General features: G+C 41.6%; 45 protein-coding genes and 1 tRNA gene (2 of these 46 only partly in view). 22 read left to right on the top strand and 24 right to left on the bottom strand.

Features of this window, described 5'->3' with window-relative positions; all coding sequences use genetic code 11:
• Positions 1 to 639, bottom strand: partial view of a hypothetical protein gene (locus tag SKC35_RS10165; protein WP_377979259.1) — the 5' portion only. It extends 303 nt beyond the left edge of the window; the window shows 639 of its 942 coding nt (coding positions 1-639); its start codon is at positions 637 to 639; its stop codon lies beyond the left edge, outside the window.
• A gap of 337 nt (positions 640 to 976) precedes the next feature.
• Between SKC35_RS10165 and SKC35_RS10160 the strand changes: the two genes are divergently transcribed.
• Genes SKC35_RS10160 through SKC35_RS10150 form a run of 3 tightly spaced genes read left to right on the top strand, consistent with a single transcriptional unit; the run spans position 977 to position 4,338 of the window.
• On the top strand, positions 977 to 3,148 hold the full coding sequence (locus SKC35_RS10160; RefSeq protein WP_377979258.1) for a B12-binding domain-containing radical SAM protein: 2,172 nt from the start codon (positions 977 to 979) through the stop codon (positions 3,146 to 3,148).
• Positions 3,149 to 3,194: 46 nt separating this feature from the next.
• On the top strand, positions 3,195 to 3,713 hold the full coding sequence (locus SKC35_RS10155) for a helix-turn-helix transcriptional regulator (RefSeq protein WP_377979257.1): 519 nt from the start codon (positions 3,195 to 3,197) through the stop codon (positions 3,711 to 3,713).
• Positions 3,685 to 4,338: a nucleotidyl transferase AbiEii/AbiGii toxin family protein gene (locus tag SKC35_RS10150; RefSeq protein WP_269007212.1), complete on the top strand. Its 654-nt coding sequence runs from the start codon at positions 3,685 to 3,687 to the stop codon at positions 4,336 to 4,338. The genes SKC35_RS10155 and SKC35_RS10150 overlap by 29 nt, the downstream gene beginning before the upstream one ends.
• Before the next feature lie 647 nt (positions 4,339 to 4,985).
• Here the strand turns inward: SKC35_RS10150 and SKC35_RS10145 are convergent.
• From SKC35_RS10145 to SKC35_RS10115, 7 genes are all read right to left on the bottom strand, one after another.
• Positions 4,986 to 6,443, bottom strand: a complete 1,458-nt coding sequence (locus SKC35_RS10145; RefSeq protein ID WP_269007214.1) for a glycoside hydrolase family 32 protein — start codon at positions 6,441 to 6,443, stop codon at positions 4,986 to 4,988.
• Between the two features lie 101 nt (positions 6,444 to 6,544).
• Positions 6,545 to 8,251, bottom strand: a complete 1,707-nt coding sequence (locus tag SKC35_RS10140; RefSeq protein ID WP_269007215.1) for a RagB/SusD family nutrient uptake outer membrane protein — start codon at positions 8,249 to 8,251, stop codon at positions 6,545 to 6,547.
• Between the two features lie 60 nt (positions 8,252 to 8,311).
• A complete protein-coding gene (locus SKC35_RS10135) occupies positions 8,312 to 11,449 on the bottom strand; it encodes a SusC/RagA family TonB-linked outer membrane protein (protein ID WP_269007216.1) in 3,138 nt (1,045 codons plus the stop codon).
• 26 nt (positions 11,450 to 11,475) lie between these two features.
• Positions 11,476 to 12,396, bottom strand: coding sequence for a carbohydrate kinase family protein (locus tag SKC35_RS10130; RefSeq protein ID WP_377979256.1), 921 nt, complete (start codon positions 12,394 to 12,396; stop codon positions 11,476 to 11,478).
• 4 nt (positions 12,397 to 12,400) lie between these two features.
• On the bottom strand, positions 12,401 to 13,717 hold the full coding sequence (locus SKC35_RS10125) for a sugar porter family MFS transporter (RefSeq protein ID WP_377979255.1): 1,317 nt from the start codon (positions 13,715 to 13,717) through the stop codon (positions 12,401 to 12,403).
• A 192-nt stretch (positions 13,718 to 13,909) separates the two neighbouring features.
• On the bottom strand, positions 13,910 to 16,615 hold the full coding sequence (locus SKC35_RS10120) for a substrate-binding domain-containing protein (protein WP_377979254.1): 2,706 nt from the start codon (positions 16,613 to 16,615) through the stop codon (positions 13,910 to 13,912).
• A gap of 200 nt (positions 16,616 to 16,815) precedes the next feature.
• A tRNA-Asp gene (locus SKC35_RS10115) sits at positions 16,816 to 16,892 on the bottom strand.
• 75 nt (positions 16,893 to 16,967) lie between these two features.
• Between SKC35_RS10115 and SKC35_RS10110 the strand changes: the two genes are divergently transcribed.
• From SKC35_RS10110 to SKC35_RS10080, 7 genes are all read left to right on the top strand, one after another.
• A complete protein-coding gene (locus SKC35_RS10110; protein WP_252624074.1) occupies positions 16,968 to 17,495 on the top strand; it encodes a DinB family protein in 528 nt (175 codons plus the stop codon).
• A gap of 8 nt (positions 17,496 to 17,503) precedes the next feature.
• The gene (gene dapF, locus SKC35_RS10105; protein WP_252624072.1) at positions 17,504 to 18,277 is read left to right on the top strand and encodes a diaminopimelate epimerase; all 774 of its coding nucleotides are present in this window, start codon (positions 17,504 to 17,506) and stop codon (positions 18,275 to 18,277) included.
• Position 18,278: 1 nt separating this feature from the next.
• Positions 18,279 to 20,015: a phospho-sugar mutase gene (locus SKC35_RS10100; protein WP_377979253.1), complete on the top strand. Its 1,737-nt coding sequence runs from the start codon at positions 18,279 to 18,281 to the stop codon at positions 20,013 to 20,015.
• 254 nt (positions 20,016 to 20,269) lie between these two features.
• Entirely contained in the window at positions 20,270 to 20,719 is a 450-nt protein-coding gene (locus SKC35_RS10095) for a PIN domain-containing protein (RefSeq protein WP_377979252.1), read from the top strand.
• Entirely contained in the window at positions 20,716 to 20,886 is a 171-nt protein-coding gene (locus tag SKC35_RS10090; protein ID WP_377979251.1) for a hypothetical protein, read from the top strand. Before SKC35_RS10095 ends, SKC35_RS10090 begins: the two co-directional genes overlap by 4 nt.
• Positions 20,887 to 21,021: 135 nt before the next feature.
• The gene (locus tag SKC35_RS10085) at positions 21,022 to 22,206 is read left to right on the top strand and encodes a SprT family zinc-dependent metalloprotease (protein ID WP_377979250.1); all 1,185 of its coding nucleotides are present in this window, start codon (positions 21,022 to 21,024) and stop codon (positions 22,204 to 22,206) included.
• Positions 22,184 to 22,699, top strand: coding sequence for a hypothetical protein (locus SKC35_RS10080; RefSeq protein WP_377979249.1), 516 nt, complete (start codon positions 22,184 to 22,186; stop codon positions 22,697 to 22,699). The genes SKC35_RS10085 and SKC35_RS10080 overlap by 23 nt, the downstream gene beginning before the upstream one ends.
• 147 nt (positions 22,700 to 22,846) lie before the next feature.
• Here SKC35_RS10080 and SKC35_RS10075 read toward each other — a convergent pair whose 3' ends face one another.
• The 4 genes from SKC35_RS10075 to SKC35_RS10060 form a co-directional block, all read right to left on the bottom strand.
• Positions 22,847 to 24,439, bottom strand: a complete 1,593-nt coding sequence (locus SKC35_RS10075) for a peptide chain release factor 3 (protein ID WP_377979248.1) — start codon at positions 24,437 to 24,439, stop codon at positions 22,847 to 22,849.
• A 106-nt stretch (positions 24,440 to 24,545) separates the two neighbouring features.
• A complete protein-coding gene (locus SKC35_RS10070; RefSeq protein WP_377979247.1) occupies positions 24,546 to 25,994 on the bottom strand; it encodes an amino acid permease in 1,449 nt (482 codons plus the stop codon).
• Positions 25,995 to 26,062: 68 nt separating this feature from the next.
• On the bottom strand, positions 26,063 to 28,993 hold the full coding sequence (gene secDF, locus SKC35_RS10065; protein ID WP_377979246.1) for a protein translocase subunit SecDF: 2,931 nt from the start codon (positions 28,991 to 28,993) through the stop codon (positions 26,063 to 26,065).
• Positions 28,994 to 29,142: 149 nt separating this feature from the next.
• Positions 29,143 to 29,484, bottom strand: a complete 342-nt coding sequence (locus tag SKC35_RS10060) for a hypothetical protein (RefSeq protein ID WP_377979245.1) — start codon at positions 29,482 to 29,484, stop codon at positions 29,143 to 29,145.
• 71 nt (positions 29,485 to 29,555) lie between these two features.
• Here SKC35_RS10060 and nadC point away from each other — a divergent pair, with 71 nt between their 5' ends.
• Both nadC and nadA read left to right on the top strand, forming a co-directional pair.
• Positions 29,556 to 30,410: a carboxylating nicotinate-nucleotide diphosphorylase gene (gene nadC, locus SKC35_RS10055; RefSeq protein ID WP_377979244.1), complete on the top strand. Its 855-nt coding sequence runs from the start codon at positions 29,556 to 29,558 to the stop codon at positions 30,408 to 30,410.
• Complete coding sequence (gene nadA, locus SKC35_RS10050) at positions 30,407 to 31,393, top strand: quinolinate synthase NadA (RefSeq protein WP_377979243.1); 987 nt, start codon at positions 30,407 to 30,409, stop codon at positions 31,391 to 31,393. The genes nadC and nadA overlap by 4 nt, the downstream gene beginning before the upstream one ends.
• On the opposite strand, the gene SKC35_RS10045 is transcribed toward nadA, so the two are convergent.
• On the bottom strand, positions 31,390 to 31,863 hold the full coding sequence (locus SKC35_RS10045; protein WP_377979242.1) for a RidA family protein: 474 nt from the start codon (positions 31,861 to 31,863) through the stop codon (positions 31,390 to 31,392). The genes nadA and SKC35_RS10045 overlap by 4 nt on opposite strands.
• Positions 31,850 to 34,492: an MGH1-like glycoside hydrolase domain-containing protein gene (locus tag SKC35_RS10040; RefSeq protein ID WP_377979241.1), complete on the bottom strand. Its 2,643-nt coding sequence runs from the start codon at positions 34,490 to 34,492 to the stop codon at positions 31,850 to 31,852. Before SKC35_RS10040 ends, SKC35_RS10045 begins: the two co-directional genes overlap by 14 nt.
• Before the next feature lie 88 nt (positions 34,493 to 34,580).
• Between SKC35_RS10040 and SKC35_RS10035 the strand changes: the two genes are divergently transcribed.
• The 6 genes from SKC35_RS10035 to SKC35_RS10010 are packed head-to-tail and all read left to right on the top strand — an operon-like array spanning position 34,581 to position 40,878.
• Positions 34,581 to 36,341, top strand: a complete 1,761-nt coding sequence (locus SKC35_RS10035) for a DUF885 domain-containing protein (RefSeq protein WP_377979240.1) — start codon at positions 34,581 to 34,583, stop codon at positions 36,339 to 36,341.
• Entirely contained in the window at positions 36,341 to 37,303 is a 963-nt protein-coding gene (locus tag SKC35_RS10030) for a GSCFA domain-containing protein (RefSeq protein WP_377979239.1), read from the top strand. The genes SKC35_RS10035 and SKC35_RS10030 overlap by 1 nt, the downstream gene beginning before the upstream one ends.
• A gap of 23 nt (positions 37,304 to 37,326) precedes the next feature.
• Positions 37,327 to 38,406: an Mrp/NBP35 family ATP-binding protein gene (locus SKC35_RS10025; RefSeq protein WP_252624028.1), complete on the top strand. Its 1,080-nt coding sequence runs from the start codon at positions 37,327 to 37,329 to the stop codon at positions 38,404 to 38,406.
• A 1-nt stretch (position 38,407) separates the two neighbouring features.
• Positions 38,408 to 38,650: a NifU family protein gene (locus tag SKC35_RS10020; RefSeq protein ID WP_130895081.1), complete on the top strand. Its 243-nt coding sequence runs from the start codon at positions 38,408 to 38,410 to the stop codon at positions 38,648 to 38,650.
• Between the two features lie 7 nt (positions 38,651 to 38,657).
• Positions 38,658 to 40,358, top strand: coding sequence for a D-alanine--D-alanine ligase family protein (locus SKC35_RS10015; RefSeq protein WP_377979238.1), 1,701 nt, complete (start codon positions 38,658 to 38,660; stop codon positions 40,356 to 40,358).
• Positions 40,351 to 40,878, top strand: a complete 528-nt coding sequence (locus SKC35_RS10010; protein ID WP_377979237.1) for a YfiT family bacillithiol transferase — start codon at positions 40,351 to 40,353, stop codon at positions 40,876 to 40,878. Before SKC35_RS10015 ends, SKC35_RS10010 begins: the two co-directional genes overlap by 8 nt.
• 398 nt (positions 40,879 to 41,276) lie before the next feature.
• Here SKC35_RS10010 and SKC35_RS10005 read toward each other — a convergent pair whose 3' ends face one another.
• Both SKC35_RS10005 and SKC35_RS10000 read right to left on the bottom strand, forming a co-directional pair.
• A complete protein-coding gene (locus tag SKC35_RS10005) occupies positions 41,277 to 41,726 on the bottom strand; it encodes a SixA phosphatase family protein (RefSeq protein ID WP_377979236.1) in 450 nt (149 codons plus the stop codon).
• The gene (locus tag SKC35_RS10000) at positions 41,726 to 42,226 is read right to left on the bottom strand and encodes a gamma carbonic anhydrase family protein (protein WP_377979235.1); all 501 of its coding nucleotides are present in this window, start codon (positions 42,224 to 42,226) and stop codon (positions 41,726 to 41,728) included. Before SKC35_RS10000 ends, SKC35_RS10005 begins: the two co-directional genes overlap by 1 nt.
• A gap of 45 nt (positions 42,227 to 42,271) precedes the next feature.
• Between SKC35_RS10000 and SKC35_RS09995 the strand changes: the two genes are divergently transcribed.
• Positions 42,272 to 42,775 carry a class I SAM-dependent methyltransferase gene (locus SKC35_RS09995; RefSeq protein WP_377979234.1) on the top strand — a complete coding sequence of 168 codons (504 nt, stop codon included), beginning with the start codon at positions 42,272 to 42,274 and terminating at the stop codon, positions 42,773 to 42,775.
• 69 nt (positions 42,776 to 42,844) lie between these two features.
• Positions 42,845 to 43,459 (top strand): uridine kinase, encoded by a 615-nt coding sequence (gene udk, locus SKC35_RS09990; RefSeq protein WP_377979470.1) that lies wholly within the window; start codon positions 42,845 to 42,847, stop codon positions 43,457 to 43,459.
• On the opposite strand, the gene nadB is transcribed toward udk, so the two are convergent.
• On the bottom strand, positions 43,442 to 45,022 hold the full coding sequence (nadB, locus tag SKC35_RS09985; protein ID WP_377979233.1) for an L-aspartate oxidase: 1,581 nt from the start codon (positions 45,020 to 45,022) through the stop codon (positions 43,442 to 43,444). The genes udk and nadB overlap by 18 nt on opposite strands.
• Before the next feature lie 130 nt (positions 45,023 to 45,152).
• Here nadB and SKC35_RS09980 point away from each other — a divergent pair, with 130 nt between their 5' ends.
• Positions 45,153 to 46,097, top strand: a complete 945-nt coding sequence (locus SKC35_RS09980; protein WP_377979232.1) for a hypothetical protein — start codon at positions 45,153 to 45,155, stop codon at positions 46,095 to 46,097.
• Between the two features lie 48 nt (positions 46,098 to 46,145).
• Here the strand turns inward: SKC35_RS09980 and SKC35_RS09975 are convergent, their stop codons facing one another.
• Entirely contained in the window at positions 46,146 to 50,627 is a 4,482-nt protein-coding gene (locus SKC35_RS09975) for a translocation/assembly module TamB domain-containing protein (RefSeq protein WP_377979231.1), read from the bottom strand.
• Positions 50,628 to 50,659: 32 nt separating this feature from the next.
• Here SKC35_RS09975 and tsaD point away from each other — a divergent pair, with 32 nt between their 5' ends.
• Complete coding sequence (tsaD, locus tag SKC35_RS09970) at positions 50,660 to 51,658, top strand: tRNA (adenosine(37)-N6)-threonylcarbamoyltransferase complex transferase subunit TsaD (protein ID WP_377979230.1); 999 nt, start codon at positions 50,660 to 50,662, stop codon at positions 51,656 to 51,658.
• Between the two features lie 77 nt (positions 51,659 to 51,735).
• Here tsaD and SKC35_RS09965 read toward each other — a convergent pair whose 3' ends face one another.
• The 6 genes in view from SKC35_RS09965 to SKC35_RS09940 are tightly spaced (at most 47 nt apart) and all read right to left on the bottom strand, a layout consistent with a single transcriptional unit that may run on beyond the window.
• Positions 51,736 to 52,224 (bottom strand): hypothetical protein, encoded by a 489-nt coding sequence (locus SKC35_RS09965; RefSeq protein ID WP_377979229.1) that lies wholly within the window; start codon positions 52,222 to 52,224, stop codon positions 51,736 to 51,738.
• Between the two features lie 9 nt (positions 52,225 to 52,233).
• The gene (locus tag SKC35_RS09960) at positions 52,234 to 53,514 is read right to left on the bottom strand and encodes an adenylosuccinate synthase (protein ID WP_377979228.1); all 1,281 of its coding nucleotides are present in this window, start codon (positions 53,512 to 53,514) and stop codon (positions 52,234 to 52,236) included.
• 9 nt (positions 53,515 to 53,523) lie between these two features.
• Positions 53,524 to 54,009 (bottom strand): Fur family transcriptional regulator, encoded by a 486-nt coding sequence (locus SKC35_RS09955; RefSeq protein ID WP_130895069.1) that lies wholly within the window; start codon positions 54,007 to 54,009, stop codon positions 53,524 to 53,526.
• Positions 54,010 to 54,056: 47 nt separating this feature from the next.
• Positions 54,057 to 56,309 (bottom strand): RelA/SpoT family protein, encoded by a 2,253-nt coding sequence (locus SKC35_RS09950; RefSeq protein WP_377979227.1) that lies wholly within the window; start codon positions 56,307 to 56,309, stop codon positions 54,057 to 54,059.
• A gap of 1 nt (position 56,310) precedes the next feature.
• A complete protein-coding gene (ispF, locus tag SKC35_RS09945) occupies positions 56,311 to 56,790 on the bottom strand; it encodes a 2-C-methyl-D-erythritol 2,4-cyclodiphosphate synthase (protein WP_377979226.1) in 480 nt (159 codons plus the stop codon).
• Positions 56,787 to 57,671: the 3' portion of a M16 family metallopeptidase gene (locus tag SKC35_RS09940; protein ID WP_377979225.1), read on the bottom strand. Its footprint extends 357 nt past the window's final position; 885 of the gene's 1,242 nt are visible here — the last part of the coding sequence; the start codon falls outside the window, past its right edge; its stop codon occupies positions 56,787 to 56,789. Before SKC35_RS09940 ends, ispF begins: the two co-directional genes overlap by 4 nt.

The raw sequence follows: 57,671 nt of genomic DNA, 5'->3' as shown, positions 1-57,671 counted from the left end.
CTCAATTTCGAATAACTCAGAGGTAATCTTCTCCTCTTTTATAAAAATACCCTTAGCGATTTGTGCAATTTTTTTAGTTAGATAAATGTCAATTCCACTAGAAACTATTCCTGAAATGATGGGAATAAATTTAGATAAATTAATTAGACTGGTGCTTCCGGCTTTGGACAGTAACCTACACCCAACAATTTTATTAATATCACGAAGTGTAGTAGATGAAACTTTTGATAATAGTTGCTTAGATCCTTTTGAAGCAATATTTGCGCCTACCGATTTAAGCACTTCCTGAACACTAGAGCCAACTAATGTCGCTAAAACAACAGTTTTAACGTTATCATTTTTAACATCATGACCGCCCAAATAAGCAATACCAGCTACTAGTCGAACATTAATGTAAAGATTTAAAGCAACGGAAGAGGGAACAGCAATAGGCAGAGTTATAATACCACCTAATCCAGAAGCAAATGAACCTGCCCCAATTTTAGCACATTGCCAGTTGATGAAACTATTAACTTGATCTTCAATTTCATTATTTTGGGTAATATAATCCTGAACTAATTCTTCTATAGCCTCGCCATTATCACCTAAAACTGCTGCGGAATACGCCCAATCAATTAATTTGTCTGCATTTAAATCCATAGTTGTTTTTCTATAATCAAATCAACGTTTTTATTTCAAAATCAACCTTGTCCAAATGAGTTCAAATCAGTCCAAACGTGTTCAAATATCCGATCCATGCAAAATTCTATTGTTTCTTTAAGATCGAATCCAATTTGATGTTTTTTCAAATAAATTCCCGACCTTGCCAGCCTAAACCCCAAAAAGATGGCCAAAGGCATGAATTCCCAAAAGGCGGCAAAGAAAGAAGCCGTGAAAACTCCGAAGGAGAAAAAAGAAGAAAAAAGAGAAAAGAAGAAAGCAGGCTATCAATAGATAGCCTTTTCTTTTTAGCGCTTTTCAAGTACTTTTGAGCTAAATGAGCTCAAGAGACCCCAAGGTATTTTTCATTACCCCTCCTTTTACCCAGTTGAATACGCCCTACCCTGCGACGGCCTATTTGAAGGGTTTTTTGAATACCAAAGGTTTGGCCTCTTATCAGGCTGACTTAGGCCTAGAAGTCATTCTCCAGCTTTTTTCCGCTAACGGACTAAAGAACTTATTTGCGCACATTGAAAGTTCTGGCAAAAAAGGGAATGAAAATGGGCAACGAATGCTACGCCTGAAACAGTCCTACATTCGCACGATTGACCCAGTTATTTCCTTTTTACACGATAAAAACCCCACCCTTGCGCACGTCATTGCGGAGCAAAACTACTTGCCGGAAGCGTCTCGTTTTCAACAAGTTTCAGATTTAGAATGGGCCTTTGGGAGCATGGGGGTGCGGGATAAAGCGCGGCATTTAGCGACGCTTTATTTAGAAGATATATCTGATTTAATTATTGATACGGTGGATCCGCATTTTGGGTTTAGTCGCTACGCAGAACGCCTGGGCAGGTCTGCCTCGAGTTTTCAAGAGTTAAACCAGGCCTTGAATGCCCCACTGACCTACATCGATGAATTACTAATAGATATATTAAAGGCCAAAATCGAGGCCGAAAATCCCGATCTAGTCGCCATTACCGCGCCGTTTCCAGGTAATTTATACAGTGCTTTACGCTGTGGACAGTGGATTAAAAAACACCATCCTGCCATCAAAGTAGCCTTTGGTGGAGGTTATGCGAATACGGAATTACGCTCTTTACAAGAGCCGCGCGTGTTTGAATTTGTCGACTTTATCACGCTAGATGATGGGGAGACACCTTTGATGAATCTTTTGGAGTATTTAAAAGGCACACGCGAATTAAAAGATCTGAAACGCACGTTTTGTTGCATCGATGGAACCGTTACCTACCTGAATGGGTCGAAGGATTCCGATGTGAAGCAAAAGGATGTGGGTGTTCCGGATTATTCGGATTTAGCCTTGGATTCCTATTTATCCGTCATTGAAATCGCGAATCCGATGCATCGTTTGTGGAGCGATGGAAGATGGAATAAATTGACCCTTGCGCACGGTTGTTATTGGGGCAAATGTACGTTTTGCGACATCTCCTTATCCTACATCAAAGACTACGAGGCCACCACGGCACCGATGTTAGTGGATCGCATTGAGGCAATGATTCAACAAACGGGAAACAATGGTTTTCATTTTGTGGATGAAGCCGCGCCGCCTGCTCTAATGCGCGATGTGGCGCTCGAAATTATCCGAAGAGATTTGACCGTTGTTTGGTGGACGAATATTCGATTTGAGAAGAGTTTTACCAAAGATTTATGCCAATTACTCGTTCGATCGGGCTGTATCGCTGTTTCAGGTGGTTTGGAGGTAGCCTCGGATCGCTTGCTAACACTAATTGATAAAGGCGTAACGGTAGCCCAAGTGGCGCAAGTAGCGGATCATTTTACACAAGCCGGCATTTTAGTACACGCCTATTTGATGTATGGATTTCCTACCCAAACCGCACAAGAGACCGTGGATTCACTGGAAGTAGTAAGACAGCTAGTGGAGAATGGGGTGATGCATTCGGGATTTTGGCATCAATTTGCACTTACGGCTCACAGTCCAGTAGGCCTACATCCAGATGCTTATCAGATCCAAATCTTAAATCCTGAACCAGGAACATTTGCAAATAACGATTTAGAGCATGCCGATCCAACGGGTACGGATCACGCACGATTCAGTGAAGGACTAAAGAAATCCTTATTCAATTATATGCACGGCATCGGTTTAGACATGCCTTTGCAGGAATGGTTTGAATTCAAAATTCCCCGCACGCAAATTCCCAAAAACTACATTAAGCGCATTCTAGCATCTACGGCAGAATCGTTCCCTAAACCCACCGCAAAAATTTGTTGGCTCGGACCAGTTCCTACGAAGACTAAAAAATACCTATTATTCAGTTTAGGGAAAGAAGAAGTTGAATTAGAGGTTTCAGGAAAACTAGGTGATTGGCTTATGGATGTATTGCCCAACTTATCCTTGGGCGCTGAAAAAACAGGAATCTTTGCTGAATTCGAAGCGTCATTTTCAAAGGCAGGCTTAGGTGATTTCCAAAACTTCTGGCAGGGAGAAATCGCGGAAGAGTTAAGGGAGATGGGGCTATTAGTGGTTTAAGTTTCAAATTAGACTATTTGTAAACAATTTTGTTTACATTTGGCTCATGAACTCCCTCATTTCAAAATTTAAAGGCATCCATCCCGGGATAATTTTAGAGCGGGAATTAAAAAAAAGAGCTATTTCACAGCGCCCTTTTGCCCTATCTATCGGGGAGCATCCGCAAACACTTTATGCCATTACAAAAGGCAAACGAAATTTAAACACCGCTTTAGCTCTAAAAATTGAACGACAACTCGATTTTGAGGAAGGCACTTTGGCATTACTACAAACCTACTTCGAAATTCAGGAAGAGAAGAAAAAAATCAAGCCAGTTACACCTAATCTAGCCAATATCAGAAAATCAGTATTTTGGGATACAGATATCAGTCATATCGATTGGAATAAGCAAAAGAATGCGGTAATTCGACGCATATTTGAACGAGGAAATGAGCTTGAGATAGCAGAAATCAAGCAATTTTATGGTGCAGCCATCATCACAGAGGCCTTAAAACAAATAACTGGAGCACCTTACACCCTCAATTCAAAGCAACCCAATGAAAACGCTATACTACAACACGATTAATGAGTTGTTAAAAAATAGCCTTTTGATTGTGATGAATAGCCCCATTTTTGATTCCTTTCGCTTAGTGGGTGGAACAGCATTAAGTTTACAAATTGGTCACCGAGAATCAATCGATATTGATCTTTTTAGTGATATCAACTATGGCGATATAGACTTTGATCAAATTGATTATTATATGAGGCAGCGATTCAATTATGTCGCGACCACAACCATGCCTCCAGCTTTTGGAAAAGCTTTCTTTATAGGAGAAGACGACGAACATACCGTCAAATTAGATATCTTCTATACGGACCCATTTATTCAACCTTGTATTGAGATTGACACAATAAGAATGGCCTCAATCGAGGAGATTATAGCGATGAAAATGGATGTGATTCAAAGAGGAGGAAGGAAAAAAGATTTTTGGGATTTACATGAATTACTTCCTAAATACAGCATTCAACAAATGATAGCATTACATGAAAAACGATACCCTTATTCCCATGATAAAGATACTATCATTAAAAATTTAACCCAATTCGAATATGCAGATGATGATCTAAACCCTATATGCTTGAAGGGTAAATATTGGGAATTTATAAAAGATGATTTTCAAGAAATTATCTCTGAGCTCAATCTTACTTGACAGAAAACAAAAAAGCTTCAAATTTCTTTGAAGCTTTTCTCTTATTTGGCGGTCCGGACGGTGGGAATGAAACCAATCTGACTGAACTCAAATCGGACAAAAACGTCAAAATATAATAGTGTAGGTATTATATTGGTTAATCTAATTGTATCGAAATTGTATCAAATCAGGTGGTTCTGCTTCGGTTTTAGCACCACCCTAACCTACTTTTTAGAATCTCCAGATTTATGAATACGAGGTTTCAATGTTGGGTGCTTGGGTTTGCTTTTTGGTTTTATCCCACGTCTTTCATTCTGGGTACCACCAATTTTATTTAGCTTAGGACCAAGTTTAATTGCAGCAAATGTTTCCATAATTAAATGCCTTAAAGTAATAAAAATGATCTCAAAAATTTGACAACCCTTTTAAAATAAATGATAGTTCCAGTAGCCTCATAAGGCGGGATCAACCATTTATATAAAAAATAAAAAGGAACCGTATTTACCATTTCAAAACAACCTACAGATTTTTTTAAGGTACGAACAGGGAATAATTCTTTCCTGAATATTCTTTTTTATTACTTTTTAATCGAAAATTAATAATTCGAATATTTGGGAACAATTAATGAATAATTAAACCAAATGGAATAAATTAAACTTGGTGCCTTGTTAATCTTTTAACAAAGAAAGGATTATTTTCCCTCCATTTTTTTGGGGGAAAACCAAATCAGTCAATACGGCTTCACCTTCATTGGCGAATACTTCAACAATTGAATTATCTACAAAAATATCCAGTTTCAGGACGCCATTTTGGGGAACCGCCTGCATAGTTTCGATACTTGTGAAATTTTTGTTAAAGTCAATTTTTCCAGACTTGGTTCTGTCAAAAAACAATTTTTGAGTCATTGCATTATAAGTTAGCACACATTTCTCTTCCTCATTTTTTAGCAATTCCATTGCAAAACCATTGGAATTTCCTAAGTCAATAACTAAGCCTAGTTTGTAGGAATTATTTTTCATTTCCCAAGTTTTCGGTTTTGTCAATTCACTCGCTTTCAGTTTTAACTCTTTGGAGTGGATACGATTGGAATAGATTGGCTTTTGAACTAAACGAAATTGCCCATTTTCTTTGACCAAAGATAATTTTCGTGGCATAGAAAACATCCCTCTCCTACCTTCTGAAGGAATATCTCCTGCATAGCTCCAGTTGCTACCCCAACCCATAATGATTGGATTTTTGTCTTTTGAAGGGAGGTTTTGAAAGGGGATTGCAGCATAAAAATCTTTCCCTCGATCCAATCTTAAAACCCCTTCTTGTTTGTCTGACACGAATGATTTTCCATCAAATTCCCCTACGAAATATTGCATCCCAGTAAATTCTGTGGCCTCCGCTGCGCTCGAAACCAGCATTACCCATTTTGAATTATCTGAATTTTCGACAGGAACCTTAAATAGAGATGGACATTCCCAAATCTTTGCTACATCACCCATTTTGCCAAACTCACTCAATAATGTCCACTCTTTCAGATTTGTAGATTCATAGATCTGCACCATAAATTCCAGTGGTTTTGCAACAATCATTTTCCACTTTCCTTCCTGCATGAACACATTGGGGTCTCTGAAATCCTTCAAACCGATAGCTAAGACAGGATTCTTATCATAGAATTTCCATGTTCTTCCTTTGTCAGAACTATAAGCCAAACTTTGACTCTGTGCCATACCTTCTCCATTTTTATTTAAGTGAGAAGTATATATGGCCACCATACCTTTGGTAAAACCTTTCTCAAAAAAACCCGACGTATTTAGACTATCCACAACGGCCGCTCCTGAAAATACCATGTTAGTTGAACCATCCGCGTTCATCGTTTCAGGAATGGCAAGCGGTAGTTCTTCCCAAGTTTTAAGGTTTTTGCTCACAGCATGCCCCCAACTCATGTGCCCCCATTTATCTCCCGCTGGATTATACTGATAAAAAAGATGGTACTCTCCATCCAAATAGACTAATCCATTGGGGTCGTTCACCCAATTTTTCTCCGGAGTGTAATGGTAAGCGGGACGGTAAGTTGCAGATGGGATGCAAGCATTTAACAGGCATACAACAGCCAAAAAAGTGACTAATTTTTGCATTGATTTTGAGTTTATAATTGATGAATTAGAAAAAAATGGTAGTAGTAAAAAACTACTACCATTCGAATCATTCTTAACCTCTACTAAAATTGTTAGATGTTTTAGAAACCTGGATTTTGCTTGTATAAACCATTCGTAAAAGTGATTTCCGCTTGTGGAATTGGTAGATATTCATCCCTTCCAGCTGTAAATTTCGCTGTAGCTAAATACGGTCTTCTAACTTTCTCTTTTGAAATGTATTCATTAAGAGTTTGTTCAGCAATACCCCAACGAACTAAGTCAAAAAAACGTGAGCCTTCTGTAGCAAATTCAATTCTACGCTCCCACATTAATGCTTTCCAAGCAAAATTCTGTGTCCAGGTTGTAGATGAATAAGGCTTTACATTATACTTGGAAGCAAATGTTCCGTCTGCTTTTTTTAGTCTTCCCGTACTTGCCGCTGCTCTATTTCTGATTTGATTAATGATGTCTAAGGCTTTCTCTTGTTGTCCTAATTGAATGTAAGCTTCGGCTTGCATTAACAAGACATCATCGAAGCGTAGAATATCATAATTTTTTGCAGTTCCCATAAATGGTCCAAGTTTGAAATATGAACCACTAGAGGCCAATTGTTGAAAACGCATGGTATGAAAATTGCCATATACACCTGCATCACGTACCCAACTATTGTTGAAAGGTTTTGAATTATCATATTTATATGGGTGTCCATCGATTCCAACGGTGTGGTCAAGGCGTGGATCAACGGTTTGAGTATTTAGATTTGCATTGCTTTCATTGAATGTTTCAAAATTTGGCAAACCGTCAATATCCGTTGTATGTGCATTCACTAAGTTTTGACTAGCTGCATGAAATCCACAACATCCATATTGTGGAGCACCATGCGGATAATTCAATCCATCTTCGTAGCTCATACGTCCTGCGGTCGTTCCATCATTTACAGTAAATTGGATAGCAAAGATGGATTCTGGACCATTCTCCGTTTCCTGCAAGAAATTATCTGCAATGTCCGAGCTTAATCTATATTTCCCGGAAGAAATAACTGCTTGTGTAAGGGAAACAACCTCTTGCAATCTTGTTTTATTGATATTTACAACTTTATGAGTTGCATCTTGCTCATAAGCCTGGTACAACCGCACCTTGGCTAAATAAGCTTGAGCTGCTAACTTATTTGCACGAGCTACCTCTTGTTGTGTAGTTGGTAAATTATCAATAGCAAATTGAAAATCAGCCGCAATTTTATTCCAAGATTCATCATTACTTATCGTATTAGAAACTTTTAGAATCTCTTCATCAGAAATAGTTTCATCGAAAATAGGAATGTTTTTGTACAATCTTTTCATAACAAAGTAGCTATGCCCTCTTAAAAAACGCAATTCAGCTAAACGTATTTTTTTAGATGGATATTTGGCTTCATCTAGAGTATTTACGGCACGAAGGGCGACATTACATCTAGAAATTGACTTGAAAAGGTTTTGCCAAGAACGAGTTACAAAGGCACCAAGCGTGGGAGTAGTCAGATTATAGTGTTCTAGGGCATCTATTTCTCCAACGTCACCCGTACCACCCCCACCTTTGTAGGCATCGTCAGAACGAACACTTCCGTATACCCAGTCACTATAGATGGGTCCAATCATATCACCATTTCCAATGGCCGCATAAGCAGATGTCACCAAACCATCAATGGCCGCTGGAGAGGTCAAATCAGATGAAGACAATACACCTGTGGGTGTATAATTTAGTTCATCCTGGCAGGAGCCGAATAAAAATAGGCTCGAAACGATTATAGTTGAAACTATTATGTTTTTCATTTTTTTAAAAATTTAAGTTTTATTACCCCCTTGGAGGTCATTCATTAATTCGATTTAGTTTTAAAAAGATGCGTTAATTCCGAAAGTGAAGGTTTTTGGAATCGGCACAGGGTCAAGGTCAATACGCTCTGGATCTGGGCTCAAGTAATTCTTGCTTTTTAACCAAAATAGGTTTTCAGCCATTCCATAAAAACGAATTCTTGAAAATACAGATTTAGGAGTGAGGGTATAACCTACTTGTATGTTTCGCATTTTGAAATACGAAGTATTGACGATGAAATAGTCAGATGTACGACCTTCCCCATTGTTATCCTTCAATGTTAGAGCAGGCACATTGGTATTTGTGTTTTGGGGTGTCCATGCGTTAAATACACCGGGACCAACATTTTCTCTACTTCTCATTAAATTATTGAAAACGGTATACACATCAAAACCTTCTCTACCCGCTACACCTGAACCGAAAATAGAGGCATCGAATTTTTTATAGGTCAAATCCAATCGTAATCCATATTCAAGTGCTGGTAAAGTGGTACCAATCCAAGTTCTGTCCAAATCATCAATTCTATTATCTCCGTTAATATCCACATATCGAATTCTTCCTGGGCCAGCACCTATTTGTTTAGGAGCCGCATCTACTTCAGCTTGCGATTGGAAAAGTCCATTGGTCTTGTAACCGAAAATATCAAATTGTGAATGTCCAATAATGGTATTTACCAAGTTCCCTGCATAAGCTGGACGTACATTTTCTGGCAATTCGGTAATTTCATCTCTGAAATGTGCAAAGTTTGAAACAAGATTGAATTTCAAATCATTTCCTACTGATCCACGGTATCCTAATACAAATTCCCAGCCTTTATTTGATTTTGATGCACCATTAACTGCTTTTGATTGTCCCTCACCAAGCGTTGCCGCTACTGGTGGCGTAATCAAAATGCCGGAAGTATTACGCGTGAAATAATCAAATGATCCGAAAATTTTATTGTTCAAAATAGCATAATCTAGACCTACGTTAATTTCATCTGTAGTTTCCCACTTTAATCCCGAATTGGCCGCTTGTGTTTGAACGAATCCTGAAGGCAATGTCCCGGTATTAGCTCCTGACAAAGAATAAGCTGTACCGATGTTCATATATTGTTCCCAAAAACCACCCACTAATTGAGCCTGAGTTGTTCCGTATCTTGTATCAAATAAACCAAAACGAGCTAAATCACCAATTTGTTGATTACCTACACGACCTACGCCGACTCTTGCCTTGAGTTCAGAGAAAATTTTATTACTCTTCATGAAATTCTCTTGGTCAATTCTCCAACCTAAAGAGGCTGCAGGGAAAATTCCATATTGATTATCTGAACCAAAACGAGATGAACCATCACGACGAATTGTAACCGCAGCTAAATATTTATCTGAAAAATTATAATCAACACGAGCAAATTGAGAGAATAAACGACTTCCTGTAGAACCTCCTGAAACAGTGGTGTTTCCTGTTCCAGCATTTAGCGTAAAATAATCTTCTGATTGAAGAGCAAATCCTTCTTTCTTCGTGAATTGAAAATCCAAATCTGTTTTGATATATTCAGTACCAACTAAAAATTTGAACTGATTCTTCGCATTCAAATCCCAATTATAACGCAATGTATTTGACCAAGTAGTACTGATGTAATGATTTTGGTCAAAAGCTAAGCTATTTGTCGTACGGTTAAAAGCACCTTCCGAAAATGTAGGCGTTATCACCTTATTTAAGTATGTCGCGTTATCAACGCCCAAATTCGATTTAAAAAAGAGATTTTTGATCGGCTGAATTTCTACGAAAATATTTCCAAATGAACTCAAACGATTTGCATTGTTCCATTTCGCAAGTTCTTGCATGTGCAAAGGGTTATTTCTATCCGAATAGCCACCGCCTGATGCACCCGCATAGGTTTTGCCGTCTTTCTGAAAAACAGGAATGGTAGGGACTAGCGTAGCAGCTAAAAAAGTAGTTGAAGCACCTCCCAAATCTCTTGCAGTAAGTGTTTCATTTGAATTCGCGACACGAAGATTAACACCAAACTTTAATTTATCATTGAATGCACGCGTCATGGCGTTGATGCTTCCGCTCAAACGGTCGTAGTTCGTATAACGCAACATCCCCGTATTTTTCAATTGCCCAATATTGATTTCTAACGAAGAATTTTTGTTGCCATAAGAAGCAGTAAAATCATTTTTTGTCACGATACCTGTTTTGTACATGACATCTTGCCAATTGGTATCACCTGCTGGTGTATTAGCGTCTCCACCTACATAAGGTTTAAGGGAAACGCCATTTAATTTTGGACTTTGGAAATTATTATTCCAGTCAAAGGAATATATATCACCATAACCAGCAGCGGGATCTTGTCCATCATTGACAGAGGCTTGCCACAAGGCTTTACCTCTATCCAAAGAGTTCAACATATTAAAACGCATCGATTTTTCTGATTGCGCAGAAATACTGCTGTTGAATTGAAATTCAATTTTTCCGTCTGTATTACCCCCATTTTTGGTGGTAACGATTATAACCCCATTCGAGGCTCTAGCTCCATAAATAGATTCCGCCGAAGCGTCTTTCAATACTTGAACTGATTCGATATTGGCTGGATTCATGTTTTGGAACACCTCAGGACGAGTAGTTGGAATTCCATCTATGATATAAAGCGGGTCGTTATTTCCTAAAGTATTGGCTCCACGAATCAAAATTCGGGAGTTACTTCCATTAGGAGAACCATCTTTTTCAATATACAAACCAGGTACACGCCCCTGCAAAGATTGCATCGGGTTACCTGAGCTGATATTTTTGATGGGTTTCAAATCAACCACCACCACTGATCCAGTCAAGTCTTGTTTTCTTTGAGATGTATAACCAACTACTACTACTTCGCTCAATTCTTTTCCATAAGCTAAGGTAATTTGTACATCGCTAACTCCTTTAATGGATACGTCCTGTTTTTCATACCCACTAAAACTTACTTGAATAGTAGAAGCACTTTCAGAAACTGAAACTGAAAACTTGCCATTTACATCGGTGATTGCACCAATTTTTGTACCAGTCACTAGTACACTTGCACCGATGAGAGGCACATTATTGTCGCCTCCTCGGACCGTGCCAGTCACCTGGCGTTGGGCATAAGCCGCTTGTAATGTTAAAAACATCACAATAAAAGATAATAGGGTTTTTTTCATAATTTGAATTGTTTTAATTGTATGTATTAAACTTTACTAAAAGGAACTCGTACTGAATGATTATTTATTAAAAGCTGAATTTGTTCTTTGGAAATAAGAGGAGAAGCTCCATGGTGGGTGGCCACAAATGCTCCCACTGCACATGCTTCAATCAGGGCATTTTCAAGGGCGACGTTTTTTAAGAAATTTGAGATAAAGGAGGCTAAAAAAGAATCACCGCTGCCAATTGTATCCACTACATCAACCACAAATCCCGAACTGTGGAAAAACTCCTTTTGATGTAAAAGCATTGCTCCATCTTCACCCTGTGTTACACAAATCGTATCGATGTTAAATAATTCGGACAAATGATTTAGGTTTTCTTGAATTGTCCCTTTGGTACAAAACCAGCCTGATATTTCATCTAATTCAAGGTGATTAAGTTTCAGAAAATCTGCTTTTTTCAGTAAAAACGTGATAGTTTCTTTGTTGTAATAAGGTGGGCGTAAATTAATGTCCAACACTTTAAACTTTGCCACCTCCAAGAGTATTTTAAGTGTATTAAAGGTTTCCTCTGACCTGGCTGAAAGACTTCCAAAGACGAAACAATCCGAATGTTTAACTGCTTCCAATGCATCATTTTCTACTCCGATATAATCCCAAGCTACGGGTTTGACAATTTTGTAGCTAACATTATTTTTATCTTCAATATTCACTTTCACAACACCAGTTAGGTGCGTTTGTCCGTGTTGGATAAATTGCGTTGATAGCCCATTATCTTTTATAAATCTGAGCAACTCATTCCCTAAATCATCTGTGCCCACTCTACTAATGATTACAGCATTATTACCCATATTTTTCAATTGAATAGCAACATTCATGGGGGCTCCACCAGGCATTTTTCCTGTAGGAAGCATATCCCAAAGCATTTCGCCAAAGCAAATGATCTTGTTTTTATGAATCTGCATATTTCTAGTGCGTAATTATTATGTTATCCATGTTTTCAAGTGATTTTCCTTTAGTTTCAGGCATGAGTTTCCATACAAAAAGCAATTGTAAAACCATCATAGAAGCAAAAAAGGCAAAGACGATCCCACCCCCAAAGGTTTCAGCAAAATAAGGGAAGGTAAAAGTGATGAAACTCGCCATTAGCCAATGTGTAAAACTGCCTAAGGCTTGTCCATTAGCTCGGACTTCATTAGGAAATATTTCCGAGATAAACACCCAAATAACTGCTCCTTGAGAGAAACCAAAGAAAGAGATATACGCGAAAAGATAAAAAGGAACATTTAAACTCATTTGTTGGCTAAATAATGCCTGAGAAACCAAAATAAGTGTAAGAATAAGTCCGACGGAGCCTACCTTCATTAAGGTTCGGCGTCCAAAATGATCAATCATCGAAATACCTAACAATGTAGAAATGAGGTTCATTAGCCCAATTCCCGCCGAAGACAATAAAGCCGAATCTTTACCAATACCTCCCATTTCAAAAATGCGAGGAGCGAAATATATAATGGCATTGATACCAGAAACTTGGTTAAATACCGCAAATAACACTGCTAACAAGATTGGCCGATTATAGGCTTTTTGGAACAAAACTACTTTCGCTTTAGTGGTATTTTTCTGGATTGAGACGATGATCTTCTCAGCAGCATCTTTGTCAATAGAATGAAGAATAGTTCGTGCGGTGGAAACATCTCCTCTTTGAAGTATCAACCAGCGTGGGCTTTCAGGAATTAACATAACCGTAATGGTAAAAATAAGCGAAGGGAAGGCTTGTACACCTAACATCCAACGCCACTCATTTTCACCTATACCAGATAAAAAGTAATTTGACAGGTAGGCCATTAAAATCCCTAAAACGATATTGAACTGAAACATCGCTACCAAACGTCCGCGCTTGTGAGCTGGAGCGATTTCGGATATATACAAGGGAGCAACGACCGATGAAACACCAACTCCTAGACCGCCCATAAATCTGAATATTAAAAATACCGACCAATCGAAAGCATAAGCGGTACCTAAAGAAGAAAGCAAATAAAGAATGCCGATAATGAAAAGCGATTTTTTTCTGCCAAATTTATAGGCAAGAATACCACCAATTAGAGAGCCTACAACAGTACCTATTAAAGCAATGGAAACGGTCACTCCGTGTTCTAAGGAATTGAGTTCCCAAAGTTTTTGAAGTGTTTGTTCAACACCAGAAATTACGGCCGTATCGAAGCCAAAAAGAAAACCGCCCAAAGAAGCTGAGAGCGACCAGAAAAATATTTTAATATTTTGATTCATTACAAACTTGTTACGTTTTTAATGAATCAAAATTAGAGCAATACTTTAGGGTAGGATATTAGAATTCTTTCAAATACTTACAGTTCTGTAACAATTTTTAAGTACTTTATTATCAGCACTTTATATAATATTTAAAGAGAGATCAATCTCATAATACAAGGATTGTAACACGAAATACCAAAATTGATACATTTAACTATTCCGCCAATCACTTGGCGTCTTATCTGTCTTTTGTTTGAAGAAGGTCGTAAAATAACTTGGGGTACTGAAGCCTAACTCGTAAGCAATCTCGGAAATGTTTTTTTCATGATCATTTAAGAGAATCTTTGCTTTTCGCAATTTATAATCAGCAATGTAATCCGCCACATTTCGGTTTGTCAAGGCTGATACTTTTCTAAATAACTGAACTCTGGACATTCCTAACTCTTGACTTAATTTCTCGACTGATAGTGAACTGTCTTGAATATTCTTTTCGATTAATGCTTCAAATTCAATTAAAAATCTTCTTTCTCCTTTCTGAACTTGATTGGGATGAATAACTTCAGTTGAGAATCTGCGTCTCATACGTTCTCGATTTTCAACCAAACCTTTCAATTTTTCCTCTAATAATTGCTGGTTGAACGGTTTTAAAATATAATCATCCGCCCCAGCTTTTGTCCCTTCAATTTGACTTTCAATTTGACTTTTAGCAGTCAATAAAATTACCGGAATGTGAGAGGTTCTGAAATCAGATTTTACCCTCTGTGTCAAAGCAAAGCCATCCATACCGGGCAACATCACATCACAAATAATTATGTCAGGAATACAGGTTAAAATTTCTTGCCAACCATCTTCTGCGTTATCCGTAGCAACTACTGTATAGTTTTTTCCTAATTTTCGGGTTAGAAATTGGTTCAAATCATGATTGTCTTCAATCAAGATTATCGTATTCTCAAACGTGAGTTGCGTATTATTTTCTATCATCAGAGCACTATCCTCCTCAAATTCAGTATTATTTTTAGAAGAAACTAGTACAGGATTATCTAACAAAAGGTGCTTTACCTCCATGATAGGAAGTACAATTCTGAAGGTGGTCCCTTTGCCTTTTTCTGAATTTATCGTGATTTCTCCCTTGTGCAAGGCAACAAACTCTTGTGAAAGAGCCAAGCCTAATCCTGTTCCTAAAGAAATATTTTTGTTTCCTCTGTAAAACAAATCAAAAGCATTAGCTTTTTCTTCGGGGGTCATACCGATCCCATTATCGGCAATGTTTATTTCAATTTTATCTATATTTCTTAAAATTGACACGTGAATCAAGCCCCCATCTGGGGTGTATTTGAAAGCATTTGAAATGAGATTGAATAAGACCTTGTCTAATTTTTCAGGATCAAATCCGAATTGAATCTCTTTAAAAGGACTAATAAATTGAAGGTCAATCTGTTTTTGTTTTGCCTTTAAATTAAAATCTTGTACTATATCTTTGATAAAAGCAACTAAATCATTTTGTCCAATTTCTAATTCCATTTTCCCTGCATCCAACTTTCTCATCTCTAAAAATTGATCAACGAGACGTAATAGGCGATAAGCATTTTTATTGATCAATTTTAGAGTTAATTGTATTTCCTTTAAGTCGGTACTTTTTCTTTGCAACAAATCCTCAGTCGGAGTAAGGATCAGGCTCAAAGGTGTTTTGAATTCATGTGAAATATAGGAGTAAAACCTCATTTTGTCTTCTGTTGCTTTTTTTGCTAAAAGAGACACTTTTTCTATTTCATTTTTTTGTTCGAGAATTGCCAAATTTTGCTCTTCTAAAATTCGATTAGACTGCTGTTTTTCATTTAAAAGAAAATACAGGAAAACCCCTAAAACAACCATAACCGTAAGCAAAGCAGTTATAAAATATAAAAGGTTTCCTTGGGTTGAGTAGGTTTTATTCAAATCATTAATTTTTAATGTTTCCCGCTCAATTTCAACTTGTTGTTCTTTTATTTTCTGGATTTGGGATAACATTATATTGACATTATCCGATGTTATCACATTTGTCAAAAGCTTCGTTTCTTTATTATAGGCTTGTCTATTAAGAATTTTAACAGCGGTTTGGATTACCTCAGCGCCACCCGTAGGATACAATAAAGTGGCATTTAATGTGCCATTTTTAACCAATTGCATACCATTTATCACCGGAATTGCATCAATACCAACAAAGAATAAGTCTTTTGCTTTCCCTAATTTTTGGGCCGTCCGATAGGCAGATAATGCTAAAAAATCAGTGTGCGCGAAAATAATATTCGTTTCAGGGTGATTTTTTAATGTACCTGCTAATTTCTTATTTATATCTAATTCGATATTTTTGACTTCGAGAGTCGCCACTTTATTCAGTTCGGGATAAAGGTTAATAGCCTCATTAAATCCACGATTTCTTTCGATGGCAGGTGAAGAGGTCATTTCCAATTCTAATTCAATGACATTCCCTCGACCTTTAAACTGACTAGCGATAAACTTGCCTGCCGTTTTTCCTATTTCATAGTTATCTGCTCCAATGAAAGCAGAATATTGTTCGGAATTAGTTTTTCGATCAACATAAATTACTGGAATCCCCGACTTATATATTTCATCGATAGCAGTGGAAAAGGACTTGGATTCGTTGGGAGAAATAATTAATAAGTCAATTTTTTGCTTATCAATTTCCTTAATCTGTTCTAATTGCTTTTTAGTGTCACTATACGATTCAATGATTTCAAACTTAATATCTGGATGAAATGCCAACTCCCTTCTCATTTCACTATTCATCACATTTCGCCAATCATCGTGACAGCATTGTAAAAAAACAATACGGTATTTGTATTCTTTTTTGAAGGAACATGAATTAGCAATCAGAATAATAAAAGCTAAAAGAAGCGAATTAATAAAAGTCTTCATTCAATAAAATTGGGGAATCCTTCCTAAATATACTTATGAAAAATAGACAAATACTATGAATAATGTTACAAAGTATATTTAATCAGGAGTCTTAAAGTGAAGGAATATTTACTTTAAATAAAAATAGAATTTATTTATAGCACCCGATTTAGCACCGGGCATAAAAAAAGTCCCTGAAAATCAGAGACTTAATTTATATTTGGCGGTCCGGACGGGACTCGAACCCGCGACCCCATGCGTGACAGGCATGTATTCTAACCAACTGAACTACCGGACCGTCTTGTAATTGGTGGCACAAAATTAGGGATTTTCTGCTTTGAAACAATACCTTTGGGTAAAAAAATAAGAAAATATGCATTTACCTGCTAGCTATGAATACCCGAATGCTCCGTATTTCGCTGAATATCTGAGTTTTGAGAAAGAAGAAAATTTATTCGAGGTATTGAAAAATCAGTCCAAAGAAATCATCGACTTGTATGATAATTTACCTAAAGGTCAAGCAGAGTTCGCCTATGCAGCAGGAAAGTGGAGCCTGAAAGGTTTATTAGGACATATGGTTGATACGGAAAGAATCTTTTCATACCGAGTTTTGGCCCTATCCAGAGGCGAAAAAACAGCCTTACCAGGATTTGACGAAAATGAATACCAGGCGGCATCAGAATACGAAACGCAGGAAGCGATGGATATTTTAGCACAATACAAGGCTACCCGTGTCGCGTCCTTAGTTTTATTGAACTCATTTTCCAGCAAGCAATGGAACCAAATGGGCCAGGCAAACGGTAAATCGATCAGTGCGCGAGCATTAGCTTGGATGATTGCTGGCCATGAAAAACACCACCTTAGGATAATTAAGGAGCGATATTTAAGCCAAATTTCTTAAATTGCCTTATGCATTTTTACAAATACCAAGGAACTGGAAATGATTTTGTGGTGGTCGATGACCGCGCTAAGACTTTTGGCCTAGATCAAGAGGCGATTGCGTTGCTTTGCCACCGCCGTTTTGGGATAGGGGCTGATGGCTTTATGCTCTTGCAAGAGGCTGAGGGCTATGATTTCCGAATGGTTTATTATAATTCCGATGGAACCGAGGGCACGATGTGTGGTAATGGTGGTCGCTGTTTAGTTCGCTTTGCGGCAGATTTAGGCATCGTGACCGAGAAAGCACACTTTATCGCGGTAGATGGACCCCATTTGGCCTATATTACACCAGAGACCATCGCCTTGCAAATGATGGATGTTCCGGGCATCGAGCAGCACAATGATGACTATTTTACGAATACGGGTTCGCCCCATTTCGTGCGTTTTACGAATCAGGTGCAGTTTTATGATGTCAAAAATACCGGTGCAGCGATCCGCTACTCCGAGGCATACCAGCCTATGAATGGGACGAATGCAAACTTCGTTGAAAAATTGGATGACCAAACGCTCTTCGTCCGCACCTACGAACGCGGCGTGGAAGATGAGACCTATTCGTGTGGTACGGGCGTGACGGCGGCGGCTTTAGTGGCCAAAACGTTTAAAAACGTACAAACTCCTATTAAAATCAAAACCCTAGGTGGTGAATTAGCGGTCAATTTCGACGGCGATGCTATCACCGGTTTTACCAATATTTTCTTGATCGGCCCAGCGAAACAAGTGTTCACTGGCACAATTTCCGCATAATATGACCTTAGATTCGACCACGCAACAAACAATTGACCAATGGCTTTCAGGCCCTTACGACGCTGAAACCAAGGCAACCATCCAAGATTTGATCGCGAAAGGCGACCAGACGACATTGACGGACTCATTCTACAAATCCCTGGAATTTGGGACAGGTGGAATGCGCGGCGAAATGGGCGTAGGCTCGAATCGAATGAACAAATACACGGTAGGCGCTGCCACACAAGGCTTTGCAAACTACTTGAATGCCTCATTTCCAGGCCAAAAAATCAAAGTTGCCATCGCGCACGATTCCCGCAACAATTCACCTGAATTCACGCGTATCGCAGCGGACATTTTTACCGCAAACGGCATCGAAGTCTACCTATTCCCAGCTTTGCGTCCTACGCCACAACTTTCTTTCACGGTGCGCCATTTAGGCTGCCAAGCAGGATTAGTAATCACGGCGTCGCACAACCCAAAAGAATACAACGGCTACAAGGCCTATTGGTCTGATGGATCTCAGGTAGTTGCTCCACACGACAAGAACATCGTGAAAGAGGTAAACGCCATCACGAGTATTGCGGACATTAAATTCGAAGGAAACGATGCCTTGTTGCACCTGTTAGATGGCGCTATCGACGAGGCATACTTACAAACTATTTTAGTTAACTGCCGCCAGCCGGAAGTGATTAAGCGCCAAAAGGACCTTAAAATCGTCTTCTCCCCTATTCACGGAACGGGGATTACTTTAGTGCCGCCTGCTTTGGCCCTATTAGGATTCGAAGCGGTGACGGTTGTAGAAGAGCAAGCGATTCCAAACGGAAATTTCCCTACGGTGATTTACCCGAATCCAGAGGAGAAGGAAGCTTTGACTTTGGCATTAAATAAGGCCAAAGAAATCGATGCCGACCTCGTCATCGCCACAGACCCCGATGCAGACCGCGTGGGAGCCGCTGTGAAAAGCCCAGACGGCGAATGGGCCCTGTTAAACGGGAATCAAATGGCAAGCCTAATCCTTTATTACTTGTTAAAAGTATCGGATTTAAAGGGCAACGAGTTCGCCGCGAAAACCATCGTAACGACCGATTTAATCGACAAAATGTGCGCGTCTAAAGGCGTACCTTGCTATAATACCCTAACCGGTTTCAAATACATCGCCCAAGTAATCCGCGAACTAGAAGGAAAAGAAAAGTTCCTAGGCGGAGGAGAAGAGTCTTACGGCTATTTAATTGGCGATGCAGTGCGCGATAAGGACGCGGTGGCCTCTTGCGCGATGATCGCAGAACTAACGGCTTACGCGAAAGATCAAGGCAAATCGCTCTTCGACTTCCTAGCCGAAATGTACGTAGAAAACAATTTCTACTACGAGGGTCTAATTTCATTGACCAAAAAAGGAAAAGCCGGCGCCGAGGAGATCAAACAAATGATGATCAACTTGCGCTCGAACGTCCCAGCTACCGTAGCAGGTTCGAAACCAGTTCGCGTTTTAGATTATGAGGGATTAGTTTCTACCGACTTATTAACGGGCGAAACCACTCCTATTAAAGTAGGCTTAGGCATCGAAGCATCGAATGTTATTCAATTAATTTTAGCCGACGGATCTAAAGTATCCGCTCGTCCATCGGGTACCGAGCCTAAAATTAAGTTCTATGTTTCTGTAAACGCTCCTTTATCTTCTGCGGCTGACTTCTTTACCGTGTATGCAGAATTGCAGAAGAAGGTGGGGGTGATTCAGGGGGATTTAGGGTTAGTTTAGATAAGAGATAGTAGAGTAGAGAGAATAGAGCATAGATTATAGAGTAGAGATGGTAGATTTTAAATCTATACTCTATTCTCTCTACTCTACAATCTAACAATCATCTCCGAAGGAGATTCGAACTTTATTCTTTGTGCTTTACGCTCTATGCTTTTTATGTTTTATAAAAAGAATGATATTCGAACTAGATTATCAGTTAAATCTATTCCCATCGATTAAAATTTGATTTCATTGCTGAACATTTAATTCCTCAAATGATTCAGCGATATTATTTTGACACTTCCGTATTTGGCGGTTTTTTTGATCCCGAATTTTCAAAAGAAACGATGCAAATTTTTGATCTAGTATTAGAAGGTGAAATTTTGTGCATCTACTCTGATTTATGTGAACAAGAATTGATTCTAGCCCCTAGTCGAATAAGTAAATTAGTAGAAAAAATACCCCTTCCTTTCAAACAGAAAATTTCAGTAACTCCGGAATGCCTCGAATTAGCAGGTCATTATATTAAACACAAAGTTGTGGGCTATACAAGTTTAGATGACTGCATTCATATCGCGACAGCTACTATTTGTAAAGTAGATGCCCTTTTGAGTTGGAACTTCAAACATATTGTAAACTCAAATAGAATTACTGGTTATAATGACGTAAATTCAGCCTATGGTTACGTTAAAATTCCAATTAAATCCCCAAGGGAAATCTTATGAAAAAGGAATTACAAGTAAAGGAAAGATTTGATACAGTGAAAACTTTTCGTCGTATTAAAACAAAAATTAGCCTAGAGATGAAAGATATGACTCCTGATCAAATATTAGCAAGACTTGCTTTAGCCAGCAAGAAATACAAGCTAAAAAACCAGTTAATAATCAAATGAGTCAAATTAAGAGATTCACAAATAGCGCTCTTATTATAAGTGAACTGATAAAGCTTTATGCATTAACCGAATTATCAGTTTACTGATTTTTATAGTGGTTGAATTGACTCACCTTTGAGAAAATAAACCACTAAAATGAAAAATCAAATATCCATCCTCAGCGGGCTAATTCTAACCTGCGTAATTTCCTTACTCTCTTGTACGAAAGAGACAATAATCGAACCAGAAAATTCCATTTCTACCTGGTACGGATTAAACAAAAATCCAGCTTCTCTCGAAGTAGTCCAATGGGACAAAATGATTACCTTACAACTATCAGATAGTTCCTTGGCCTATTCTGTACCTGTAAGAGATTCGGCAAATATTAAAGAACTCATATTTTTTATAGATGCTGGAAAACAAGAAGCGGTTTATAAAATATATTCTCCTCTCAAAAACGGACTTGAGCTAAAAGTGTATTCAATCTCAGGAATCTTGCTGAAAAATGGGATCATTAGTCGACCACCATCAAGAAAAAAATCAAACATCCCTTACCGCGAAATGAGAAATGATATCGAAGTAGGTACCATGCTCAATGAGGTAATTGTAACAGCACCTCGATTAAATGGGAGTGATTGGAGCGCTTGGACTGATGTACATTATGGTGGAAGTGAAGATTATTCACAAGGCTACCTCCCCTATTTTGGGGGTGGGGGTGGTGGTGGCAATTCCAGTCCAATAAATTTCTCCGACTACAATTATACTAAAATTACGAATAACTTAACTAACCCCTGTTTTATACAAGTGTTAGAGGAATTACAAGCAGGGAATGCTTATGGAAGGGTTGGGGAGATTTTACGAAAGTTCGGTCTCGAGAATTCTGGTTTGAATTTTACAATTAATGAAAAAGAATTACCCATCAGTTATTCCAAAAAAAAGGTAAATGGGCTAGAATATGATATCATAAATAGAATCTTTGGAAATACAGTAGATAACACTATTTCATTAAATCCTGTCACGCTTAATCAAGCTTCAAAAGAATTTATTGCTGCTACAATTTTACATGAAATGCTTCACGTTTATATAAATATTGATGGATTAACAGAACACAATCAAATTATTGAAAATTATACAAATGGTATAAGTGAAATGCTTATTTCAATTTACCATATGCACCCATCTGAAGCTAAAAATATTAGTTATTCTGGCTTAAGATCAACCGGATTTTACACAAAAAATATATTACCAAATTCTATTCTACACAATTCAATAAATTTATCAATTTCGAATTATGCAAACTATTTAAACAATATGAATCATGGGAAATACTGCAATAATTAAATCAGCATTAACATTCATCTTTTGTACATTTTTATTCACAAGTAAAGGTCAATTGAAGGAAGCGAATGAAATAGAATTCAAAAATTCAGAATTCAGAAACAGTTTCGCGACTTATGTTGAAAATGGATACATTGATACAACTACTTATTCCATCAATGTTTTTGTGTTCAATGTGGATGAAAAGGGAATTGTAAATAATATTACTCATGAAGGAAATCTAGATTCCGCCGGACTAAAATTTGTGGTGGATCGAATAAAAAGTAGCGAGCCATATTGGATAAAATCTAACCCCTTGGCTACGAACAAATGGTTTATATTACCATTCATTGCAGGTGATCCTAGGATTGACGGAAAACAACCAAGTTTGGAAGAAATAAATCGACTAGTAACTATTATTTTATTTGAAATCAAAAATAGAGTGATTCCAGGCGTAGATAATGTTAGACTGCTACATATGAGGCAATCCCTATATGGCAATCAAATTATAATGTGATCATTTTGTATACAAGCATTTCATAAAGTCATCCCTGCAGGAGATCCAAACTTTATTCTTTGTGCTTTATGCTTTAATCTATACTCTACTATCTATACTCTCTACTCTATTCGCATAAAAAAAGGCCTCATATCAGAGGCCTTTTTTTTATGCTAACTTAAACTCACTCGTAAAGTGGAATTCAATCTCCGGATTGTTCGTTTGATTCATGCGTAGAATCCAATCTGATTCGGCTAAGAAGACATAATTACCGTCTTTGTCTTGGGCGATATTTTGGCCTTTTAAACGAACGAATTCTTGCAACTTCTTCGGATCTTCTGAAGTGATCCAGCAGGCTTTTGTTACGGACATGCCGTCGAAGCGACACTTAGCGCCGTATTCATGCTCGAGACGGTATTGGATTACTTCGTATTGAAGTTCACCTACCGTTCCTACGATTTTGCGGTTACCTAATTGTGGTTGCAAGAATAATTGGGCAACTCCCTCGTCGGTTAATTGATCGATGCCTTTTTCGAGCTGTTTGGCCTTCATCGGATCGAGATTAATCAACTCCTTGAAAATTTCAGGAGAGAAAGAGGGAATGCCTTGGTAGTTCAATACTTCGCCTTCGGTGAGTGTATCCCCAATTTTGAAGTTACCAGTATCATAAAGACCTACTACGTCGCCTGGGAAACCTTCTTCAATGACCTCTTTGTCTTGGGCCATAAAGTTGTAAGGGTTCGCGAAACGAACGTTCTTCTTTAAGCGGATGTGTTGGTAGAAAGTGTTGCGTTTGAAAGTACCTGAACAGATGCGTAAGAAGGCGATTCTGTCGCGGTGTTTCGGGTCTAAGTTTGCGTGGATTTTGAAGATGAATCCGGTGAATTTCTTTTCCTCTGGTTCCACGGTACGAATATCGGTGCCACGCGCTTGCGTCGAAGGTGCGATGCGGGTAAACGTATCTAAAAGTTCTTGAACGCCGAAGTTGTTAACAGCTGAACCAAAGAACACAGGGGCAATATCACCAGACAGGTAATCATTGCGATCGAAGGGCTCATAAACGCCGTCGATTAGCTCGACGTCTTCACGTAATTGATTCGCATCTCTTTCTCCCACGCGGGTGTCTAAATCAGCGGAATCGATGTCGACAGCGACGACTTCTTTTTCTATTTTGGTCTTATTCGCTGAGAACAAATTCAGCGATTTTTCCATGAGGTTGTATACGCCTTTGAAGTTTTGGCCCATATTAATCGGCCAAGTCAACGGGCGCACAGAGATGCCTAATTTTTGTTCTAATTCGTCCAAAAGATCGAACGGGTTTTGGCCTTCGCGGTCCATCTTATTAATGAAGATGATCACGGGAGTCTTGCGCATGCGGCAAACCTCCATCAGACGCTCCGTTTGTTCCTCCACACCCTTCACGCAGTCAATGACTAAGATCACGGAATCCACTGCCGTTAAGGTCCGGTAGGTGTCTTCTGCGAAGTCCTTGTGACCCGGCGTATCCAGGATATTGATTTTTAATTGATTGTACTCGAAGGTCATCACGGAAGTCGCGACCGAGATTCCACGCTGACGTTCGATCTCCATAAAGTCAGACGTGGCGCCTTTCTTAATCTTATTTGATTTTACGGCACCGGCTGTTTGGATCGCTCCCCCGAAGAGAAGCAATTTCTCCGTCAATGTGGTTTTACCAGCATCGGGGTGAGAAATAATCCCAAAGGTTCTACGTTTCGCAATTTCAGTTACTATCTGACTCATTCGTTCTTCATTAAAAATCAAGGTGCAAAAATACGCCAAAAATGGGGGAATTAAAAGGGCAAAAAAAAGCCGGGGCTTTCGCCCCGGCTCCTTCTCATAGATAGAATTACTCTCTCGTATTCAGCAATGATCTTGGTCTACCATATATGAAGTAAACCACTAATCCGAACAATAACCAAGCTAATGCAAATAATTGCGCTGTGCGGCCTAAGTTCAAGATTAAGAACGTATTCACTAAGATGCCTAGTGGAGCAATGATATTTAAGCCAGACACTTTGAATGGACGATCACGGTTTGGATCTCTGAAACGAAGAATCCATACCGCTAAACAAACCATGGTGAAGGCGAATAAAGTACCGAAGCTAGTCATATCACCCAATAAAGAAATCGGGGTGAAACCAGCAACAATCGAAACAACCGCACCTACTAAAATCGTTGATTTGTAAGGTGTTTTGAAGGTAGGGTGAACTTCTGCGAAGAATTTTGGCAATAAACCATCTTTCGCCATACCTAAGAACACACGTGTTTGACCTAACATCATCACCAACATAACGGATAATAAACCCGCTGTCGCTGCCGCAGTAATGATAAATACAGCCCAAGGTTGTCCTGCTTTATCAAATGCAAAGGCTACTGGCGCTTTCAAAGCATCCCCCGTAATGTCTTTGTAATTGATCATACCGGTTAACACTAAAGAAACCGCAATGTACAATACCGTACAAATCAATAAAGACGCGATAATCGCAAATGGCATATCTTTCTTCGGATTGATCGCCTCCCCTGCTTGGGTAGACACGGCATCAAAACCAATATACGCAAAGAAGATCGCTGACGCTCCAGAGATGATACCACCCCAGCCGTAAGCTGGAAGCATCTCGCCACTTTCGTGTTTCACTAAAGTCTCTTCAGGGATAAATGGAGTCCAGTTCGCTACATCGATATAGAACGCACCCATGATGATCACAAATAAAATCACAGCCACTTTCAATACAACGATTAAGTTGTTCGCGCTAGCTGCTTCTTTGATCCCTTTAACAAGAATCCAAGTCACAAACCAAACGATGATTAAAGCTGGTAAATTCACCGCAGCTCCACCAAAAGTAACTGGGTCATTTGTTAAATTTTCAGGCAAATGTAGTCCAAAGAGATGGAGGAGTTTATTAAAGTATCCGGACCAACTCACGGCGACTGTCATTGCGCCCATCGCATATTCGAGGATCAATCCCCAACCAATAATCCAAGCAAACAATTCACCTACCGTTCCGTAAGCATAGGCATAGGCGCTACCTTCTACCGGTAACATCGCCGCAAACTCTGCGTAGCAAAGGGCTGCGAAAATACAGCCAATCCCCGCAATCACGAAGGATAAAGCTAAAGCAGGACCCGCGTGATAGTGTGCTGCCGTTCCTGTTAATACGAAAACACCACCACCGATAATAGCACCGATACCGATAGCCGTTAAACTCCATTTCCCTAATACGCGCTTGAGCTCACTTTTTTGCATGTCTTGCTCAAACATGTGCATTGGTTTTTTTCTCCAAATACTGTTATTCATAATTCTAGTTTTTAGGATGAAATACAAAAAAAATGCTGGTCACCCTTTCGAGCAACCAGCATGATAAACTATTTCTTTACTTTCTTCGAAGTTCCGAAGTCAATCACAATCGGTGCCGCCACGAAAATAGACGAATAAGCACCAAACACTACCCCGATAAACATCGCGAAAGAGAAACCTCTTAACACGTCGCCACCGAAGATTAATAACACCGTTACTACTAGGAATACGGTAGTCGCAGTCATCACTGTACGAGACATCGTGTGGTTAATCGATTCGTTGATCGTTTTGATCATCAATTCTTTGTTTCCTAAGTCAGCATCTAAACCAATCTCCTCACGGATACGGTCAAATACTACCACAGTATCGTTAATCGAATAACCAATCACCGTTAATACCGCCGCGATAAATACTTGGTCGATTTCTAATTCGAAGCCAAACAAACGAACGATACCTACCATTCCTAATACCACTAACGTATCGTGAACTAAGGCAACAATACCACCTAATGAATATTGCCATTTACGGAAACGAATCAAGATGTAGATAAAGATCGCGATCAAAGCATAGAAGATCGACACGAATGATTGTGTCAAAATATCATCGGCTACGGTTGCTCCTACTTTGGACTCCGAAAGAACTTTAGGACCTTGTGCGGAGAACTCTTTCAATCCTGTTTCTAAAGCCGTACGCACTTTATTATTAGCCGTAATCGACTCATCTTCCACTAGGTAAGACGTCGTTACTTTCAATTTCGTAGGACCGTTGAATGTTTTCACTTCAACGCCTTTTCCACCGAAATCATCCGCTAACGCTTCTTTCACTTTTCCAGATTCTACTGGAGAAGCAAACTCAACCACGTACGAACGACCACCTTTGAAATCCACCCCTAGGTTGAAACCACCTTGCATAAATAACACGATAGCTCCAATAGCGATTAATGACCAAGAGAACCAATACGAATACTTACGCTTTCCGATGAAATCGAAGTTCATTCCTTTGAATAGATCACGCGAGATGAATGTTTCGAATGTCATTTCTTTCCCCTTACCTGCTTTGATTTGACGTTTAGCCATCCAATCAATTAAGATGTGAGAAATATAAACAGATGTAAATACGGATGTAACAAGACCGATACAAAGTGTTACCCCGAAACCTTTTACAGAACCGGAACCGAAGATAATTAAGATCACACCGATCAATACCGTCGTGATGTTACCATCTAAAATCGCACTTAACGCTTTCTCGTAACCAATGTTAATCGCATCAAGCAAGCCTTTTCCTTTATGTAATTCCTCGCGGATACGCTCGTTAATCAATACGTTCGCATCGACCGCCATACCTAACGTTAACACGATACCTGCGATACCTGGAAGGGTTAACGCTGCTTGGATTTGGACTAAAACACCTGCGATAAAGAAGACGTTAAAGAACAAGGCTAAGTTTGCCATCCAACCCGGAGTTCCATAGTAACCGATCATAAACACGATCACTAATAATAAACCTAATCCCATGGACATATACCCTTGGTTGATCGACTCAGCCCCTAAAGAAGGACCGATAAACGCATCTTCTACGATACGGGTAGGAGCTGGCAATTTACCTGCTTTCAAAACGTTCGCTAAATCTTTTGCCTCCTCTACAGAGAAGCTTCCTGAGATTGAAGAACGACCACCTGGAATCTCACCGTTAATAACAGGAGCAGAATACACATAACCATCTAAAACGATCGCGATACGACGTCCAATGTTCGCACCTGTTAAGTTTTTCCAAATACGAGCACCCGTTCCGTTCATCGCCATCGTTACTTCCGCACGACCTGCTTGATCAAAATCTTGTGCTGCATCCGTGATCACATCACCTTCTAATGGAGCTGATTGACCTTCAGCTTTTTTCAAAGCCTCTAAAGAAAGGATCTCGTCGCCATTCTTAGCTGGAATTCCTTTCGCTGCCCAAGCAAACGTTAAGTTCGCAGGGAACATCGCTTTCACTTCAGCACGAGCAAACAAAGCATTCACACGAGCTGTATCCTTTACATATACACCGATGTTGTTTCCTAAAGGCAAGAATAATTTCGTTAAAGCGGAACCTGCAGACGTATCTGCTTTTGCTTTTCCTGAATCCTTTGTCGCAGGAGCTGCTGCTAATTTGTTTGCCAAAGCATTAGCCGCCGTATCCTTCGTCGCCGGAGCCGCCGCTGGTGCAGTTGCTACTGGAGCTTTCGCTTCTCTATCTAATAATGCGCCTAACGCATTTAAGCCTCCGCCATATTCGTTCAATTCATAACACTCTACGAATTCTAATTTCGCTGCACCTGATAATAATTTACGTGCACGCTCTGGATTCTCTACACCCGGTAATTCAACCTGGATACGGTTAGTACCTGGTAGACGTTGGATGTTCGGGTTAGCTACACCGAATTTATCGATACGCGCTTGGATGATCTTGTAAACGCGATCTACCGCACCGTCAATCTCTGCATCGATCACCTTCTTCACTTGTGAATCAGTTGAAGTGGAAGAAATTTTACCGCGGTTTACTGAATTAGCGAATACGGATGCCAAAGTTTGGTTAGGAGCCGCCTTCGCGAATTCATCGTAGAACAATTCGTTGAACGATTTCGTCGAAGTCGCTTGCGCCGCACCTGCCGCTGCTAACGCCTTCTCGAATGCTGGATCATTACTTTTTCCAGATAAAGCACGCAAGATCTCTGCTGGAGAAACCTCTAATACCGCGTGCAAACCACCTTCTAAGTCAAGACCTTTTTGTAAAGCATACTGAGTCACTTCTTGTAAAGTATATCCGATATATACCGGTTGTTTCCAAAGGGAATCAATGAAATGTAAACGCTTCGCTGCATCTACTTTGCCATCTGCCGTTGTTGCATACTTGATGGCTTGCTCTTTTAATTGATTAGACTTCCACGTAAACGATAGGAAGAAAATACATAAGGCTGAAATAATCGTAGACAGCCAAATAATGGCACTTTTGTAACGCATAACTTAAATGGTTAATGGTGAATGGTAAATGGTAAATAAATGGTGAATGGTGAGTGGTGAGTGGTGAATGGTGCCTCCGGACTTCGGACTACCTCCCTACGGACTTATCCCCTCCGGACTTCGGACTCATTCCCTTCGGACTCATTGCCTCACGGCGCCAGAGTGGCTATAAATTGGGTAAATAAAATTCGTAAGAATTGCGTGCGATGAGTGAATGCAGGCAACTTAATGGCTTGCATCGAGCGCGCAACGAAGATTTCGGTAGGGCTGGTGAAGTTCCAATCTTGCGGAAAATCAAGTTGTAAAGTTGTAGCAGACTGATAAACATGCTGTTCAGCCTTTACAATCGTGTGCTTAGAAGTCTTTTCCGTCTTTACTGCACCTGTCTCTACTGCGAACAGGGAGATAGGCTTAGCCACGAGCCAAAAAAGCACCGGGATAAACAGGATGAGATGGGATATTTTAACCTTCTTTTGCATTGTAGAGAGCAAAAATAGGATATTTTTCTTAGAAATCAATTCTCCGGGTAATTTTCGTATTTTTGGGGCGTAAAAACAGCCCAATGTTTCACTATACTGACCCCTTGTACGTTCAAGCTTTCATCCAATCAGCCCTTCGGGAAGATGTGGGTGACGGCGACCATACCTCCCTTTCAACCGTCCCGGCGGATGCGAAAGGAACGGCGCAACTGAAGGTGAAAGATCGGGGAATTTTGGCCGGAGTGGAACTTTCACTGGCTATTTTCAAGGAAGTAGATCCCGCATTACAAGTGAAGGTATTCATCCACGATGGAACCTGGATTGAGCCTGGACAAGTGGTATTAGAAGTCAGTGGATCTTCGCAATCGATCTTGAAAGCCGAACGTTTGGTTCTGAATTGCATGCAACGCATGTCGGGGATTGCGACCTACACGCGTTCTTTAGTTAACATCCTGGAAGGTACACGCGCGAAATTACTGGACACGAGAAAGACAACGCCTAACTTCCGTTTGGCAGAAAAATGGGCCTGTAAGATAGGTGGAGCGGTTAATCACCGGTATGGTTTGTTCGACATGATCTTAATTAAAGATAATCACGTGGACTTTGCGGGGGGAATTAAGCAGGCTTTGGAAAAAGCCTTCAGCTATAATAAGACGCTAGAAAAGCCTTTAGACATTGAAATCGAAGTTCGAAATGAAACCGAATTAGATGAAGTGATGGCCATCGGAGGAATTCAGCGCATCATGTTAGACAATTTCACTCCCGATCGCCTCCGCGATGCGATTCGCAAAATTAACGGACGCTTCATTACCGAGGCTTCTGGTGGAATAACAGAAAAAACACTCCGCGCCTATGGCGAAACGGGTGTCGATTATATTTCCGTGGGGGCATTAACCCACCAAGTAAAGAGTTTAGATTTAAGCCTAAAAGCGAAATGAATTTACAGGAAGAAGCAACCTCAGTGGGCTACATTGCCCGTTCTACCCCTAAAGGAGTCGAACTCATCACCGAAATCCAACGACTAAAGAAGGAGAAAAATGCGGTGATTTTGGCACACTACTACGTAGATGGTGAAATCCAAGAGCTAGCGGATTACGTAGGCGACAGCTTAGGTTTATCCCAAGCAGCTGAGAAAACAGAGGCGGATTTAATCGTCTTCTGCGGCGTTCATTTTATGGGTGAAACAGCGAAAATCCTAAACCCTACTAAAAAAGTCGTGGTACCTGACTTCAACGCAGGTTGTTCCCTAGCAGATTCTGTGCCAGTGGCTGAATTTGCCGCTTTAAAAGCGAAGCACCCAAACGCCGTTGTCGTTTCCTATATCAACTGTTCAGCCGATATCAAGGCGATGACGGACATCATTTGTACCTCATCGAATGCGGTTCAAATTGTGGAATCGATTCCGGCAGATCGCGAGATCATCTTTGCTCCAGACGCGAACTTAGGTCGCTATGTCGCTCACAAGACAGGACGTGAATTAATCCTTTGGGAAGGCGCCTGCATGGTGCACATCGACATTTCGTTAGAAAAATTAGCCGTATTAAAGCAAGAATACCCTGAAGCGTTATTAATCGCGCACCCGGAATGCAAGGAAGTGATCTTGAAAGAAGCGGATTATGTGGGCTCGACGACGGCCTTGTTGAAATTCGTGGAAACGTCGCCTAATTCGACTTTCATCGTAGCTACCGAGGCGGGCATCTTGCACAAGATGAAGCAATCCGTTCCGCACAAGCACTTGATTCCAGCTCCAGCAAACGAGCAAAACACCTGCGCTTGCAGCGAATGTCCGTATATGAAGATGAATACGCTGGAGAAATTGTATAATGCCTTGTATTACGAGTTGCCGGAAATCAATTTACCAGAAGCAACACGCGTTCCAGCCTACAAGGCCTTGAAAGCGATGCTCGAGGTTTCCGCTTAGTCGTTCAGTTCAAAAACAGCTTCGATTTCCACCGGAATATTATCAGGCAAAGTCCCCATTCCCACCGCGGAACGAACGCCTATGCCATTTTCTTCTCCCCACACTTGGGCGAATAATTCGCTACATCCGTTGATAATATAAGGATGACGCAAGAAATCGTCCGTCGCATTTACCATCCCAAGGACTTTAATGACGCGTTTAATGCGATTCAAGGATCCTAACTGCGCTTTTAAGGTGGCCAAAATCGCTAATCCCACCTGTCGCGCCGCTAGTTTCCCCTCTTCTATATCCAATTCTTTTCCGATGCGACCGATGATCAAAGAGCCATCTGTCTGTACGGTGCCGTGGCCTGAAACATAGTAAAAATGATCTACCTGTAAACCCGGCTTGTATACGCCTAAAGGTTTAGGAGCTGGTGGAAGTGTCAGGCCTAAGGCCGCAAAATTCTCTTCTGGACTAGTTTTTGCCATGTAATTGTCTGATTATTTCGGAGATTAAGCCCGTCCAACCGGTTTGGTGGTTCGCGCCTAATCCTTTTCCGGTATCTCCGTCGAAATATTCGAAGAAGAGATGTGAATCTTTAAAATGCGGGTCTTGGAATTTATCGTATTCGCCATACATCGGCGTTTTACCGTCTTTATCCGGCACAAACATCGCTAACAAACGCTCAGAAACCCCACGCGCTGCGTCTTTGATGTTCATCATTTCGCCCGAATTCGTAGGGAATTCTACCTCGTAGTCTGATCCATAATAGTCAGAGAACTTGGATAAGGAGTCCAAAATCAAGTAGTTCATCGGGAACCAAATAGGTCCGCGCCAGTTCGAATTTCCGCCAAACATATCGCCCGTAGACTCTGCAGGCGTATAATCAACCTGCAGCGTACCTCCCTCATAGGCAAATTTATAGGGATTCTCTTTGTGGAATTTAGACAAGGAACGAATGCCAAAATCAGATAAGAATTCCGTCTCATCGAACATTCGCTTCATAATCATCTTCATCCGGTGACCACGCAAGATCGACAGTAAACGTGTCTCCCCTTTACCTGGTTCGTACCAACGTGAAATCAAGTTGGCTAAGTCTGGACGGTTATTTAATACCCATTCCACGCGGCGTTTAAAGGCCGGTAATTTTTCCAGCATCTCTGATGTCAAGGTCTCCACGGCAAAAAGAGGAATCAATCCCACCATGGAACGCACCTTTAATAACTCTGCCGACCCATCTTCTTTATGCAACATGTCATAATAGAACTGATCGTCTTCGTCCCAAAGATTCAACTTATCTCCACCGATCGATTGCATCGCCCCGGCAATGTGCAAGAAGTGTTCGAAGAATTTCGAAGCCATATCTTGGTAAACGGGATTCTCCAAAGCGATTTCGCAAGCAATACGTAGCATATTTAAGCTGTACATTGCCATCCAACCCGTTCCATCAGCCTGTTCTAAGTGTCCACCGGTCGGTAATTGAGCGGAGCGGTCGAATACCCCGATGTTATCCATTCCTAAGAATCCTCCCCCAAAAATGTTATTCCCTCCCTCATCTTTCAGGTTTACCCACCAGGTGAAATTCAATAATAACTTATGAAAAATACGCTCTAAGAAGACTACGTCCCCTTTTCCGCCATTCATTTCCTTATCGATCTCGTAGACTTTCCAGGTTGCCCAGGCGTGCACCGGCGGATTGACGTCGGAGAATGACCATTCGTAGGCCGGGATTTGGCCGTTCGGGTGCATGTAATATTCGCGGAGGATAACGGCTAGCTGTCTTTTGGCAAAATCAGAATCTAATCTAGCCAAAGGCAAGGTATGGAACGCTAAATCCCAAGCCGCAAACCACGGGTACTCCCATTTATCCGGCATCGACAAAATGTTCGCCGCATACATGTGCCTCCAGGTGCTATTTCGACCATTTTTCCGGCTCGCATCAGGCTTCGGCATCGAAGGATCACCTTTAATCCACTCGAACACATTATAGTAATACCATTGCTTCGTCCACAGCATCCCAGCATAGGCTTGGCGCTGAATTGTACGCAGATTCTCGTCCTCAATTCCTTTCTGCAATTCCGCATAGAATTGATCCGCATCGATAATACGGTCTTCAAATATTTGGTCAAAATCCGCAAATGGCTCTCGTTGCGTGATATTACTCAAACGCAAGCGATAGACTTTCTTGCCTCCAGCTGGAATTTTATCCGTGTATTTTACAGACGCCTTTGTCCCGATATGGTTCGGATTTACGGCATGTTTATGTTTGTTTACGATATAATCATTAATCCCATCTTTCGTAAAATGGGAAAGATTATCGGAATGGTGCAAACGCTGAAAATTCGTCTCATTATCACAGAAAAGGAATTCATCCGCATCTTCCGCATATAATTTAAAACGACCCACCACGCGGTGATCTACTTCGATGAACGAATTTCCTACACCCGTTAATAGAGGTCTGTAATTGTATTTTTCATAACCCCAGCACCAAGTATTTCGGTACCAAATAGTAGGTAAAACCGTGATGGGCGCCGCCACTTTCGAGCGGTTTTCTACGGTTACTTTAATCAAAATATCTTGTTCGTCCGCTTTCGCATATTCGATCGAGATATCAAAGTATTCATTATTGTCAAAAATCCCCGTATCTAGCAACTCGTATTCCGGTTCTTTTCGGTTACGTTTCTGCGATTCGTCGATCAGCTTTTGGTAAGGAAAAGTGTGCTGCGGATACTTGTACAGCATTTTTTGGTAGGAATGCGTAGGCGTTGAATCTTGGTAATAGTACAATTCTTTCACGTCTTCCCCGTGATTCGATTCCGCACCTGTCAAGCCGAAAAAGCGTTCTTTTAAAATATGATCTCGGTGATTCCAAAAGGCAAAGGCAAAGCAAACGTGCTGTTTATTATCGGAAATTCCGCCTATCCCCTCTTCACCCCAGCGGTAGGCCTTGGACCGAGCCATATCGTGCGTAATCGTTCCCCAGGCATTACCATGGGCTGAATAATCCTCTCTCACCGTTCCCCACTGACGTTCCGTCAAATAAGGACCCCATTTCTTCCACCCTTTATTATCGTTTCGTAATTGTAACCGTGCGCGCTCCGCTCCCAATCCTGACATAGTAAATCTTTAATGTATAAATTCTTAACTTAGGTATAAATGCAAAGACCAATTTACGTAAATTGCCTCTAAAATCAGCAAATTCACCATGAAAAAACTCCTCTACTTAGGTCTTCTTATGACCTTTTTCGCTTGTAAAAAGTCAGACCAACCCTCTTCCGAATTAGCCACCATCGTAGGCGATTATTATGAAGAGCAATTAAAACTCAATCCTGGATCAGCGACTGCGAACGGTGATAACCGTTACAATGACCAATTAAACATTGATTTCACTGACAGCCACCGCGCATTAGTTAAAAGCGTTTTAGAAAAATACCAACAATCTTTAGCGGCATTAAATCGCGAAGATTTGAATGCGAACGATCAAATCACCTACGATTTATTGACTCGTGATATCAAATTAGGCTTGGAGGGATTGACCTATCCAGATAATTTGACCCCGTTGAATCAATTCTATGGCTTCCACCTGACTTTCGCTCAATTAGGCTCAGGCCAGGTAATTCAGCCTTTCAAGACCGTAAAGGATTACGAAAACTGGGCTAAACGTATGAAAAGAGGGGTGGCCTATTTAGATTCTTCGATTGTTTATTTCCGTAGAGGAATGAAGGAGGATTATATATTGCCAAAGGCTTTGGTCGTCAAAATCATCCCTCAATTAACCTCTTTCGCGGTGAAAGATATCAAGGAATCCACTTTCTATGGTCCATTAAAGCAATTCCCGGCCTCTTTTTCCGAGGCTGACAAAAAACGCATCACAGCAGAATATACCGCCGCGATTCAAAATGAAGTCTTGCCCGCTTATGCCCGCTTAGCTACATTTATTCAAGATGAATACCTACCAAAAGCGCGCACTAGTACAGGAATTAGTGCCTTGAAAAATGGTGCAGCGTATTACCAATACCTTATCCGTGTGTTAACGACCACGGACAAACCTGCGGATGAAATCTACCAAACCGGCTTAAGCGAAGTAAAACGTATTCGTACCGAGATGGAGAAAACGAAAAACGCAGTGGGCTTCAAGGGGACTTTGGCAGAATTCTTTACCCACATGAAGACTGACCCTAAATTCTACCCATATAAGACTCCTGCGGAGGTTTTAGCCGCTTTCCACGCCATTCATAAGAAGATGGAACCGTCATTAAAGACGATGTTTGGTCGCGTACCTAAAACGCCTTTTGAAATTCGCCAAACCGAAGCCTTCCGCGCAGCTTCTGCGTCTGCAGAATACTTCCAAGGATCAGAAGATGGAACACGTCCAGGTATTTTTTATGTACCTATTTTGGACGCTAAAAAATTCAATACCACATCCGGAATGGAAAGTTTATTCTTGCACGAGGCGATTCCTGGTCACCATTACCAAATCAGCTTACAACAAGAAAATGCTGATTTGCCTAAGTTCCGCCGCTTCGGAGGCAACTCTGCTTATGCAGAAGGCTGGGCATTATATACCGAAAGTTTAGGTAAGGAATTAGGCCTTTATACAGATCCATACCAATATATGGGAGCCTTAGGGGATGAAATGCACCGCGCGATCAGACTAGTAGTCGATGCAGGAATGCACTCGAAGAATATGACACGCGAGGAAGCCATCAACTACATGATGGATAATGAGCCATTAAGCGAGGAAGGCACGATCGCCGAAATCGAACGTTATATGGCCATTCCAGCGCAAGCTTTGAGTTACAAAATAGGAGCCTTAAAAATCCGCGAGATTCGCGAGCGCTTGACGAAAGAAATGGGAACTAAATTCAAGTTATCCGATTTCCATGACGAACTTTTGAAGGATGGAAATATGCCTTTAGACGTTTTGGAAACCAAAATGAACGCTTGGGCGACTTCCGTGAAATAATGAATTTAACAACAACATTCCCCATTCCTACAGCACCAGCTCTGATGAATCATCAGAGCAAGGTGCTGGCGATGGGTTCTTGTTTTGCAGCCTCGATGGGATCGCGTTTGAGTAAATTGCCGCTGGAGGTTATGACGCAGCCTTTTGGCACCCTATTTCACCCTTTTGCGATTACTAGGGCTTTATCAGGGGAAGTTTCGGAAGATTTGTATGAGCATGGAGGGTATTTTTTGCACCCGGATTACCATTCGGTGTTTACTTCGAATTCCTCAGCAGACTTAGTAGAAGATATTCGATCAGTGGCGAACGAAGTATCTATATTTACCACTTCGTTAGACTTTTTAATCCTTACCTGGGGAACATCATTTAGTTATTTTGACAAACATCTAAATAAAACGGTCGCTAATTGCCATAAGATGCCGGCGGATCGTTTCGAAAAACGATTATCAACGGTGGATGAGATAGTTTCCCATTTTTGCTCTCTACTCTCTACTCTCCCAGCTACGACGCAAGTCGTTGTAACCATCTCCCCCGTTCGCCATACCAAAGACGGAATGACGGAAAACCAGGTTTCTAAGTCTACTTTACGCGTAGCAGCTGAAATTATTTCTAAACAATTTGAAAACGTGCACTATTTCCCAGCCTACGAAATTATGCTGGACGAATTGCGCGATTACCGCTTCTATGAGGCAGATATGATTCATCCCAACCAGCAAGCGCAGGATTATATTTGGGAGCGATTTGTCTCGTCGTATTTCGACCCAGAACTACAGTCGATTAGGAAGAGGTGGGATTCGATCTACCGGACTTTGGCACACAAACCACACCCGGCTAAATTAATCGATCACCGACGTGTTTTAGAAGTGTTATTAGCAGAATTAAATACCGAAAAATACCAAGAAATTGATACGTGCAAAATCGCCGAATACGTCGCGCATGAAATAAAAAACACGTATATTTGAGGTTTGAAAAGGAAAAGAGATTCATGGGAGAATTAAGCGTAAGCAAAGAGATTATATTAGGTGCCTTGAGTACCGTTCAAGAGCCCGATCTGAAGAAAGATTTAGTGACCTTGAATATGATTAAAGACGTGGAATTAGGCGTGGGCGAAGTTCGCTTTACAGTCGTTTTAACGACACCTGCCTGTCCACTGAAAGAGAAGATCAGAAAAGATTGCGAGGACGCGATACACAATTTAGTGCATCCAGACCTGAAAATCGTCATTAATATGACGGCCGAAGTAACCACTTTGACCTCTAAAGACCCCCTTATTCCAGGCGTTAAAAACGTGATTGCGGTGGCATCCGGTAAGGGTGGCGTAGGTAAATCAACCGTAACAGCGAACTTAGCGATGGCCTTGAAAAATGCTGGAGCGAAAGTGGGAATTTTAGATGCAGATATTTCTGGACCATCGATTCCGGTGATGTTTGGGGCAGAAGATTTACAACCTTTAGTGACGGAGGTAGACGGTAAGAATCGCATTCAACCCATCATGCAATATGGCATCAAGATGATCTCCATGGGGTTTTTGGCTCCGAGCGAAAGTCCAGTGCCTTGGAGAGGACCTATGATGACGCAAGCTTTGCGTCAGTTTTTTGGGGATACGAACTGGGATGAATTAGACTATTTATTAATCGACCTTCCTCCAGGAACATCAGATATCCACTTAACTTTAGTTCAATTAATCAAATTAACCGGTGCGGTAATCGTGACGACTCCTCAAAAAGTCGCATTATCCGATGCCACGAAAGGATTAGCCTTCTTTAAGCAAGCGGGAATCAATGTTCCTTTATTAGGTTTAGTTGAAAATATGGCCTATTTCACTCCAGCTGAATTACCTGAAAACAAATACTATTTGTTTGGCAAGGATGGCGGAAAGCAATTAGCCGAAAAATATGCGGTTCCTTTCTTAGGTGAGGTTCCTTTAATTCAAGCGATTCGCGAAGCAGGTGACGAAGGCAAACCCATCGCTTCGAGTGAAGGCCCAAGTGCTGATGCGTTTGCAAGTATCGCTGCTAATTTAGCCCAGCAAGTAGCCATTTCTAACGCGAATCAAGCCTCTTAATATGGAAAATCACCCATTACATAATCGCATTCAAACCGCGTTAGACAGCATTAGACCTTATTTAGTAGCCGATGGTGGCAATGTAGAAATTGTCGAAATCACTCCAGAAAATGTACTTAAATTAGCCCTGACAGGCAATTGCCAATCTTGCAATATGTCAGCTATGACCTTTAGAGCAGGGGTAGAAGAGGCCATCCGAAGAGATGTTCCTGAAATTACAGCAGTAGAAGAAGTAAAACCCTAATAGGCATATGATGCGGATAGGAATTTTTTTTGGCGGCCCCGCGCGTGAACGGGAGATCAGTTTTTTAGGCGGTAAAACAGCCATGGCCCACCTGAACAAGGCTTTGTTTCAGCCTATCCCCGTTTTCGTGGATAGCTTAGGCAATTTCATCTTGATCAGGGAGGAGCTCATTTTTGAGGAATCGATTCGTTCATTTTACCCACCAAAACGCTTACAAACTGCTCCATTCAATGTGTATATTGAATCTTTGCCGGATGCGGATGCCGTAGAGTTATTAGCGGAGGTCGGAACGATCATTCAACCAGCTGATTTTGCCAAACACTTTGACTTTGCCTTCATCGCGATGCACGGTCCAGGTGCAGAGGACGGCAGTATTCAAGGACTATTAGAGTGGTACAACATTCCTTATTCGGGACCTAGTGTATTAGGATCGGCTATTGGTATTGATAAGGCCAAACAAAATGAATGGCTGAAAAAATCCGTTGGTTTAGACAAGAAATTCTTTGTGTTACAACGGGATGATTATAACAAGTATGGTCGCGAAACTCTTTTCGAGCAAGTAAAGAAAGAAATCGGTATCCCTTTTGTGGCCAAAGCCCCACACCAAGGATCCTCCATCGGTCTTGCCTTCGTGAAAGAGGATTCCCTCGAGGTTTTCGATAAAGCCATCAAAAAGTGTCTTTTCATCGAGGAAATTTACCGCGAGGAGTGGATTACATTAGACGAAGAGGCACAGGTTGCTTTATTACAAAAAATGGTCAACCTAGACGAGGGAATCGGTTTCCCAGTCGTGTTCCAAAAACAGGTGTACCATCATCCAGCTAACTTATTAGAAGCACTCCGCGAATACTTCACGCATACGGTCACAAAAGCAAGCATTCAATCCATTCACTCAGAAGATGCCATCTTATTAGAGTCCTTCGTGAATGGAAACGAATTTAGCTGCGGTGTCATCCAAACCCCAGCCGGACAAGCAGTGGCCCTACCTCCTACCGAGATCGTCATCGATGAATCAGTAGAAGTGTTTGATTTTAATGCCAAATACAAATCCAAATTAACGCGCAAACGCATCCCCATGCACGCGAGCCTTGCTCACCTACAAGTGATTCAAGCGCAGGTAAAACAAGCTTTTGAGGACTTAGGCTTTGGGGTTTGTACCCGCATCGACGGATTCCTAGACACAAATGGCATTGTCGTTTTACACGATCCCAACACGATTCCAGGCATGTCGCCTAGCTCGTTAATCTTCAAGCAAATGGCCGAAATCGGCCTGAATGTTACGGATTCATTGACTTACTTCATCCGTCAATCAATCCGCGAGCGCTTAAGAACTGGGAAAAACTATTACCAACTCAGTCAGCAATTAAAAGCTTTAGATGAGGCAATTGCAGCCTCCTTACAAGCTAAAGCTGTTCAAATAGTCCAAGTATTAGAGATTACTGGTGCGGACGATGAGGCATTAGAAACAAGTTTCCAAGCCATCAAGGTTCAGGCAGCTGAATTAGCCGCAATGGGTACAGAGAACTTCCGCGTTTGTACTTCTTTGGAAATCGAAGAAGGTGAAACTTTGCTTCCTTTACACGTCGCACATTTAAGTAAAGATACGGCCAAAGAAATGCTAGAAGCCATCAAAACAGGAGTCCATCCTTTGATTGCTCATACTAGAGAAGCGGCTATCGACATCACTAAATTTTATACGAATGTCTAATACAGAACTCAACCCATTACAATACCCTATCGGGAAATACAAGCAGCCTGAGGTCATTACACCAGAGATCAGAGCTGCATGGATCAAAACGATCGCAACGACTGCTGACGATTTAACTGCCTTATTAAAGGGCGTTGATGAAACCTTATTAGAAAAACCATACCGTGAAGGCGGCTGGTCTGCGCGCAAAGTCATTCACCATTTAATGGATAGCCACATGAACAGCTACATCCGTTTCAAGATGGCTTTAACAGAAGACAATCCGACCATTAAACCTTATAGCGAAGACGATTGGGCATCGATGCCAGACGGTAATCAAGCACCTATCGCTTGGTCTATTGAGGGCTTGCGTTACATCCACTTGCGTTGGGTATATTTAATGGAAACCATAACGGAATCTGATTGGAAGAAAACGTATTTACACCCAGAACGTGGTATTACGTATCAACTAGATAAGGTATTGGGGATATATGCGTGGCATTGTGAGCATCATTTGCGTCACATCGCTTCGGTTCTTTAGATTGTAGATTATAGAGTAGAGAGTATAGATCAAAAGCATAAAGAATAAAGAATAAAGCATAGAGTTGGATTCGCCTGCGGCGATGCATTCATGAAATGATTGAATATTTGTGGTTAAAATCAAAAGGGGCTGAGGCCCCTTTTTTATGTATATCAGAAAAGACAAAATGAAAAGTTAGAGAAAAGATATTGTGTTGAGTGGTTTAGATTTTCACTACAAAAAATCATTGCGCAGCACGATTTTGGTAGTGGAAATCTAAAGTACTCAATGTGAACTTTTCTCTAAATGCTTCTTTTTATTCCAGGGTGCAGTGGTATTGCTTGCCATCTGAACCGCTAACGCGATCATCAGTAGTGTAAACAAAATTAACACCCAACGAAATATTTTTTGATTCTTGTTCATAGTTGATGCGTGATGGTGGCCGAGCTTTTGGTAATTTCTGACCAAGAGCTTAGACCCGGAAAATGCAAAGATACGCAACCGGCTGTTTCCATTTGAATCATATCGCCAGTTAAATAAGAAGCTAAATAAGAAATGGATGGATTGTGCGCGACTAGGTACAAAATGGGTTCCGATCGCTTCGCGATTTCGGTCACATAATCTGGACCGCTAGAGATATACCAAAATTCAGATAACTCAAATTCCGAAAAGGGTTTACCTAGTAATTCTGCCGTTTCTCGCGTGCGAATGGCATCAGAAATTAGCCAAAACCCCGCAGGAAATTGCTTCAAGTGCATCCATTCTCCTAAGAGCAGGGCTTCTTCGATGCCTCTTTCCGAAAGATGGCGTCCTTTATCGTCAGCTGTATGTGGCCCTGCGTGCGCATGGCGAATGAGTATGAGTTCCATTATTCGAAGTCTGCTGCGGTTAATAAGCGGAATTTACCTGATTTGTGTTCGGCGCCCATTTTTACATAATGAGGCGGGCCGTATTTTAGCCGATTAATCTGATCTTCGTTCAGGGTTTTGACCACTTTAGCAGGAGTACCTAAAACAAGCGAATAGTCAGGGATTTCCATTCCTTCGGTGACAAGGGCGTGAGCCCCGATGAGGCAAAACTTACCTACTTTGGCCCTATTTAACACCGTTGCTTGCATCCCTACCAAACTCCCCTCCCCTATTTCAGCTCCGTGTACAATGGCTCCGTGACCGACCGTCACGTGAGGACCGATGATGGTTTTGTCACCTTCATCCGCGTGCAGAACTGCATTATCTTGAATATTGCATCCTTCACCCAAATGAATCTCCTCCACATCCGCGCGAATCACAGCGCCATACCAAACAGACACATCCTTCGAGACAAAAACGCGGCCCATTACGCTAGCCGTCGGTGCAATAAAAATCGCCATAGTGTTTTTATTTTATTGGTCAAATATACCTTAAATTGCGAGTCTATGAAAGAATTCTACGATTTTGGGCAATGGAAAAAAGAGGACCATATCGCTTCGATTGGCTGCGGATATGGCTGGTGGGAAGTGAGCCTATGCTTGCATTATCCAGCCCAACACCTAATGCTGGTGGATCCACTCGTAGAGCAGGAAGATATTCAAGACAGCATTGACTATTTCACGGAGAAAACGGGTTTAGTTTGGAAGACAGGGGTCGCATTGAATCCGGAAAGTTTGCAAAACCAGGATCAAATTTGGGTCTTTAATGCCTGGCACGAATTCGAAGATCGCATCGCAATGCTAGCGAAAATCAAAAGTGCCTTAAACGAAAATGGCATCGTCATCATCGAAGAAGAGATATCTAAAACAGAGCGATTACAGCACGAAGGATGTGGAAAAGATCTGTTTTTTGAACAAGAAATCATCGACGAATTCGAGCAAGCGGGACTACAGTATGTAGCGACGCAGGTCAAAGATGAGGTAGCCATTTACCTCAAATTCCGAAAATGAAAGGCGTTTTTTAGCTTAAATAAAAACCTTTTCGCAAATTTGCAGCGGAATTAAACACTTATGTCAACAATCGAACGTCCCTTTATTATCGGTATCACTGGAGGTAGCGCCTCAGGTAAAACCCTCTTCTTAAGCCGATTAATGGAGCAGTTCAAGACGGATGACATCTGCCTTTTATCCCAAGATAATTACTACCGTCCCATCGAGCACCAAACGAAGGATCACAACGGAATCGAGAACTTTGATCTACCAGGCGCGATCGACGACCAATCTTTTGCGGCTGATATCGAACGATTACGCAATGGCGAGGTAGTGAGTAGAGTAGAATATACCTTCAACAACACGGAGAAAGTGCCTGACATGTTGCATTTTCATCCCCGTAAAATCTTAGTGGTAGAGGGGATTTTTGTGTTTCACTTCCCGGAGGTGGCCCAGCTTTTGGACCTCAAAATCTTCATCGACGCCCAAGATAAAATCAAATTAAAGCGCAGAATCAAGCGCGACAATGAAGAGCGTGGGTACGATTTGCAAGATGTGATGTATCGCTGGAAATACCATGTGAAACCCACCTACGAGGAATATATTCGCCCGCACAAACGCAGCTGTGATATCGTGATCCCTAACAATCACCACTTCGAAAAAGGACTTGAAGTAATCGTTTCTTACTTAAAGAATCAGATCTAGGTTATAGTGTAAACCTTTGTTTTCCCGTTGTGCTCTTGCGTGTTTGATAATCAAATAGGCCACATTAATCATATTTCTTAATTCACACAAAGGCACCGTAATTTTCGATTGACGGTACAATTCTTCATGCTCTAAATAGATCAATTCTAGGCGATCATAGGCTCTTTTCAAACGGCGATCCGTCCGAACAATCCCCACGTAATTCGACATAATCGACTCTAATTCACGGGTCATCTCCGTCACTAAAACCATCTCCTCCGGATGACGCGTTCCGTCATCATTCCACGATGGAATGCCGTCTGGTAAATTTTGAGTACCATATTCAGCTACCGATTTCTCGAAAGCGCGGTGCGCATAAACGATCGCTTCTAATAGGGAATTAGAGGCCAAACGATTCGCTCCGTGCAAGCCTGTAAACGAACATTCGCCGGCAGCATAGAGATTTTCAATGTTCGTTTGGCTATATTCATTTACGATAATTCCGCCACATAAATAGTGTTGCGCGGGAACGACCGGAATCATTTCTTCCGACATATCAATCCCCAACACCTTCAAGCAATGGTTATAGATCATCGGAAAATGCTGTAAAATCTCCTCTTTAGGAATGTGACGGGTATCTAAGAAAACGTGATCCGTTCCATTCTTTTTCATCTCCGAGTCAATCGCCCTAGCCACAATATCGCGAGGAGCTAATGAAAGACGCGCATCGTACTTTTCCATAAAAGTAGAACCATCTTGGTTCTTCAATATTCCACCGTGACCACGAACGGCTTCGGAAATTAAAAAAGAAGGTTTCTTTCCTGGATTATATAAGGCCGTCGGGTGAAATTGAATGAATTCCATTCCTTGAACGAAGGCTTTGGCCCGATACGCCATCGCAATTCCGTCCCCTGTCGCAATCGTCGGATTGGTCGTCGATTGATAGACTTGACCGATTCCACCCGTCGCTAACAAGGTGGTTTTCCCTAAAAAAGTCTCAATTTTATTCGTCTTAAGATTCAATACATACACCCCAAAACACTTCTTACCTGGGGTATCCTTCGTCACTTTCTCCCCTAAATGGTGTTGGGTAATTAAGTCAACGGCAAAGTAATGGGTGAAGAAATCCACGCAGTCATACGATTTGACTTTGGCTAATAAAGCCCGTTCAATCTCATTTCCGGTGGAATCCTTGTGGTGCAAAATGCGCTTATCGGAGTGGCCACCTTCTTTGACTAAATCAAAAGACCCATCCGCTTGGCGATCAAAATCCGTACCGTAGGCAATCAATTCTTTCAAACGCTCAGGCGCCTCTTTCACTACAATTTCCACCACCTTGCGATCACTCACAAAGTCGCCGGCCACCATCGTATCATCGATATGTTTTTCAAAGGAATCCGCTGTATCCCAAACCGTTGCAATCCCACCTTGCGCGTATTTCGTGTTCGTTTCTTCGGCCACGGTCTTCGTAATCAAGGCAATTTTAATGGGGATTTGGCGTTCCTGAAAATAGTCCGCTACCTTTACCGTATAGGATAAACCAGCAATTCCAGAACCGATGACAATAAAGTCGTATGTAGGCATAGGATACAAATATGTAACGCAAATTAATCAAAAAGAGGCTTCAATCCGAAATACCCCCCAAAATGTGGACTTTATTTTGTAATTTTGCGCCATTAAAAATTATAAACCCTTAAAAATCAATTTATACCAAATGGAACAATCGCCTAACAACAATTCCAAAACCGCCCTTATTGTCTTAGCTGTGCTAACGGCAGTATTAGGAGTTTTGTACTTCCGTTCGTATCAAACGACGAAAGATCAAGCAACGCAAATCGAACAAAAAGCAACTGAATTAGCGAATACGCGCTCTTCTTTGGATTCGATTTCTACTCAATTAGATGCTAAAATCGCCGAAATCAAATCTTTAGGAGGTCAAGTAGCTGATTTAGAAGCATTGAAAGTTCAATTAGAACAAGATAAAGCGTCATTAAAGAACTCAAACCACGCTACTATTGCCTCATACGAAGCGAAAATCAAAGAATACAACGTGGTATTGTCTACGAAAGATGGAGAAATCGTTGAGTTGAAAAAGCAAAACGGAATTTTAACAGAAAGCAACCAAACATTAACGACGCAAAACACGACGTTAAACACGGAGAACTCAGGTTTAAAAACACAAAACCAAACGTTAAACGATACGCTTTCTTCTGTTAGCCAACGCAACAAAGAATTAGCGCGCAAAGTAAGCATCGCGGCTGCTTTGAAAGCTCAAAACTTGAAGGTATTAGCGGTTAACGCAAAAGGTAAAGAGACAGAACGTTCTCGTTTGAACGGTAAGAAAATCGAGAAATTGAAAGTTTTATTTAGTCTTGCAACGAACCCAATCACGAAGTTAGAAAACAAGACAGTTTACGTTCGCGTATTAGATGGCGAAGGCGCTACTTTATCTGACGAAGCAATCGGTTCTGGTCGTATCACGATCAACGGAAAAGAATTGACTTACACAGCGAAGCAATCATTTGACTATTCAAACGATGGCCAAACAGTTGCGGTAACTTACCCTCGCGGTGGCGTTGCTTACAAGCCAGGTAAATACACAGTAGAATTATATGCAGAAGGATTCCAAATCGGAACTGGCGCATTCGAGGTAAAGTAATTTCCTCCTATTATTTTTGAAAGGGGCCATCCGAAAGGGTGGCCTTTTTTATTTCTTCTTTTGCCAAAAGAAGGTATTGAAACCTTTGTTATACAGTAAGCTGGCGCCCACTGTTTGGTTAATCTGATAGGAGTTAAAGGATCCTAAGATTGTCGTCTGCACGTTGCGATTATAAGTCTTTAAGCGCAAACTACCATCTGGCTTCACAAACCATTCCAAGGCCCAATCGCCTAGTAATACTTGCGGACTCGTTTGATTTCTGGCATCTGTAAATCCACCGCTTCGCGTGATGCGCAAGCGATCATTGAAGTTATACGAGGCACGTAATTGGAGATTAGACAGGATGTCTTGGTTCAATGCACCACCGCCCAGTGACACTGAAATATCTAAATCTTTGTTGATTTTAGAGGCCAAATTACTCAACTGATTCGAAAGCATCTCTGTAAAATTCCCCATCAAATTCCCCAGCGCTAGACCGCTTCCTCCGAAAGGAGAAACCAATTGTCCAAATAACAAGAGATTACTTACCTGACGCGTTAACTCTTGGTCGTCTGTTTTGATCCGATTCGTAAAGGCAGTCACTGCACCATTCAAGGTCATATCCTTTGGATAATCCCGAATACCGATATCAAAATTCACGCTAGGCGATAACAAACGATCCTGTAAGCTAATCGTCACATCCACCGGATAGCGACGCTTAAACTCCGGCAAATTGCCTTTATTTGTCGTATCTAACAAGATGGGAAACAAGGAAGCATACTGTGTATAAATCGCCTTGATATTCACGTTCGCCTCTAATGGATCACCGGTCCAAGAGATCTTAGAACCTCGTTGAATAGCAAACTTTTTGTTGATTAAGTTTTGGAGAGTAAAGGTATAATCCCCTTGGTCGATGGCATAATCCCCCACCATTTTAAAGGCGCCTTTTTTGTCCAGATTCATCTTAATATCACCCGAACCATACATCCGCATTACATCCCCTTTTTTGGCATCAAACTGAACCTCGCCATAGGCCTCAGGCGTCAAGGCTAAACGAAGGTCGAGGGTAATCCCATCCTCCTGTAATTTTGTTGAAACTGCCTCAGCAGCTTGCTCCACATTGGTCGCAGCTATTTCACTAACAAAGCTGTAATCTTCCGCTTCGGACGCATCCTCTTCCCTATCTAAAGGAATGAATAAGCGCGTCCCTTTCTCCGATTTTAAATCAGCCGAAACGACTAAATTATCAATCGATCCAGAAACCCGCATCGGACCTGAAGCATAGCCTAACCCGTAATAAATCGAGTTCGGCTCCCGGCTCGTATTTAATAATTTATAATGATCTAAGTTCGCTTGGATGTCCAGTTCAAAGGGCTTACCTTCTGGAAACTGCAACGTGGTATTGACTAATGCTTTATTCCCTTCCGTATCTAAGACTTTCCAATTTTTAGCATAAATCTTCCGAGGGGTAAAGTTTACGGTGTCCGATACAGACAACGACGTTTTCAAATAATCAAACACGGCTCCCGCTTTCGAAAACACGATATCACCCGTGATCTCCGGTTTAGTAGGCAAGCCTCCTATGTGCAAATTGCCCGACGCAGAACCCTTCAAACCAGAGAAAACCCCTTCTGTAAAGGGCTCCAAAATCTGCAAATCCGTCTGGTTCAATTCAGCCTTCACATTTAATTTTTGCTCCTCCTCAAAAGGTTTATAAGATCCAGTCAATGATAAAACAGATTCCCCTAAACGGTTTAGGTTCAAGTTTAAATCCATCGCTTTGTCGTCCGCTAAATAGGTTCCTACACCTTGCAAATTACCGATATAAAACTTGTTCAAACGCAGCGAATCGACTAATAACCAGGAGTCCAAACGGGTATGGTGATACCAATCCTGAATCGCAATTTCTCCATTCAGTTCACCCGTCGTCTTCGTGGCAAACAAGGGTTTCAAGGTCGATAACTGGAAATGATTCGCCCGCAATTTAATGGTCTCAGTCGTGTCATTCGAAAGGCTGCCTTGCAAGGAGATGGATTGATTTTGGTTAGCAACTAACACCCGATCTGCCTTCCATTCTGGCCCTTGAATCGTAATTTTATTCGCTGGATCCATTGCCCAGTCTTGGCCTAAAATTCGGAAATAGGTATCCTTAAATTTCAGCGACAAACCCTCTTCTTCGAAGGCCCAAGCACCGGCTAAATGAGCTGAATTCTCCTCACCTTGTTGTTTAAAATCAAGTCCAAAGTTGATCCGATCTTGATCCCATAGTGCATCTAATTTGAAATTCTCCGTAGGCGTCAAGAAGTTCAATTGCTGCTTTCTAGAAGAGAAAACAAGACTAGAAGAAACCTCAGGAGCACCCAGAAATTTTGAACTTTGGAAAGAGAAAACAGACTGATAAAAATGATAGCCGCCCAAAACCAAGGTATCCGGATAAGCCTCCAAACTTACTGAAAGGGTTCTCCCTTTCGATATATTTCCGGAGAAAACCGTATTTTCTCCAATCTGAACTGTGGGAAAAAAGCGCGCTAAAATGGGATCCACCCGGTGGCAAATCACCGTGAAATCCGCCTTGTATTTTGTATCTGTTTCGTGGCGATGGGTGGCATAGTAACCCCAGCGTTCGTCTGTGCTTTTTTGGAAAAACAATGCGTACTCATTCGCTAGTTGGCCTAGTTGTGATTGCAAAAGACTCGGGGTAAACTCACCACTAATTTCCGCCGAAACTAAATCAGAAGTTAACTTGTAATGACGCTTTTGACCTGGACCATTTTCCGAAGTAAGCGTCACTAATTCCACATGCAGATCTGGCTTATTGGGTGTGCGTAAAGTGGAATTATAAAATACGGTACGCCCCTCCAAATCATCAAAGCGATCGCCCTTAAAATCCAATTCAAAATCCGTCGACAAACTCACTTGAGGATCAAATAACCGAATGTCATGGAGATTTGAATGTGCAATTTCTCCTTGCATTTGATACACAGGCTTCGAGCTGCGCAAGTCAATTAAACCGGACATCGTCGCGACTAAATTCGTGTCTTTCGAAATGACATCACCCTTGAATAACTGCTTTTGGAAGTTGCCTTTTAACGTGACTTTGTGGTAGAGGTATTGATTAAAAAAGATCTCAGATACCTTTCCATCAAAATCAATATTAGCCGATTTCTTGGCAAAACCCTTCCCCTTCAAATTCCCTTCTGCATCCAAAGTGCCTAACATGGGCTCCATTCCCAGCAGTTTACCCAACTTGAATTTCTGCAATTTGATCTTTCCGTCGTAACGCGAAAAAGCCATCGAATCCTGTAGATTCATTTTGACATCCGCCTCCACATACCCTAATCCCGTCTTTAATTTACCTGCCGTTCTAAAGTTTCTGTTATTCCCTTTGAATAGACCATCAAAAGCCACAGGCCCTAAAATAACCATATTTTCTGCAGCAGACTTCGTGATATATGGCCCTAAATCTAGCGGGTAAAACAAGGAAGATTTCATCGCAAAATCCATCTCCGTTTTGTCCACATTTGGCAAACCTTTGAAATTAAAATCCCCTCTTAAAACACTCTTCGCACCGAAGCCTAATTCAAACTTTTTCAAATCCAATTTCGCCACCGTACCTCTTAACAAACCCTTCAAACGATACATCCCTTTGTAGTCATACATCGCCTCCACAAAGCGGCCTAAATCCTCCCCTTTCACCAGCGCTCCATTAAAATCTGCCTGCATGTCCACGTCTGTAATCCAACGCGTCATCGAGCTCATATCGCGGTAATTCACCACAAATTTACGTGTCACGCGCGAATCATTAAAGCGCAAATCCAGTTGATCAAAGCGCATTTGGTGATCCGAAATCATAAACACCGTATTCAGACTTTTTACGTCAAAACCAGTCAACGGATCTTTCGTCCGCAAACCAATCGCCTGTAGTCCAAGCGTATCGTTCTTGATGTAAAAATTCTTGACTTTGGAATAAACCTTCGCTAAAGTAAAGTGCGAAATATCGAAATGACGGCGTGTCGCCTCACTTTTACGCGTATTATCATCTAACGAAAATGCCCCATCAATGACTTCCGCTTCCGGTATCGTAAAAATGGATGAAGGACCTTTTTTTACCGTCTTCACTCCACCCGTAATCCACTTTTCAAGGCGCAAAATAAACTCCTCGATGTTCATTTTACCCGTCTTCTTTTCGAATATCAAATGCACATTAGGGCGTGTCAAACGAGCATAATCCAAACTCGGTTTTCCAGGCTGCAAGAATAAATGCGTAATGCTAAAATTCACATCGAGCTGATCGATTTGGATCATTTTAGCGCCCCAAGGGTCTTTTACTTCTAAGCCTTTGATGCTGACTTCATCAAAAAACTTGACCTGGATACCCTGCATTTTGACAGGATAGCCGATCGCCTTTTCCACTTTAGGCGTTAAATAATTCGCTAATAAAGTCTGGTTAACGGGAGCTCTGAGAAGGAGAATGGTCGCAAAAATCAGCAAAAAAATCCCCAGCAATCCATAGAGGATTGTTTTGACGAAGATTTTGAGATATTTGACCATATTGCCGTATTTTTGCGCAGAATTCTATTTTTATGAAGCTACTGGCTATTGAATCTTCTTGCGATGAAACTTCGGCTGCCGTCATGGTAGACGGCGTTTTGAAGTCTAATATCATCTCGACACAACTCATCCACACGGAATGGGGTGGCGTCGTTCCCGAATTAGCCAGCAGAGCTCACCAAAAATCGATCATCCCTGTCGTGACAGAGGCCCTGCAAAAAGCAAATATAAACAAAAATGAACTGAATGCCATTGCCTTCACAAGGGGCCCTGGGCTTTTAGGAGCTTTATTAATCGGCACCTCGTTTGCGAAGTCTTTAGCCTTGAGCTTGAACATCCCTTTAATCGAGGTGAATCACATGCAGGCGCACGTGTTGGCGCATTTTATTGAGGATCCGAAGCCCTCATTCCCCTTCCTTTGCCTGACCGTTAGTGGCGGTCATACCCAATTGGTTTGGGTAAAATCGGCGCTCGATATGGAGGTGATTGGCGAAACGCAAGACGATGCCGTGGGCGAGGCTTTTGACAAAACTGCCAAACTGATCGGCTTACCTTACCCGGGTGGTCCTTTGATCGATAAGTTAGCCAAAGAAGGTAACCCCGACCGCTTCCCCTTCTCACTAGGTGAAATGCCCGGCCTCAACTTCAGTTTCTCCGGCATTAAAACCGCCATCCTCTACTTCCTCCAAAAAGAAGTCAAAAACAACCCGAATTTCATCGAAGAAAACAAAGCAGACATCTGCGCCTCCGTTCAAAAGTCCCTCATCGACATGCTCTTACGCAAAACGAAAAAGGCGATGAAGGAAATGAACTGCACCCAAATCGCCATCGCCGGTGGCGTTTCGGCTAACTCCGGTTTGCGTTCAAGACTAACTGAAATGGGTTCCGAATTAGGTTGGGAAGTTTTCATTCCAGCCTTTAGCTATTGCACCGATAACGCGGGCATGATCGCCATGGCGGGACATTTCAAAGCTGAAGCAGGGGAATTTTGTGGGCAGGATGTGAGTCCGTTGGCGAGGTACGAATTGTAATAGATTATAGAGTACAGATTATAGAGTATAGATGATTCATCTACTATCTCTACTCTATTATCTCCTCTCTTTACTCTCTACCCTTTCATCTCCTTCAACGCATTCCAAAACGCCATCTTCAGCGTCTTCTCCGCATCCGTCAGCGACGAAATGTAGCGTGGAAAGAAATAGACTAATTTGGATTCAATGGTATCGATCTCGGTGGTAGGTAATTCACCTTGCCAAACAGCCGGTTGTTGACCGATAAAGATATAGCGTTTTGCGCTCGTCTCTTTCAAGAATTCTAAGAAGCTTGGTTCTTCGTCCGATGGAGTGTAGACTGACCAATCAGCGGGACCTAAAACGAGTGGAGGTGCAGAGAAAATGAGTTTTAAACGAGCAAGTTCGGTTTCGGCGATTTGGCCTACAACGACCCAAGGAGTGGAGACTTTCGGCTTAACTGCCGCAATAGCCTCCTCCTCCAAAACGATAGCAGGGGATTCCGCTAGCTGCGCCTCTGACTTATCCTGCGGGACCCAATAGATCTCGTCGAACTTGTACAAATCAGCTACTGAAATCCCCTCCATTTTGATGATTTAAGCTAATGAACCTCTTAACACACATGCCTCGCGGTCTGGACCTGTCGAGATGAAGTTAATAGGTAGGTTCAAGTGTTTTTCTAAGAATTTGATGTAATCCGCTAGTTCAACTGGCAATTCGTTGAAATCGCGCATGCCTTCTAAGCTGCAAGCCCAACCCTTTAATGTTTCGTACACCGGTTTTACTTTGATATCGGTGATTTCGAAAGGGATTTGGTCTGTAATCGAACCGTCTGGCATTTCGTAAGCTGTACACACTTGAATCTCGTCAAAGATATTCAAGACGTCCGCCTTCATCATAATTAATTGAGTCACCCCATTAATCATCATCGCGTATTTCAAGGCTGGCAAATCGATCCAACCACAACGGCGCGGACGACCTGTCGTAGAACCGAATTCACGGCCTTCCACCCGCATACGCTCGCCTACCTCGTCTTCCAGTTCCGTAGGGAACGGACCTGAACCTACGCGAGTTGCATACGCTTTGAAGATACCGAAAACCTCACCGATGTTTTTAGGCGCTACACCTAAACCGGTACAAGCACCCGCGGTGATCGTATTGGATGAAGTAACGAATGGATAAGAACCGAAGTCCACATCTAAAAGTGAACCTTGTGCGCCCTCCGCTAGGATCGTTTTCCCTGCAGTAATAGCATGGTTCACAGAATATTCTGAATCCACTAAGTGGAACTCTTTCATGAAAGCAACGGCTTCGAAGAATTCCTTCTCAGCTGCCGCTAAATCGTATTCGAATTTATATACGTCCAAAATCGCTTTGTGGCGATCGACTAATGCCTTGTATTTGGCAGAAAAATCAGGCGAAATCATATCACCCACACGTAATCCCTGGCGAGAAATTTTATCCGTGTAAGTAGGTCCGATTCCTTTTAAAGTAGAACCGATCTTCGCATCACCTTTCGCTTTTTCGTAAGCAGCGTCTAATAAACGGTGCGTAGGCAAGATGATGGATGCTTTCTTTGAAATCTCTAAGTTCTTGCGTAAGTCTAAGTTGAAATGCGCTAAACCGTCGATCTCTTTTTTGAAGATAATGGGATCCAAAACAACGCCGTTACCGATGATGTTTTGAACTTCCTGGCGGAAAATTCCCGATGGAATTTGATGCAAAACGTGCTTAAACCCGTCGAATTCTAAGGTGTGACCCGCGTTAGGTCCACCTTGAAAACGCGCAACTACTTGATACTTGGGTGCTAGAACGTCTACGATCTTTCCTTTCCCTTCATCACCCCATTGTAAGCCTAATAATACATCAACTGCCATAATATTGTTTTATTCTTGATTTCTTGCTTGGTAATTTGCTCTGTGTTCACAGTTCTTGTTCGTACAAGAACCGTAAAAAATAAGGGAATGGTGCATTACATTGAATTGCAGCATTTCACCTACTAAACTTTGGATAGTTTGTACCCGAGGATCACAAAATTCGGTGACTTTGTGGCAATCGGTACAGATTAAATGATCGTGTTGACGACGTCCATAAGACTTCTCGAATTGTGCCTGGTTGCGTCCAAACTGGTGTTTCACCACTAAATCGCATTCCACTAACACATCGAGCGTATTGTAAACGGTAGCCCTAGAGACTTGGTATTTCTTGTTTTTCATGGAGATATATAACTCCTCCACATCAAAGTGATCGTCCCGTAAATAGATCTCTTCCAGGATCGCAAAGCGCTCCGGAGTCTTCCGCAAACCCTTGTTTTCTAGGTAGGCAGTGAAGATCTTTTTTACTGAATCTAGTTTATCTAATTCTTGGGACATTTATGGAAAAAAAACGACGTAAAATAAGCAAAAATAAAGGACAAAAACTAAGAAACTTTTCGCTCCACTTCAATTACGCCCGGAACTTGTTCCATTTCTGCGCTTAAGCTATCGAGGTGATCGGTGTCTTGTACCATCAGTGATATTTGACCTTCAAATAATCCATCTTTCACCCCAATGTTCAAGGCGGTAATGTTCACTTGCAACTTCTCTGATATCAAGCGCGTTACATCATTCACCAATCCCACACGGTCAATTCCACGAATCACCAAGTCCACGACAAATGACATCGCAATTTGAGACGTCCACTGTGCCTTAATCACCCGATCTCCATGACGAGAAAGCAATTCTGGCGAGTTAGGGCAAGCGGCCCGGTGAATTTTGATTCCCTCATTAATGGTCACAAAACCAAATACCTCATCGCCTGAAATGGGGTTACAACACTTCGCTAAGGTATAATCCACCTTATCCATATCTTCACCGATCAGCAGGGTATCAGACTCCTTGCGCTCCTTGTGGTATTGCTGCATCTCCTTTCTAAAGGATTTGCTATCCACGATGGGCGCTTGAATCGATTTCTCCGCCTGCTTTCTTTCGTGTAATTCCCGATCCAATTTCCAGTGCTTGAGCTGGTCGATGTTGATGTAGGTTTTGCCAAAACGATAGAACAAATCATTCGCGTCTTTGGCATTAAAATAAGCCCGCAACTGGTTCGTAATTTCTAAAGTCAATAAAGGATAACCCAAATGTTTCAGGCGGTGCTCGATCAAATCGCGCCCCTTAATGATATGTGATTTATTCTCTTCTTTGATGAAGTCCTTGATGCGTGCTTTCGCCTTTGTCGTAAATACGATGCGCAACCAATCTTCAGACGGCTTTTGCTTCGAAGAGGTTAGGATTTCGATCTGATCTCCATTCTGTAATTTATGGGATAAGGGAACGAGTTTTCCGCCTACTTTGGCCCCAATACAACGCGCACCCACCTCCGAGTGAATCTCGAAAGCAAAGTCTAACGCCGTGGCACCGGATTGCAAGACGATCAACTTTCCTTTTGGGCTAAAGACAAAAACTTCCTCATGGTAAAGCGAGTTCTTAATGTCCTCCACTAATTCCACTGCAGATTGGCTCTTGTCGTTTGCTTCGATAGCTTCACGCACCTGCGAAAGCCAAGACTCAAACGCCTCACTCGTCCGCGTGTCCGTTCCTTTGTACTTGAAGTGTGCCGCCACCCCTTTCTCCGCAATCTCGTCCATGCGTTTCGAACGAATCTGCACCTCCACCCAGCGGCCCTCTTTATCGTGTGCAAAAGGCATACTCATCACGGTCGTATGAAGAGACTCGTAACCATTCGATTTAGGGGTAGAAACCCAGTCTTTCAAACGACTCGGATTAGGGCGGTAATGATCCGTTACCACGGAATACACTTCCCAACAGTCTGATTTTTCGCGTTCTATGGGCACGTCTAAAACGACACGCACCGCAAAAAGATCGTATATTTTCTCAAAAGGCGTGTTTCCTTTTTTGATTTTATTGTAAATAGAAAAGATGGATTTAGGGCGGCCTTTGATGGTATAATTCAATCCACGCTCGTCCAAAGTTTTCTTGATCGGCTTAATGAAATTTTCCACGAAACCTTCTCTGCTTCGCTTATTTTCCATCAACTTATCCGCAATTTCCTTGTAGGCTTCCGGCTCCGTATGTTTTAATCCTAAGTCTTCTAACTCGGATTTTATTGCATTCAGACCCAAACGATGGGCCAAAGGCGCATACAAATAAATGGTCTCCGAAGCGATCTTCATCTGCTTCTCTTTCGCCATACTCGCTAGCGTCCGCATGTTGTGCAAACGGTCCGCTAGTTTAATCAAGATCACGCGAATATCATCCGAAAGCGTCAATAACATCTTCCTGAAATTCTCCGCCTGTTGCGAAGTTCCGTATTCGAAGGTGCCGGCAATTTTCGTCAGGCCATCGATGATCGAAGCGATTTTCGGATTAAATTGTTTTTCAATATCGGCCAAAGTCGTATCCGTATCCTCCACCACATCATGTAATAAAGCGGAAATTATCGACGTAGTTCCTAAACCAATTTCCTCTACGCAGATTTGAGCGACAGCTAAAGGATGGTAGATGTAAGGTTCGCCGGATTTGCGGCGCATTTCCTTGTGCGCCTCCGCCGAAATCAAGAAGGCTTTCTTGATTTGCTTCGCGTCATCGTCCTTTAAAAAAGGCTTAGCCGTCCGCAATAATTTGCGGTAGCGTTTCAAAATCTCTAAACGTTCCTTTTCTAAATCTATCTGCATCTTAATCTTGCTGAATTAGGGCCACGGCCATCGCCGAGATTCCTTCTGCTCTTCCTACAAATCCTAATCCTTCGGAGGTGGTTGCTTTGACCGAAATTTGGTCCACATCCACTCCCATCACTAAGGCTAAATTATCTTTAATCGCTGGAATAATTGGGTTCAGTTTCGGTTGATCTAAGATCACCGTCACATCCGCATTCGCTAATTCCCAGCCTGCCTCGCGGATCATCTCCATCACTTTTTTCAATAAAAGCGTCGAAGCAACTCCCTTCCACATCGGGTCCTTGTCCGAAAAATGGTACCCAATATTGCGCATATTCGCGGCTCCTAACAAGGCGTCACACAATACGTGACAAACCACATCCGCGTCTGAATGACCTAAAGGCCCTTTCTCCGACGGAATCTCCACACCACCCAGTATACAAGGACGTCCTTCTACCCAGCGATGCACATCGTACCCTTGTCCTACGCGAATTTTCATTTGGCTATTTTTTTATACTTTAAGGTATTCGATTTCCCTTGGATAAACAAGCGCTGAGCCCATTTTTCCAAATCTTGCGTTTGCACTTCTGCGATCTTTTCCGCCTCGGTATTGACTAAATTCGCATCGCCCGCATTCGCGGCCATGGCTAAATTCATCGCCCGATTCAGCACTTCCACTTCCCCAAAAACCAAACTCGCCTCCGATTGGTTCTTCACCATCTGCAAGTCTTTTTCGGCGATTTTCGAAGTCGCAAAATCCTGTATCGCCTTCTCTAAAGCAACTTCGGCCTCCTCGATCGTCACGTCATCACTCACCTGACCCTGAATAATCAATAAGCCAGGATCGATGGAACTGGTTTGATAAGTCCCAATCGTATCGAAAATACGCTGCTTTTGCACTAAATGCTCATACAAATAAGAAGATTCGCCTCTACCTAATAGATCCGCCATCAAATCAATCGCGTGGTAACCTGGTTCATAGCGGCCAATTACCGGATAGGCCTTGTACAAGCGATTCGCCGGCACATCCGCTTCGATTTCCATCGCCCGATCTTCCGTTTGAACTGGCTCTTGCGGCAGATTGCGCTGTGGTTTAACGCCTGCGGGGATAGGTTCGAACCATTTTTCTGCCAAAGCTTTCACCTCCGCTACTTTCACTTTACCTGCAACAACTAATACGGCATTAGAGGGCACGTAGTGCTTTTGGAAAAAAGCCTTCACATCACTCATCTGCGCCTCCTCGATATGCTGAATGCCTGCACCAATCGTGGGCCAGCGGTAGGGATGCTTGTTGTAAATCAAGGGTCTAAACTTCAACCACACATCCCCATAAGGCTGATTCAAATAACGTTGCTTGAATTCCTCGATGACGACTTTGCG

The sequence above is a fragment of the Aquirufa originis genome (genome assembly GCF_042714495.1).
Lineage (GTDB): Bacteria > Bacteroidota > Bacteroidia > Cytophagales > Spirosomataceae > Aquirufa > Aquirufa originis.
The sequence above is the reverse complement of the archived record's forward strand: the minus strand, read 5'-3'. Positions and strand labels throughout refer to the sequence as shown.

What these genes read in the sequence shown, in the direction of transcription:
- SKC35_RS10160 (WP_377979258.1), top strand. Translation starts at nt 977, where the DNA reads ATGAGCTCAAGAGACCCCAAGGTATTTTTCATTACCCCTCCTTTTACC.
- SKC35_RS10155 (WP_377979257.1), top strand. Translation starts at nt 3,195, where the DNA reads ATGAACTCCCTCATTTCAAAATTTAAAGGCATCCATCCCGGGATAATT.
- SKC35_RS10150 (WP_269007212.1), top strand. Translation starts at nt 3,685, where the DNA reads ATGAAAACGCTATACTACAACACGATTAATGAGTTGTTAAAAAATAGC.
- SKC35_RS10145 (WP_269007214.1), bottom strand. Translation starts at nt 6,443, where the DNA reads ATGCAAAAATTAGTCACTTTTTTGGCTGTTGTATGCCTGTTAAATGCT.
- SKC35_RS10140 (WP_269007215.1), bottom strand. Translation starts at nt 8,251, where the DNA reads ATGAAAAACATAATAGTTTCAACTATAATCGTTTCGAGCCTATTTTTA.
- SKC35_RS10135 (WP_269007216.1), bottom strand. Translation starts at nt 11,449, where the DNA reads ATGAAAAAAACCCTATTATCTTTTATTGTGATGTTTTTAACATTACAA.
- SKC35_RS10130 (WP_377979256.1), bottom strand. Translation starts at nt 12,396, where the DNA reads ATGCAGATTCATAAAAACAAGATCATTTGCTTTGGCGAAATGCTTTGG.
- SKC35_RS10125 (WP_377979255.1), bottom strand. Translation starts at nt 13,717, where the DNA reads ATGAATCAAAATATTAAAATATTTTTCTGGTCGCTCTCAGCTTCTTTG.
- SKC35_RS10120 (WP_377979254.1), bottom strand. Translation starts at nt 16,615, where the DNA reads ATGAAGACTTTTATTAATTCGCTTCTTTTAGCTTTTATTATTCTGATT.
- SKC35_RS10110 (WP_252624074.1), top strand. Translation starts at nt 16,968, where the DNA reads ATGCATTTACCTGCTAGCTATGAATACCCGAATGCTCCGTATTTCGCT.
- dapF (WP_252624072.1), top strand. Translation starts at nt 17,504, where the DNA reads ATGCATTTTTACAAATACCAAGGAACTGGAAATGATTTTGTGGTGGTC.
- SKC35_RS10100 (WP_377979253.1), top strand. Translation starts at nt 18,279, where the DNA reads ATGACCTTAGATTCGACCACGCAACAAACAATTGACCAATGGCTTTCA.
- SKC35_RS10095 (WP_377979252.1), top strand. Translation starts at nt 20,270, where the DNA reads ATGATTCAGCGATATTATTTTGACACTTCCGTATTTGGCGGTTTTTTT.
- SKC35_RS10090 (WP_377979251.1), top strand. Translation starts at nt 20,716, where the DNA reads ATGAAAAAGGAATTACAAGTAAAGGAAAGATTTGATACAGTGAAAACT.
- SKC35_RS10085 (WP_377979250.1), top strand. Translation starts at nt 21,022, where the DNA reads ATGAAAAATCAAATATCCATCCTCAGCGGGCTAATTCTAACCTGCGTA.
- SKC35_RS10080 (WP_377979249.1), top strand. Translation starts at nt 22,184, where the DNA reads ATGGGAAATACTGCAATAATTAAATCAGCATTAACATTCATCTTTTGT.
- SKC35_RS10075 (WP_377979248.1), bottom strand. Translation starts at nt 24,439, where the DNA reads ATGAGTCAGATAGTAACTGAAATTGCGAAACGTAGAACCTTTGGGATT.
- SKC35_RS10070 (WP_377979247.1), bottom strand. Translation starts at nt 25,994, where the DNA reads ATGAATAACAGTATTTGGAGAAAAAAACCAATGCACATGTTTGAGCAA.
- secDF (WP_377979246.1), bottom strand. Translation starts at nt 28,993, where the DNA reads ATGCGTTACAAAAGTGCCATTATTTGGCTGTCTACGATTATTTCAGCC.
- nadC (WP_377979244.1), top strand. Translation starts at nt 29,556, where the DNA reads ATGTTTCACTATACTGACCCCTTGTACGTTCAAGCTTTCATCCAATCA.
- nadA (WP_377979243.1), top strand. Translation starts at nt 30,407, where the DNA reads ATGAATTTACAGGAAGAAGCAACCTCAGTGGGCTACATTGCCCGTTCT.
- SKC35_RS10045 (WP_377979242.1), bottom strand. Translation starts at nt 31,863, where the DNA reads ATGGCAAAAACTAGTCCAGAAGAGAATTTTGCGGCCTTAGGCCTGACA.
- SKC35_RS10040 (WP_377979241.1), bottom strand. Translation starts at nt 34,492, where the DNA reads ATGTCAGGATTGGGAGCGGAGCGCGCACGGTTACAATTACGAAACGAT.
- SKC35_RS10035 (WP_377979240.1), top strand. Translation starts at nt 34,581, where the DNA reads ATGAAAAAACTCCTCTACTTAGGTCTTCTTATGACCTTTTTCGCTTGT.
- SKC35_RS10030 (WP_377979239.1), top strand. Translation starts at nt 36,341, where the DNA reads ATGAATTTAACAACAACATTCCCCATTCCTACAGCACCAGCTCTGATG.
- SKC35_RS10025 (WP_252624028.1), top strand. Translation starts at nt 37,327, where the DNA reads ATGGGAGAATTAAGCGTAAGCAAAGAGATTATATTAGGTGCCTTGAGT.
- SKC35_RS10020 (WP_130895081.1), top strand. Translation starts at nt 38,408, where the DNA reads ATGGAAAATCACCCATTACATAATCGCATTCAAACCGCGTTAGACAGC.
- SKC35_RS10015 (WP_377979238.1), top strand. Translation starts at nt 38,658, where the DNA reads ATGATGCGGATAGGAATTTTTTTTGGCGGCCCCGCGCGTGAACGGGAG.
- SKC35_RS10010 (WP_377979237.1), top strand. Translation starts at nt 40,351, where the DNA reads ATGTCTAATACAGAACTCAACCCATTACAATACCCTATCGGGAAATAC.
- SKC35_RS10005 (WP_377979236.1), bottom strand. Translation starts at nt 41,726, where the DNA reads ATGGAACTCATACTCATTCGCCATGCGCACGCAGGGCCACATACAGCT.
- SKC35_RS10000 (WP_377979235.1), bottom strand. Translation starts at nt 42,226, where the DNA reads ATGGCGATTTTTATTGCACCGACGGCTAGCGTAATGGGCCGCGTTTTT.
- SKC35_RS09995 (WP_377979234.1), top strand. Translation starts at nt 42,272, where the DNA reads ATGAAAGAATTCTACGATTTTGGGCAATGGAAAAAAGAGGACCATATC.
- nadB (WP_377979233.1), bottom strand. Translation starts at nt 45,022, where the DNA reads ATGCCTACATACGACTTTATTGTCATCGGTTCTGGAATTGCTGGTTTA.
- SKC35_RS09980 (WP_377979232.1), top strand. Translation starts at nt 45,153, where the DNA reads ATGGAACAATCGCCTAACAACAATTCCAAAACCGCCCTTATTGTCTTA.
- SKC35_RS09975 (WP_377979231.1), bottom strand. Translation starts at nt 50,627, where the DNA reads ATGGTCAAATATCTCAAAATCTTCGTCAAAACAATCCTCTATGGATTG.
- tsaD (WP_377979230.1), top strand. Translation starts at nt 50,660, where the DNA reads ATGAAGCTACTGGCTATTGAATCTTCTTGCGATGAAACTTCGGCTGCC.
- SKC35_RS09965 (WP_377979229.1), bottom strand. Translation starts at nt 52,224, where the DNA reads ATGGAGGGGATTTCAGTAGCTGATTTGTACAAGTTCGACGAGATCTAT.
- SKC35_RS09960 (WP_377979228.1), bottom strand. Translation starts at nt 53,514, where the DNA reads ATGGCAGTTGATGTATTATTAGGCTTACAATGGGGTGATGAAGGGAAA.
- SKC35_RS09955 (WP_130895069.1), bottom strand. Translation starts at nt 54,009, where the DNA reads ATGTCCCAAGAATTAGATAAACTAGATTCAGTAAAAAAGATCTTCACT.
- SKC35_RS09950 (WP_377979227.1), bottom strand. Translation starts at nt 56,309, where the DNA reads ATGCAGATAGATTTAGAAAAGGAACGTTTAGAGATTTTGAAACGCTAC.
- ispF (WP_377979226.1), bottom strand. Translation starts at nt 56,790, where the DNA reads ATGAAAATTCGCGTAGGACAAGGGTACGATGTGCATCGCTGGGTAGAA.